This is a genomic window from Flavobacterium shii (assembly GCF_025847235.1).
GTDB classification, from domain to species: Bacteria; Bacteroidota; Bacteroidia; order Flavobacteriales; family Flavobacteriaceae; genus Flavobacterium; species Flavobacterium shii.
Map to the genome: position 1 here is coordinate 230,686 of NZ_JAOZEW010000001.1, position 57,671 is coordinate 288,356.

Sequence of the window (57,671 nt, forward strand, 5' to 3'; positions counted from 1 at the left end):
GCAATCCTAAAACAGCTTTCTTTGATTGCACTATCCGGTAAACCTACTAAATGATATCCGATTCCATTATCCATATTCACCTCAACAGTAATCGTTGTGGCTTCTACACCAAAAACCGCACTTCCGTATACTTTAACTAACATATCCCTTTTATTTATGAAAGTAAAAGTATTTAAATATAAATTGAAAAAGCACTTGTTTGTAATATTTAAATTACAAATAAGTGCTTTTATAAAATTCGGTACTTTCGACAAACCATGAAAGTAATTCACAAATCCTGCTTGATAATTATATTTCCTTACGCATCTGTATATAATGACTTGTAAAACCTAGTTTTTGATATGCCTTAATTGCCGATTCATTTGCCTGATATACATCCAAGCGAAGTTCGGTAATTTCTCTGGAAGTAGTCCATACAATAAGTCTTTCAATTATTTTATGAATCACACCCAAGCCACGGTATTTAGGATCAACATACATAAATCCTAAATAACCATATTGTACATGTTTAACAAAAGGTTTTGAATTCTCTATCCTTGCATAACCCAAACCAATAATCTCACCATCTAATTCTGCTACGAGCAGCTCAATATCTGGTGAAGCTATCATTTTATCAATATCATAATATTTAACATCAGACTCGTTTAATGTTGGATCAAATGGTCTTTCGGCATTAATTAATTCTTGTTCAAAAAAAAGAAGCTTTCCCATATCATCAGGGCTAGCACTGCGTATAATTATATTGTTCATTATTATAAATTCTTAACTATTTGTGGAAACTATTAAGCAATGTATCAAAATCTTTTGACAAATAAAACATCAAAGTAAGTACAACGAAGCAGATTTATCCATGAATAAGCAAATAATTATTTCTTACAATTTACTTCTACATCACCTATCAATTTCTTTAAACCATCAATTGAATTTAATTCATAATTTTCAAAAACAATACTTGGACAGTCAACATATTCTGTAAAGTTCTTTTTTAATTTATCGGCTTTTTTATAATCCGTTACATAAAGACCTTTCTCTTGATTAGGAAACTTAATAACATATTTATTTTCCGTTTTTGGATCTTTTAATATTAGGTATCCATCCTTTTCATACAAAACTTTATAAAACATAGAATAATCTAATATCGAAGTAGTCTCTCCTTTTGCATATAATCCTAAATAAGACTCTTCGACCCCAGTTTTATTAACTGCAAAACGAATATTGTTTTTTGAAAAATATTTTTTCCACTCCAGTTTTTTATTTTCATCAAAATATTTCACGCTAACTTCTTTTCCGTAAGCATAATTCGAATTATCATTATTAACCAATGGATTTTTAATTTCTTCAAATGATGAACTAATCTGACCGCTTACATGTTTTCCGTCAGCATCAATAACATATCCATTTACATCTGTTAAATTAATTGAGTTTTTTAAAGCCTCTTTGTATTTCTCTCTAATAACTTCCTTATTAGCTTCATTTACCGCATTAACCTGATGCCCTAATTCATATCCATTAGATAATAAGTTAATAACTATTTTCATAGCATTAGGGTCTTTATCAATCGCAATATTTGAGGCTATTTTTTCTATATCAACTTTTACTATTTTTTTATCAAAAGTTGATAATTCTTTTACACCACCGAAGCCCATTATTACTGTTTCTATTTTTCCAACTGTCTTTTTATCTAAATCAAAAACTTCATACTGATAGTTTAAAAAATCTCCTTGTGACGTATAAATTTTCCTTGCGATGTTCCCTATTAATTCAGAATCACCACCTTTAGTAATTTCTCCTGCATTATTTATTTTTATGTTTAAAGTTGTAGCAATTTTATTTCCAGCTTCAGCTTGTAAACAACCATATTTTTCTAATAAATTTGAAGGCACTCCAAAAAACTCTTCCAATTTATTGATATCAATACCTTGATCTGTAATAATTTTTTTAGACATTAAAGATTGCACAATACTTCTATCTACATTAAAAGGAGAGAATTTTTCGAAATCTAAATAATTGGTGTTTTTATCATTTAAAACTTCAATGAAAGCAAATCCATTCTCTGTACATTTTTTTAATTTTGCACTAATTGAAGTTGTCCCATCCAAGTTTGTAATTTTATAATTCCCTAATTTACCCTCCATTTTAGCTATTACTTTTGCATCAAGAAGAATCTCACCTTTTTTTACTTTTATTTCCTGAGAAAAGACCAAATGAACAGATAATAAGAGTACTAAGAGTAATTTTTGTTTCATAATTTTTGTTTGTATTTATTTTTTTTAGACGCTAATAATAATCAGGATAAAAAGATCGAAAATCGAGTAGTATAACCTTACACAACCACATTTAAACCTACATTATTGGCTAAAATATTATTATTATTTTAATTATCCCTTGTAACTTATCAGCAAAAAAAATATAATATCGATCTTTCAATAATAATTCTGTTCTGATATTCTAAAAATCAAACATATACACATGAAATTAAAAACCGAAATTATATTGTAACATTAATTACTTTAGTGTGTCTACTATAAAAACACAAAAGATGAATTGGTTAAATAAAACACTTCTACTATTATTACTTTTTTCGATTACTATATGTTCTGCACAATCAATTAAAAATTCTGCAAACGATACTCCAAAAGTCATTGAGTTTGCACTTTTAAAACAAGACTTTATAATTTTTAGAAACCAATTACAAAAACCATATCCTTCCTTATATCGCTTTAACAGCAAAAAAAATGTCGATAAGTTATTCGATAATTATTTTTCTTCGATAGATAAGAATACAACACAAATAGAATTTTTGGCCGAAATAAAACTCCTATTAAGTTACTTACAAGATGGTCATTTTTATGGTGGTGCAGAAGAGGATCTAAAACAATATTTTGATGAAAAAGCAAAAGTTTTTCCGCTAAAAATCAGGTTCATAAAAGATAATGCTTACGTAGTTTGTAGTAAAAAAGAAAGTCTGTTACCCGAAACTCAAATTTTAAGCATCAACAATGTACCAATAAAGGAAATCAAGGAAAAAATATTTCAATATATCGTATCTGATGGTAAAATCGAAACCAAAAAATATTGGATACTAAACAATAACTTTTGGTTCTACTATAGATTAGTTTATGGTGAGCAGCCAACTTTTAAGATTGAATATAAATCTGAAAACAAAAAAATCAAAACGATTAATCTCGATGCCGAACTTCATAAAAATACTGAATGCGAAACTCCTAAATCAGATCCTGAAAAATATTTACAATTAGATTATAAAAAAGAAGGTATTGCTTTACTAACCATCAAAACTTTTAATGGAGAAATATTCGACCAAACAAAAGAAAATTACATTCAGTTCTTAGAACAATCTTTTAAAGAAATTAAAAATAAAAAAATAGATAAACTAATAATCGATGTAAGAGGAAACGGCGGCGGAAGAGACACCTATGGTTCGTTATTGTATTCGTATCTTACAAATGCTCCATTCGAATATTATACTTCTCTGGAAAGCGCTTCGCAAAAGTTAACTAAAGACAACCTGAATAGTTATATACCACCTGAGAATTCATCAGAAGATAATTTTAGAGGTAGAAATAATCTGATCACTCAAAAACCAAGTGAAAACAATTACGCAGGTAAAGTTTATATTTTAATTGATGGAATGAGTTTTTCGACTACGGCTGAATTTTGCGCTATTGCAAAAAGCAATGATAGAGCAACATTTATCGGAGAAGAAACTGGAGGAGGATATTTTGGGAATACCTCTGGGAATGCAGTAGAATTAGTTTTACCAAACACCAAAATTTATATTTCGATACCTACAACTCAATATGTATTGGCAGTTAAAAAAGATAGATATAGCAACCGAGGTATTTTCCCTGATTATGAAGCAACCCCAACAATTAATGACTATATCCAAAAGAAAGATGTACCGCTGGATTTAGCAATAAAATTAGCTGACGAAAGCAACAAGAAATAATTTAATATAATTTCAAAACCAGAAAGATGCCAAACAAAATCCTTACCCTTTTACTACTTTCTGTACTTTCTGTAAGTACAACTTTTGCACAGAAAACCAAAAAACAGAAAAAAAACACTTCTAATTCAAAAAACGAATTGTATTATGAGATAAAAAAAGCCGATAGCACTTTATTTGCTGCCTTTAATAGATGTGATACTGTAGCCTACAAAAAGTTCTTTGTAGATGATTTAGAATTTTATCATGATCTAGGAGGTTTAACAACTTCTTTTAAAAGCGAATTGGCTTCATTTAAGGAAATGTGCGCCAGAGGAAGTAATATAAGGAGAGAACTTGTAGAGAATAGTCTGGAAGTTTATCCAATTAAAAATTATGGCGCGGTCGAAATAGCAGTTCATAACTTTTATCATACCAATAAAGGAGAAAAAGAAAAACCAAGCGGAACGTATAAGTTTATTCATGTTTGGCAACATAAAGATGGAGAATGGAGAATCTCAAGAATAATTAGCTACGGACATGATAGTATGAAAAATGATTAAATTTAATACATTAATCTGATTCATAAAGTATTATCTAAAACATAGAATTCATATAAAAAAGAAAGCAAAAAAAGAAATACATTTCTTTCACATAGCTATCTATGTGCTTTTTAAACCTTTTTGCAGCGCACAAAATCTATGTTTCTATGTGTTAGAATTAAATAATCAACACTCTCCTATCTCTGATTTTAATAACTTTGTTATCATTACACAACTTAAAAAAATACCAAGATGCAAACTGATAGTTTATTAAAACAAGTAAATTTCATTAAAGAGATTGATAAGGTAAAATACATTCAGCGCAAAACTAAATTATTCAATAGCGACAGAAACGAAAATGACGCTGAACACAGCTGGCATTTGGCAATGATGACAATTGTATTAGCCGAACATTCGAATGTGCCTATTGATGTTCTTAAAGTTCTTAAAATGGTTTTGATACACGACATCGTTGAGATTGATGCTGGTGATACTTTTATCTATGATACTGTAAAAAATCACGATAATACCGATGAAGAACGTATTGCTGCTGAACGAATTTTTGGGCTTTTGCCAAAAGAACAAGCTCAGGAATTTATTGCAATTTGGGAAGAATTTGAAGCTGGATTAACTAATGAAGCCAAATTTGCAAAATCAATGGACAGATTCGAGCCATTATTACAAAACACATCCAATAATGGAGGAACCTGGAAAGAATTTAATGTAGATTATGAAAAAGTTTACGACAAGAAAAAAGTCATTAAAGAAGGTTCTACTTCAATTTGGAATTACGCCGAGAATTTAATTAACGAAAGTGTAGAAAAAGGGATTCTCACGAAAAATAAAAATTAAGTTTTGTTTTGGTCATACATTAAAAGATTTTTTTACCATTAAGAGATTAAGAAAAATTAAGCTTAGCTTTAATAAAGTTTAATCTCTATTTTTTTGTCATATCGGCATAAAAGGATTCTAAACTTTGCGGTCTATGCGTATCCCTTAGCGAACTTTACGGTTAATCCCTTTTTCTCCCTCATAAAATCAATAAAATTGACCCGCTCCCTATTTGCCCAAAATAAAATAAGCGGGTTCTTTTAGCCAATTTCCGGTTATTTATCCTTAATTTGCGAAAATATCCATCATTTTTTAGTCAAAAATCTCATTTACTCATTTATCAAATGTGATTTTACCTTTTGGGAATCAGACTAAAAACATACCAATTTGCAATTCATATTGCATCTTTTGCCTTTCGAAAAAATTTCATAATCGGGCACAAATAATCTAAAAAGAATAACAAAATGGAATTCAAAATAATTACTCCTGAACAAGGAGAGGATAAAACATTTACTAATGAATTAATCGCTAAATTTCTGTATACGCATCTGGAACAATATGGCGATACAATCGAAGATATACTTAAAGCTATTGCATATACAATGAATCCTGCAAAAGGCGGAAAAATTGTCCTTGCTTTAGAAGAAGAAAAGATTGTAGGAGCTTGTGTTTTAAACAATACAGGAATGAAAGATTATATTCCCGAAAACATATTGGTATATATTGCAGTCGACAAAAGCCAAAGAGGAAAAGGTTACGGAAAGAAACTCATGCAAAAAGTAATAGATGTTGCCGAAGGGAATATTGCATTACATGTTGAGCCAGACAATCCAGCCAAAATTCTATACGAGAAACTAGGTTTTACGAATAAATACCTGGAAATGCGTTTGATTAAATAAACCTCTACTAGAATTTAAAATAAAAAAGAAAAGAACGCAATGGCATTCATCAAATTATACCGCAAAAAACTAGAGGAGAATTATACTTTTCTAAACAACATTTTCATTTCCAAAAATATTAAATGGGGTGTTGTATCAAAGCTTTTATGCGGTAACAAAATATATCTTAAAGAGATAATTGCTTTGGGCGTTACCGAAATTCATGATTCACGAGTTAGTAACTTAAGAAAAATTAAAGCATTAGACCCAAACATTCAAACCGTATATATTAAACCGCCCGCAAAACGAAGCATCGAAAGTATTGTAAAATATGCCGATGTTAGTTTTAACACCGAGATTTATACCATACAAATGCTTTCGGCCGAAGCGCAGAAACAAAATAAAATCCATAAAATCATTGTGATGATTGAAATGGGTGATTTACGCGAAGGCGTTATGGGAGAAGATTTAATCGAATTTTATGGACAAGTTTTAAATTTACCAAACATAGAAATTCTTGGTATTGGCACCAACCTCAATTGCTTGAGCGGTGTAATGCCTACTCAGGATAAACTGATACAATTAAGTTTATACAAACAACTTATCGAAGCCAAATTTAATATTAGTATTCCGTGGGTTTCTGGAGGAACTTCGGTTGCGCTACCTTTAATTATAAAGAATGCAAGACCAATGGAAGTAAATCATTTTAGGATTGGTGAAGCATTATTCTTTGGGAAAGATTTGTTTACTGGAGAAACTATCGAAGGAATGCACAACGATGTTTTCAAACTTTATACAGAGATTATCGAAATAACCGAAAAACCAGATATCCCAACAGGAGAATTAGGCGAAAATGTAGCAGGAAATACTTTTTCTATGAATGATACCGAAGATTTTGGCGGTACTTCCTTACGCGCAATTCTAGATATTGGTTTACTGGATATGCAACCGCAATACTTAGAATCTGATGATGCCGAAATAACCATTGTCGATGCTAGCTCGGATATGTTAGTTATCGATATTTCTAATTCCAAAAAGAAATACAAAATTGGAGATCTAGTGTCATTTAACATTAAATATATGGGTGCCTTATATCTTTTAAATTCCGATTATATCGAAAAAACAATAGAGTAGATTATAAAAAAGTTAACCATATAAGAAATGTAAGTTCATTTAAGTTTCACACTAATTAGCATACTTATGTTTGCTTACATTTCTTATATGGTTAAAATAATCTCACAGAATTAAATAATTCTTTTGTGTCTATTTTTTTATTTTGCAGCCCAGATTTCGATTTCTAATTTAATCTCTGGTAATCCCAATGCCGAAATATACCCAACGGTCATTGACGGATATACTTCTCCAAAAAATGCATTCCACACCCCATAAAAAGCATCCCAATCTATTTCTTGTGTTGCCCAGATATTTACTTTAATAACGTCATCGGCTACAAGTTCCTGACTATCTAAAACTGCTTTTATATTCTGAAAAGTATTAGCTACTTGTTCGTTAAAATTATCTGGCAAATCTCCTTCTTTACTTGTTCCTATTTGACCAGAAAAAGTATAAATATCTGCATTGCCGGATATCTTCGTAACATGAGAATAATTGCCAACTGGTGCTGATAATGTACTTGGATTTGATCTTGTTACTGCTTTTATCTTATTGTTTTCGTTCATTTTTATTTCTAATAATTATTAAATCTTGACAATTTTATTTCTAAAATAATTTCGAGCTTAACAAATTTAAAAGATGTAATTATAAATCTATCCAACGTTTTGAAACATTTAACTTGTTGTATTATCAATGAAATCAACATAACTATATTAAACTCATTGCAATTGTATTACATCGAAAAAAATTAATATTTGCAAAATCGACACCATAATATATTCCTTTTTTAATTCTTATATTCGTTAAGCAAAAAACATCACAATTACCTATAAATCAATTACAATCAAAACAAAACCCAAAAAAATTATTAATTAATCACCCCCTGAGTAATTATGAATAAACCACTTAAATCTTCAAAAAACAAGTTTATTTTTTTTCTAATCCTAACCTTTACTTTCGTAGTAAATACAAACGGTCAACAAAAAACAATAAATGAAAAATTTAAAAAAGAAACTGTTTTAAAAATAGATTCTTTACTACAAGAAAATTACATATTTCCTGATAAAGCCAAATTAATTGGGAACCATTTAAAAAACGCCTACAAAGAAGGTAAATTCAAGAAATATGATTTATTAGATTCTTTTGCTGTAGCATTAACAAAAGAGGTTAGATTTATTAATAATGACAAGCATCTTGGAGTCTGGCCTAAATTTATCCCTCCTGTTGATGAGAAAAAAGAGGTAGATAAAGATTCTTATGAAATTTATCTGCATAATTATACCGAAAATCGCAAACGCGCAAATGGTTTTAGAGAAGTCAAACTAATTGATAGCAATGTCGGATATATTAAATACAATAATTTCATACACGAGACCGACCAAACAATTGATTCCTACATGTACTTGCTAGAAAATGCCGATGCTATTATTATTGATTTAAGAGCCAATGGCGGTGGTAGCCCAAAAACTGTTCAATATTTTTGCAGTTATTTTTTTAAAGACCCAATACTCTTAAACACTTTATATTTTAGGAAAGATAACTATACCGAGGAATTTTGGGTAAAAGAGGTAAAAGGCAAGAAGATGATTGATGTTCCTTTGTTTATTATTACTGGCCCAAAAACATTTTCGGGAGCTGAAGAGTTTAGCTACAATATGCAAACCCAGAAAAGAGCAACAATAATTGGTGAAACAACTGGTGGCGGAGCTAATCCTGGAGAGGTTTTCGATATTAACAATCGGTTAGAAATCTTTGTTCCTAACGGAACAGGAATAAACCCAATAACAAAGACAAACTGGGAAGGTGTTGGTGTAATTCCAGAATATAAAACAACTCCCGATATGGCTTATGATAAAGCGGTGGAATTGGCACAAAAAACAGCATTTGATTATAGAAATAAAAAAGCTGCTGAATCTAAGAATCTTTATCTAGAATTACAGACAACAATTAATCAACAAACAAAACCTGTTAACGAAACTGATTTGGCCAAAATGGATCAGCAAATTTTTAATGCTGTGAAAAATTTAGCAGCCTCTAATTTATACAAAGAGGATAATATCGATGCATTAGCTTCTCAATACACAAAAACGAAACCTTTTATTGCTGAATCTATCTTAAAGAGCAATTCTGAATTGTATCCCAACTCTCCCATTGCCTTTTTAAAATATGGTGATATTCTTGAACAAAACGGAAAAAAGACTGATGCTATAGCAGTTTTAAAAAAATCTGTAGAAATTGCTACAGAAATCAAAGCCCCCTATTTGGAAGGATTAAAAAAACGTTATGAAAGTATTTTAAAAGGAAAATAATTTTCACCATATAATTTAAATCATACAAACAGGGAATTATAGAATAATGCAAATTATTTTATAATTCCCTGTTTTAATTTCGTCGGTAAAATCATCAATTATTCCTTTTCTTCTGCTCGCTTCAATAAATAAAATTAATTTCAATCATAAAACTTGCTTAAATATTAATATTTGTTATTTTTATGAAAAATTAGCCTATTTATCTATGAAAAAAGCCCTACTATTACTTTTTTTAAGCACTTTTTTAACAAAAACGTATGCTCAAGAATATTTCCCAAACAATGAAAGCATTCACAGTAAAAACAATAATTACACCGTTTTTACTAATACAACTATTTATATAACTCCAACACAAAAAATCGAGAAAGGTACTTTACTCATTCAGGATGGGAAAGTAGTTGGAGCAGGGAATAATATCGCTATTCCTAAAAATAGCATTACGATTAATTTGGAAGGAAAAACAATTTATCCTTCTTTTATAGATATCTATACCACTTTTGGGGAAGAAAAACCAAAAGCATACTCTGGCGGACGCAACCCTTTGTACGATACTAAAAGAGCGGGATATTATTGGAATGAAAGTATTCGCTCGGAAATAAACGCCTACGAAAGTTTTAAATACGACCAACCCAAAGCCGAAGAATTATTAAAAGCCGGATTTGGAGTAGTTGGAACCCATATTCCTGATGGAATTGCTCGTGGAACCGGCGTTTTAATTGCATTGAATAATAACAACAATAGCACCCGAATACTGTCCAGTAAAGCAACGAATCATTTTGCATTTACTCGAAGTATTACAACCAATCAAGCGTATCCAAGCTCTTTAATGGGAATGATGGCATTACTACGCCAGATGTATTTGGATCTGGATTGGTATAAAAAAGGTAACTCGACTACCAAAGACTTATCACTGGAAGCCTTGGCTAGTAACGAAAAATTGACACAAATATTTACTACAGAAGATAAACTAAATAGTCTGAGAGCTGCCAAAATAGCCAAAGAATTTGGACTAAATTATGTATTAAAAGGATCAGGAAATGAGTTCGAAAGAATTGAAGAAATCAAAAAGACAAATGCTCCATTTATTATCCCAATAAATTTTCCTGAAGCTTATGATGTTTCAAATCCATACCTATCAAATCAATTAGAATTATCCGATTTACGTTTTTGGAATCAAGCGCCAACTAACCTAAAAGTTCTTTCGGATAACGGAATTATTTTTGCTCTGACAACTGATAAATTAAAGAAAACCGAAGATTTTAGAACTAATTTAATAAAAGCAATTAAATATGGTTTTGATAAAACAAAAGCCTTAGAAGCATTAACAACTATTCCTGCTGCTATATTAGGAAAAAGCAATGAAATAGGAAGTTTAAAAAATGGTAGTTATGCCAATTTTGTAATTACTTCGGGCGAAATCTTTGATGAGAAGACAGTTTTATATGAAAACTGGGTTCAAGGAAGTAAATACGTTGTAAACGATATTAATGCTAAAGATATTCGTGGTAATTACGATTTAACTGTCGATGCAACTACATATAAATGGAAAATTGATGGTACAAGTACTGCCCAGAAATCGGAGATAACAACTGCTGACGCTAAAAAAATAACAAGTACATTTTCGGTTACGAACAATTGGGTTTCATTACTAATTAGATCTAAAGATTCAACCAAAGCTGACTATACACGTTTAACAGGGCTTATAGAAAATACTCAAAAACTTTCGGGTAAAGCAATTTTACCTAATGGAAATGAAGTACAATGGACTGCGACAAAAACAGCTCCTTTTGTAACTGTAAAAGATTCTGCAAAAACAGAAAAACTAAACCCAATAATGCCGGTTACTTTCCCGAACAGAGCTTTTGGTAACTCAAAAAAATTAATGGCACAAACAATATTATTTAAAAATGCTACTGTTTGGACTAATGAAAAAGAAGGAATTCTTGAAGAAACCGATGTCTTAATCAAAAACGGAAAAATAGCAGCTATAGGAAAAAATTTATCCGATGCATCGGCAACTATTATTGATGCTAAAGGAAAACATCTTACCAGTGGTATTATCGACGAACACTCCCATATTGCAATTTCGAATGGTGTCAACGAAAGTGGTCATAACTCAAGTGCCGAAGTAACTATTGAAGACGTTGTGAACCCTGAGGATATAAATATTTACAGAGATTTGGCAGGTGGAGTTACAATATCTCAATTACTGCATGGATCTGCAAACCCTATTGGCGGACGTTCGGCAATTGTAAAATGGAAATGGGGACAACCCGCAGAAGAAATGTTATACAAGAATCAACCAAAGTTTATCAAATTTGCTTTGGGTGAAAACGTAAAACAATCCAATTGGGGAATAACAAATCCTACTCGTTACCCTCAAACAAGAATGGGTGTCGAACAAGTTTTTACCGATTATTTCCAACGTGCAAAAGAATATGATGCAACTTGGAAAAAATACAACTCCGGCTCTAAAAAAGAAAAAGCCCCGAGAGTAGATTTAGAATTGCAAACAATTGCCGAAATCATAAACAAAGAGCGTTTTATTACTTGTCACTCCTATATAGAATCGGAGATTTTAATGTTGATGAATGTTGCCGATAAATTCAATTTTAGAGTAAACACTTTCACACATATTCTTGAAGGTTATAAAGTAGCCGATAAAATGAAAGAACATGGTGTGGGAGCTTCTACATTTTCTGATTGGTGGGCATATAAATTTGAAGTAAATGACGCAATCCCGTTTAACGGACCAATTATGCATAATGAAGGAATCGTAGTTGCCTATAATTCTGATGATGCCGAAATGTCCAGAAGATTAAATCAAGAAGCTGCCAAAGCAGTAAAATATGGTAATATATCCGAAGAAGATGCATGGAAATTTGTTACGCTCAATCCTGCAAAATTATTACACATTGATGATAAAGTAGGTAGTTTAAAAATAGGAAAAGATGCCGATGTTGTATTATGGAGTACTAATCCATTATCTATTTATGCTAAAGCCGAAAAAACAATTATTGAAGGTGTAGTATATTATGACATCTCAAAAGAGACCGAACAAGAATTGGCTATAGCCAAAGAAAGAAGTGAACTAATAGGACAATTGCTACAAGAAAAAAATAAAGGTGCAAGTACGCAAGAACCTAAAAAGAAAGAAAAAAAAGAATATCACTGTGACACTTTAGAACAATAAAACGAAAGATTCACAAATAGAAAAAATAGAAAACTATGATAAGTAAAAAGATATATATTTTACTATTGGCATTTTGCATCCCAATATATATAAAAGCACAACAAACACCTGCTCCAAAACAAACAAAATCGGTTTTAATACTAAATGCTACGGCACATTTAGGTAATGGAACTGTGATAGAAAATAGTGCCATCGGGTTTAAAGATGGTAAAATAACGTTGGTAGCCGATTCTAAAACAATCAGACTAGCCGCTAATGCTTATGACACTACAATTGATGCAACTGGAAAGCATGTATATCCGGGATTTATTGCTCCAAACTCGACATTGGGACTTGTAGAAATTGATGCGGTACAATCATCTGATGATCAAGAAGAAATTGGAAATTTCAATCCTAATGTAAGAAGTATTATTGCCTATAATGCCGACTCTAAAGTTATTGAAACTGTTCGCCCAAACGGAATTTTGATTGCACAAGTGACTCCACGCGGCGGTAGAATTTCGGGAACCTCATCTATAGTACAATTAGATGCCTGGAGCTGGCAAGATGCTTTGATAAAAGAAAATGATGGAATTCATCTTAATTTCCCTTCCAATTTTAAAAGAACCGGTTCCTGGTTTGAGCCAGGACCTATTGAAGCCAACAAAGATTACGCAAAACAAATTGAAGAGATCAATGCTTTTTTAATAAATTCCAAGGCCTATTTAGGAGCGCCTCCGAAAGAAAGAAATTTAATTTTCGAATCGACAAAAGGACTTTTTGATGGAACTCAAACTTTATTTATTCATGCTAATGAAGAAAAACAAATCATTGATGCCATACAAATAGCTCGTGATAACGAAATAAAAAAGGTAGTTATTGTAGGTGGTTATGAAGCTTATAAAACTGCCGATTTATTACAAAAAAACAATATCGGAGTATTATTAAAACGAGTACATGATATGCCACAAAGCGATGACCAAGATGTTAATTTGCCTTATAAAATGGCAAAAATATTAACCGATAAAGGTATTGTTGTAGGTCTTGAAAACAGTGGAGAAATGGAACGTATGAGCACAAGAAACTTACCATTCTTAGCTGGAACCTGTGCTGCTTTTGGACTGGATAAAGAACAAGCATTGCAGTTAATAACATCCAATACTGCCAAATTATTAAGCATAGATGAGCTTTGTGGAACATTAGAAACAGGAAAAGATGCTACTTTATTTATTTCCGAAGGTGATGCATTGGACATGAGAACCAATAAACTAACCAATGCTTTTGTACAAGGAAGAATGATTAATCTGGAAACACATCAAACGAAACTAAATAAAAAATATAAAGAGAAATACAATCAGAAATAACCTCTTTATAAAATTTTCATAAATTACTTTTATAGTAATTTAAAACAATAATATCAAACTAAAAGGATCTAAATGAACAATTCATTTAGATCCTTTTTTTTAACAAAATACTTCCTTATAGAATACTTGAAACCTAGATTGGATATTTTTTTTATCATGTCATAAAACAAAACTGACAATTTTAATTTAAACTAAAACATCAAACTTAATCTTAAACAAAGCTCAGATCAAAAAAAATCGATTTTAAAACTTATTTTAATAACTACCATCAAAATAATAGGGGTCAAAATGAAAATTTAACAAAAATCAAACACTAAGTGTCATTTTTTATAGGGGTATTAAATGTTTTTATACTTTTATCGAAATTTAAAACTAAATAACTATGCGAAAAATTATTTTAAGTGTGATTCTTATCACAATTTTGGTATTAACCTTTCTCTCTAATTTTATCTTAACCGACAATCCAATTCCAGCAGAAGCTGTAAAGTTTGATACTGGAGATACTGCCTGGATGATTGTTGCAACTGCATTTGTATTACTAATGACTCCGGGATTAGGTTTTTTCTACGGAGGAATGGTTGGTAAGAAAAATGTAATTAGTACAATGCTTCAAAGTTTCATGGCAATGGTAATTGTAACTATTTTATGGGTAGTTATAGCCTTTGGGTTGGCCTTTGGTCCTACAATAGGAGGAATTATAGGAAATCCAACTTCTAATTTATTTTTTCAAGGCGTAGGTACAAATACTGCATGGAGTCTCGCCCCTACTATTCCGTTTATGCTATTTGCATTATTTCAGGCAAAATTTGCAATTATAACTCCTGCATTAATAACAGGTGCTTTTGCAGAACGTGTTCGTTTTTGGGCTTATTTATTGTTTATGGTTTTATTTATATTAGTTATATATGCACCATTGGCACACATGACATGGCATCCAGAAGGTATTTTCTTTAAAATGGGAGTACTTGATTTTGCCGGAGGAACAGTTGTTCACATGAGCGCAGGCTGGGCAGCATTGGCAGGAGCAATCTTTTTAGGAAAAAGAAAAGTTCAAAAAGTAAATCCTGCTCGTATTACTTATGTACTATTAGGAACTGCTTTATTATGGTTCGGATGGTTTGGATTTAATGCAGGATCTGCATTAGGAGCCAATGGTTTAGCTGTTCAGGCTTTAGGAACAACTACAGTTGCTGCTGCTGCTGCTGCAATGGCATGGGTATTCCTTGATAAAATTTTAGGCCATAAATTATCGGCGCTTGGAGCTTGTATTGGAGCAGTTGTAGGACTTGTTGCCATTACTCCTGCTGCTGGTTTCGTAAGCATCCCTCATGCAATCTTTATTGGAGCTTTTGCTGCTATTGTAAGTAATCTTGTAGTAAGCAAGTTCCCTAAAGGAAAAATCGATGATGCTCTTGATGTTTTCGCCTGTCACGGTGTTGGTGGTATGGTAGGAATGTTACTAACTGGCGTTTTTGCTTCAAAAGCTATCAATCCAGGTGTGGGAGATAATCAAGGACTTATCTTTGGAACCTCAACATTATTTACAAACCAATTAATTGCAATGATTGTAGTATCAATCTTTGCCTTCGTAGGATCATACATTCTTTTCTTTATTGTTAACAAAATAACTCCACTAAGGGTTACTGAAGAAAAAGAAGAATTAGGATTAGATATTTCTCAACACGGAGAATTTTTATAAAAACGAAACATCAAGTTCATAAAAAAAGCACCTTAAAACATAATTTTAAGGTGCTTTTTTTTATAACAATTCGCGTAAAATAACTATTTTCAAAACCTTTATAAAAGAAAACAAATAAACCAGACTACCAACTATCAGAAAAAAAATAATGATGAAAGCTTTAATTTTTCTACTCCAAAGCGGCATTCCTTTTGTTCCCCATTTTTCTTTTAGTGTCTTTATATTATCCTTATGTGCCCGATAATATAAAAAAGCAGCCAATGCAAATGCTCCACTAATTATTAAATTAAAAAAATCAAGAAACTTCATTTAATTATTTAAACTTTGAGATTCCTTCTTTTAACCAATGTAAGTATTCATCTGTGCCAACATAGCTAATTGTAGGTTTAGAAACATTTAAATTCTTACCTTCTAAGTCTGTTAAAACATACAACGGTTGTGTATTGGTTTTATATTTAGAAATCATAAAATCGGTCCATTTATCACCAACTGTAATAATTTTATCTCCAGCAGCTGTTACATATTGCTTATCGGCAGGTAATTCACGCTTATCATCAACATATAAAGAAATCAGTACAATATCATTTTTTAAGATTGGCAATATTTTCTCATCCGACCAAACATTGTTTTCCATCTTTCTACAATTCACACAAGCATAACCCGTGAAATCTAACATAATCGGTTTATTGATTGATTTAGCAAAAGCCAATCCATCTTCATAATCGTGAAAAACCATAATTCCGTGAGGCCCTAATTCAGCCCCATCAGGTAATCCTTTTTCTAAACCAGCACTTGAATTACTTGACCCTCCTACTCCAAATGGACTTTCGCTATATTGTGGTGGTGGTGGGAAAGCACTAATTAATTTTAATGGCGCTCCCCAAAGTCCAGGAATCAAATACACAGTAAAAACTAAAGTAAGCAATCCTAAATACAATCGACCTACCGAAATATGCTGCAAAGGACTATCGTGAGGCAATGAAATTTTGCCGAATAAATATAATGTCAAAGCTCCAAAAATCGCAATCCAGATCGCTATGAAAACTTCTCTTTCCAGTAAGTGCAATTGTAGAACCAAATCTGCATTTGATAAAAATTTGAATGCCAAAGCCAATTCCAGGAATCCTAAAACAACTTTTACGGTATTTAACCATCCACCCGATTTTGGCAATGAATTTAACCATCCCGGGAACATTGCAAATAGCATAAACGGTAAGGCTAGAGCCAATGAAAAACCCAGCATTCCAATAACAGGAGCAATTCCTCCATTTGAAGCCGCTTCTACTAATAAGGTTCCTACGATTGGACCAGTACATGAAAATGATACAATTGCCAAAGCCAAAGCCATGAATAATATTCCAATTATCCCACCTCTATCTGCTTGTTGATCTGCTTTATTTGCCCACGAATTTGGTAACATAATCTCAAATGCTCCTAAAAATGAAGTCGCAAAAATGATTAATATAACAAAGAAGATTAAATTAAACCAAACATCTGTGGATAGAGCATTCAAGGCATCTGCACCAAATATTTTGGTCACTATAAGACCTAATATCACATAAATTGCAATAATCGAAAACCCATATATAATAGCATTTCTAATTCCTTTTGCTCTGCTCTTACTTTGTTTCGTAAAGAAACTAACCGTCATAGGAATCATTGGGAATACACATGGCGTAAGCAATGCTGCAAAACCAGATAAAAATGCAATAAAAAATATAGACCACAAGCTTCTTTGCGGAGTTGAATCTGGCATATCGGAAGTAGGTGAAACTACGTCTGCAGGATTTTTTGCAACTTCCATATCCTTCGTTCCTACCATACTTTTTGTAGTATCAACAGCCAAAGCATCTACAGGATCAGTTACAACCTCATCTGCCTTAACAATAGCAGCGGCTGCAGCATCTGCATCCATTTTAAAATTAGCAGGAAGCGCAATAGAAAACTTCTTATTTAAGTTAATACAAACCTCTTTACAAACCTGAAAATCAAATTCAACTTCAATTGTTTTTACAGCAGGATTTGTAATTGTAATCTCTTGCTCGATATGTGCTTTACCTTCAAAAAAAGTTTCATTAACTCCAAAAACATCATTAAAAGCTGTTCTGGTTTTTCCTTCTTTGGCTTTACCTACCAAGTTATAATTTCCTTTTTGATTTTTAAAAGCAATTTCTAATGCAAGCGGACCTCCTTCTGGAGTAAACTGCGAATATAAATGCCAGTCTTTCTCAATTGTTCCATCAAAAATCAATACAAAATTGTTTCCAGATTTCTTTTCTATTTTAGAAGTCCATTTTACTGGTTCTAGTATTTGTGCATTCCCTTTCGCGAAAGCAAATAAGAAAAATAATAAAAATAAAATCGTATTATTCCAGATTTTTTTTGATCGTAAGGCGTGTAACTGATTAGTTGATTTCATTATTGTAATTCTATTTTAAGTATATTTTCTGTAGTATTTTCTATTTTAAAACGCTCATCTTGTCTGATTCCTACAACCCAAACAATTTGATTATCCGAACACAAAATCCATGTGTTTTCTTTATCTATCAATGATAATTTTTCATCTTTAAAAAGTTTACTTACTTTTTTAGACTTCCCATTCATACCAAATGGAAGAAAAACATCACCCTCATTCCACTTTCGCAAAAGCAAAGGAAATTTTATTTTATCGGCGTCGACAAATATAGCTTTATTTGAAGGTATGGAAATGTCCGTTACTTTACAAATAGCCATTTTTAAGGGAAAATTAACTTCTTGATCGTTAATTTCTATATAAAATTCTTCTTGCTGAACTTCAGGAATTGGGCTTAAAATTAATGTTATTCTATCTTTTATCAATCGGTATTCTGATGAAAAAATTTGTTTGCCCGATTGGCTTTCAACCAATTCGTAAATATCATCCCAAGCCGAAAATTCATATTCTTTAAGCCATTGATATAAATACGACTTATAATTTGTTAATCGTTTTAACTGATTTAAATCAAAATGAATTTCATCCCCAATCTCCTTCGCAACTTGCTGATACACCATAATCGAAGCATCTTCGACCATAATTTGCGCTTCTTGCAAAAACTCTTGTGTCTTCTGGAAAGCAGCAAGAAAATTAGGGTTTATTTCTTTTAAAACCGGAACTAAATCATGGCGAATTTTATTCCGCAAATATTTATTAGATGCATTACTGCTGTCCTCCCGCCATTCGATAGCATTATCTTGGGCATATTGTTTTATTTCTTCTCTTGAAAATGGTAAAAGCGGACGAATAAGCATATCATTTTGCTCTGGAATTCCAATTAACCCTTCTAATCCTGTACCTCGACTTAAATTAATTATAAACGTTTCCAGATTATCATCGGCATGATGTGCCGTTAAAATATAGTCATAGCCTTTTGTCTCCAAAAGCTCATAAAACCAATTATATCGCAATTCTCGTGCTGCAACCTGAGTCGAAAGTTTATAATCTTTGGCGAAAGCTTCGGTATCAAACTGCGTAATAAAAAAGGGACGTTTTAAACTATCTGCAGCAGCACTAACAAAGTCCTGATCTCCAAAACTCTCCAATCCACGTAATTGAAAATTACAATGTACTATAGCAAAATCATAATCCAGCTGCCCAAACAAATGAACCATAACCATACTGTCCAAACCTCCGCTTGTTGCCAGTAACAGTTTCTTTTTTTCTAAAAAAGGAAAAGTTCGAATAATATGATTTTTAAACTTCTGAAGCATGTTTTAATTTACGTCTTTTATGATGGTTTGGTTTTATAAAGTAACGGGATAAAAATACAAAAATAGATCCGTTAATTACTGCAGTACTTCCTGCATTGCTTTTGCTTTGAGCAAACACTCTTCGTATTCCTTTTCGGGAACAGATTGTGTTGTAATAGCACTACCTACTGAAAACGAAATATATTCTTTTTCCTGATTGTATAAAATACTTCGGATAACAACATTAAAGTCAAAATCTCCATCGGGTGTAAAATAACCTACCGCACCACTATACAAGCCGCGTTTGGTTTCTTCCAGTTGATCAATGATTTTCATTACCGAAATCTTTGGCGCACCCGTCATGCTTCCCATAGGAAATGTTGTTTTTAAAACATCGATTGGCGAATATTGAGAATCTAGTCTTGAAGTAATCGTTGAAATCATTTGATGCACTTGCAAAAAAGAATAAATTTTGCACAATTCTACCACCTCTACCGAACCTTTTTGCGCTGTATGTGATAAATCATTTCGAACCAAATCGGTAATCATGATATTTTCGGCACGTTCTTTTGGGTCTGCTTCCAACTGATTTTTGGAGTTCTCATCTTCAATCTTATCTACAAACCGTTTCGAAGTTCCTTTAATTGGCTGCGAAATGATCTGATCTCCTACTTTACGAATATATCTTTCTGGCGAAGCCGATAGTAAAAATTGTTTGTGATTTTTAAAAAAAACTGTCAATGGAGCTTGAGAAATTTCATTAAGTTTCTCAAATTTTCCCAGAGGGTTTATAGTTGCGTCTTCTGCATAAAATTCCATGCAAAAATTGGCTTCATAAATATCTCCACGATGAATATGTTCCAAAACAGTATTAATTTTCGAAATATAATCTTGTTTTGAGATTCGTTGCTTAATGAGAAGATTCGATTGACTTTCGTCTTTTGATTTTTTACTTTCTACAATTTCTTCATAATCTCCTTCGACCTCATCATCACACATCAATAAATATTGAATTTCGAGCTGATTTCCCTTTAGTAAAAATATTTTTTTTGGCTGGAAGAAAAATAAATCTGGAAATTCTAATCCATCAAAATTAGTAGATTGTAATTCTTCGATACCATTTTTTAAATCATAGGTAAGATAACCAAAAAGCCAATCTTTGGTCGTTTGTTGGTATTGTTTTAAATCCTCGAATGCATTATAAAAATCGGTTTTTATCGATGTAAAAGCGTCCACTGCAAGCATACAGTCGAAACTTGAATATTCTTGCGGATACAAATTACTATCCATAAAAGTGACTTCCCGAAATTGTTGTGCCCAAACTAAAAGTTGTTGTTTAAAGGCTGCAGGATTTGAAATATACTTGTGAATTGAAACTCTCAAAAAATTATTTTTTTTATCCGTCAAAATTACGACAAAAAAATTCCTTCGATAAAGTAATCTCAAAAAATATTGGCACGCTTTTTATTACACCACTTTATAACCATTTTATAAAATTGATACGATTATTGAGACAAAACTACTTTTACCCTTTAAAAAAAAATCCCCTATTAAGTAATCCATTTATTAATCTATAATTACATCAATTTCCTATGAAAACAATTGCAAAACTTGGCATGACTACAGTAGTAATCATCGCATTATTATTTTCCTGCAAAAAAGCAGATGCATCCAGAGAAGACTCCTTCTCTGATTCATCCAAAAACACAACCGATATTATTTCATCATCGGCAGCTGTCGAAAAGAAAGATACTAACCATAAATTTATTCGAACCGCCGATATTAAATTTAAGGTTAAAAATGTGGCAAAATCAACTTATGCAATTGAAAACGCAACAGTAAAATTTGGAGGTTTTGTTACTTACACCAATTTACAAAGTACAATTCATAATGAAATACAAACCAAAATAAGTCAGGATAGTACTTTGCAAACTACTAAATACTCTGTAATAAATAACATTATAATTCGTGTTCCCAATACGCAACTTGATACAGTTATAAAAACAATCGCTAAACAAATTGATTTCCTGGATTACCGCGTTATCAAAGCCGACGATGTTTCGTTAAAACTCCTGTCCAACCAACTTGCACAGAATAGAAGCGTAGAAAATCATAAACGAATTGAAAATGCTATTGATACTAAAGGCAAGAAAATAAATGATGTAATGAATGCCGAGAATACTCTTGCAGCACAAAAAGAACAAAATGATTCCAACAAAATCGAGAATATAGCATTAAAAGATCAAATTAATTTCAGCACTATTACATTAGAATTATATCAAAACCAATCTTTAAAACAAGAAGTAGTTGCGAGCAACAAAGACAATAACACCTACAAACCCAATATTGGCATCGAGATTATAGACGCTTTAAAAAGCGGTTGGTACATCCTACAAGGAATAATTGTCTTTTTCTTAAATCTTTGGCCATTTATTTTGATCGGTACCGGAGGATTTTTCCTTTATAGAAAATATGTTAAAAATCAGTCCAAATTATAAGAAACGATGTATTTATTTATAGCGTAAAAATCATTATATTTGATATAGCACTAAACAAATCCCAGAACACCCAAGAATAGTTTATATAATTCATAATAAATTAATAATTAATCTCGTTTTTTAATTATTCCAAAGAAGATTATTTTATATCAGAAATTGTAAATTTTTAACCTATAAAAATCATCTATATCATGAAAATCGCCACTATTATTATCCGAACATTAATTGGTCTTCTACTGCTTTTTGCTTCTATCAGCTTTTTTTTCCATCTAATGCCGGCAGAACCTGCGGCCAACGATAATTTTAAAGCCTTTAATTCGGGACTTGTAGCTTCAACTTATATAATGCCATTGGCAAAATCAATAGAATTGATTTGTGGAATTGCCTTTGTAACCGGTCGCTTTGTATCATTGGCTAATATTTTAATTCTTCCGATTACTATAAACATATTGTTCATTAATTATTTTATGTCTCCGGAGCACTTACCTATTGCAGCCTTATTGTTTTTAGGAAATCTATTTTTAATCTACAGATATTGGGATAATTACAAAACAGTTTTTACAGCGTAATACATACATTACTTTAGATGCACTGCGGTGCGTCTCTACAGAAAAACAAATAACCCGACAATTAATTATTAATTGTCGGGTTATTATTTTAATATACGTTGCTATATGCACTGCAGTGCATATACATACCTACAACGTTTTTATACGTGTAATGCTCTGTTATCTGTTGCAGCCAAAGCAGCTTCTTTTATTGCTTCTGCAAATGTTGGATGTGCATGACTCATTCTAGAAATATCTTCGGCAGATGCTTTAAATTCCATTGCTGTTACAGCTTCTGCGATTAAATCGGCAGTACGCGCTCCAATCATGTGTACACCAAGAACCTCATCAGTTTTAGCGTCAGCAAGAATTTTTACGAATCCGTCTAAATCTCCACTTGCTCTTGCACGTCCTAATGCTTTAAAAGGAAAACTTCCTACTTTGTACTCTACTCCCGAAGCTTTTAATTGCTCTTCTGTTTGTCCTACAGCAGCAACTTCTGGCCAAGTATAAACTACACCCGGAATTAAGTTATAATCGATATGTGGTTTTTGTCCAGCCAAGATTTCAGCAACCATTGTTCCTTCTTCTTCTGCTTTGTGAGCTAACATTGCTCCACGAACTACATCTCCAATTGCATAGATATTAGGAACATTTGTTTGTAAATGGTCATTTACTTCAACTTGTCCTCTGTCTGAGATTTTTACTCCAGCTTTATCAGCATTTAATCCGTCTGTGTATGGACGACGCCCTACAGAAACTAATGAATAATCTCCTTCTAAAGTGATTGTTTCTCCTTTTGCATTTTCAGCTTGAACTACAACAGCATCGCCGTTTCTTTCTACTGATTTTACTTTATGAGAAACGTAGAATTTCATTCCTTGTTTTTTCAATACTTTAGTTAATTCTTTAGATAAAGAACTATCCATTCCAGGAATAATTCTGTCCATGAATTCTACTACAGAAACTTGTGCTCCTAAACGTAAATATACCTGTCCTAATTCGATACCAATAACTCCACCTCCAATAATAACAAGGTGTTTTGGAACTTCTTTCAATGCTAATGCTTCTGTAGAAGTAATGATTCTTTCTTTATCAATTTTGATAAAAGGCAAAGACGAAGGTTTAGAACCTGTTGCAATAACTGTGTATTTAGCTTCGATAGTTTCAGATGTTCCATCTTCTTTTGCAATTGCTATATGTGTAGCATCTACAAATGAACCTAATCCATTAAAAACAGTGATTTTATTTTTATCCATTAAATAATTAATCCCACCAACAGTCTGGTCTACAACCGCTTGTTTGCGAGCAATCATTTTCTCTAAATTGATTTTTACATCTCCTGAAACTTCAATTCCGTGATCTGCAAAATGTTTGATTTCTGCATAATGGTGTGAAGATGACAATAATGCTTTTGAAGGAATACATCCTACATTTAAGCATGTTCCTCCAAGTGAATTGTACTTTTCGATTATAGCTGTTTTGAAACCTAATTGTGCGCAACGAATTGCCGAAACATATCCGCCGGGACCTGAACCTATAATGACTACGTCAAATGAACTCATAGTATTTTGATTTTTTATTTTTTAGCGATACAAAATTAAGGAATTAAGTTTTGTTTGAAGTTTAAAGTTTGAGTTTTTTCTCAGGATTTCTGGAAGTATGGAAAACTTATTGTAATGAATACATAAAAATGTTAAATTTTCTATCAGTTTTAGCAGAAAACGCAGATTGTTGATTTAAGATTGTTGATTTGAAAAATCTCTCGTAAAGACGCGAAGACGCAAAGTGTAGAGTAAATACTTCTTAATCTTCTTTTTTTTTAATTTTGTTACCCTGAGACGGAGTCGAAGGATTACACATTATTAAACCTATTACTTGTAGAGACGACGCATGTTTTACACACAACCCGAAGTCTTTGAACTTTTGCTCCTAAGAAAAAGCTATTTCGCAAAGTTTCACAAAAAAAGCCACAAAGAATCACAACGTTTTTATCTCACGCAGATTCGAAAGATTTTAGCTGATTTTATCACACGAACGTTGTCCTCCTGAGCAGAGTCGAAGGGCGGAGCGGGGTTTCGACTAAATTTATCATGAGCAAAGTCGAAAAACTGTACGGGACTTCGACTCCGCTCAGCCTGACAAGATTGTGGTGTTTCTCGCTAAGACGCAGAGTAAAGCCTTTCAACCTTTGTCGCTCTGAACCTTTGAACCTTTAAGAAAACCTTTTGTAACTAAAAAAAAAAACATAAACCTCATAATATCAGAACCTTAGCCCCTTCAAAAGAAACCGTTGAACCTTTGTCACTCTGAAGCTTTGTACCTTCAAGAAAACCTCAAAAAGAAATCACCGTTGTATTCTTCACCTCACTAATCATAAAAGTACTTTGCGTACTACCTATATGTTGTAGTGTTGTGAGTTTGGTAACAAGAAATTCTCTGTACGCTTCCATGTCTCTTACCAGAACTTTCAGGATATAATCATAATCTCCACTTACATGATGACACTCTAAGACTTCTTTTAAGAGAATTACTTCGCTTTCGAATTTGGTTAAAAATTCTTTGGTATGTTGAATGAGTTTGAGATGGCAAAAAACTACAAACGCCTTTTCTATTTTGGCTTTATCGATTAAGGCTACATATTTATGAATAATCCCTTCTCGTTCGAGTTTTTTAATTCGCTCATAAACTGCCGTTACCGAAAGGTTTAATTTTAGAGATAGTTCTTTGGTTGTTTTTTTACTATCTGTTTGTAGTAACAATAATAATTTTTTATCGGTAGAATCTAATATCATAGTAGGTAGGTTTAGATTGGGTGAAAAATAATCTGTTAAAATCTTATTTAAAAATAAAATTAGACAATAAATCTATACAAACCAACTATAATAGTTTAATAAACTGAATATATTACTTCTAATTGATTCTTATTCTTATTTGTTATTATTTTGGATATGATTTATGGTGTACTCGGGTTTCATAGCCTCGATAGTAGCGGCATCCTTTTTCTTGATATCCTGACGGAGGAAGGGTTTCAAGAAAAAGATATAGCGGATAGCGGGAATAGCTTCTTAAATACAGATAAAAACTAAAGCTATTTTTTTTTTAATTTACTGATTATTAATTAATTACATTGTTTTAACTAGATTAAATGTATCTTTATATATGTTTAAACCTACACAAAACATACTAGTTATAAATTACAAAGAAAAACTGCTCACAAGTTTTTATTATTTCAATTCCCTAAATCTATTATTTAAAACTTAAAACAAAAACCTATGGAAAATTTCAGCCCAGCAAACTGTATTCAGGATTTACAATACTTCGGAGAATTTGGAGGTGTAAATCCATCGATTTCTGATTCTTCGACGTATACTTTTCTTTCGGCAAAAACAATGTTTGACACTTTTGAAGGAAATATGGAAGGCTGTTATTTGTATTCCCGCCATTCGTCGCCTAGTAATTTATACTTAGACCAAGCTCTTGCAGCTATGGAGGGTACGGAAACGGCAAATGTTTCGGCTTCGGGAATGGGGGCGATTACGCCTACGCTAATGCAATTATGCAGTGCTGGTGACCATATTGTTTCGAGTCGTACTATATATGGCGGAACATATGCTTTCTTAAAGAATTTCATTCCTAGATTGGGGGTTAAAACAACTTTTGTAAATATTACAAAACTTGATGTGGTGGAAGCTGCAATTACTCCGGAAACTAAGGTTATATACTGCGAAACGGTAAGTAATCCTTTACTCGAGGTTGCGGATATTAGAGGTTTAGCGCTCCTTGCAAAAAAATACAACCTAAAATTGGTTGTTGATAATACGTTCTCACCTTTATCGGTTTCGCCTGCAAAATTGGGTGCTGATATCGTGATTCATAGTTTGACAAAATACATTAACGGAAGTAGTGATACAATTGGTGGTGTAACTTGTGCCTCTAAAGAATTCATAAACAGCTTAAAAAATGTAAATAGTGGTGCAAGTATGCTTTTGGGCCCTACGATGGATAGTTTGCGCTCGGCTAGTGTGATGAAAAACCTGAGAACCTTACACATTCGTATTAAACAACACAGTCATAATGCGCATGTTCTAGCAGATAAATTTGAAGCAGCTGGTCTTAAAACCGTTTACCCTGGTTTAAAAAGTCATCCTAGCCATGAGTTATACAAAACGATGATTAATCCTGAATATGGTTTTGGTGGAATGCTTACAATAGACGTTGGTTCCCTGGCTAAAGCCAATGAATTAATGGAGTTGATGCAAGCGAGAAACTTGGGATATTTGGCGGTAAGTTTAGGTTTTTACAAAACCTTATTTAGCGCTCCGGGAACCTCAACTTCTAGTGAAATTCCGCTAGAGGAACAAGCCGAAATGGGTTTAACCGATGGTTTAATCCGATTCTCAATAGGATTGGACAATGACATCGAGAGAACTTATCAGATGATGAAAGCCTGCATGGTCGAGCTTGGGGTTTTATAAAAACGAAACAATTCTTTATAAATAAATTTGCTTAATTTTTAATTTTTGTTTGAATCCGCTGGAGAAATTCTCTAAGCGGATTTTTTTTGCTTTACAATTAGACTTCTTAGATTGTTAGACTGTCTTAGATTTTTAGACTGACTTAGAATACTAGACTTCTTATATTTTGAAATCTTGCTACTTTTTACTGAAACTGGAAACTGAAACTGGAACTAAAAATAAAAATCCGTTCTGAATAAGTTTCAGAACGGATTTTTATTTTAGATTTTGAAATCTAGTTAGCCACGATTTGCTCAAACAGAAAACTGAGACTGTAACTAAATACAGAGACTATAAATTCGCTATATTAAGCTTACTATTTTTTCGGCTAAAGCCAAAGTAAATACAAAGACCTATAAGTAACCAAATTGTAAAGTAAATCCAGTTCCAAACGCTTAATTCTGCCATCATATACAAGCAACAAATTAAACCTAATAATGGAATCAGAGATAAATTTTGTCTGAAAGCCCAAACGGTTAATCCAACCAATACGATTAAGAAAATCCACATTGGGATTTTATGCTTGAATAAGCTTAAACCACTTTCGTATTTAATAGAATCTGCAACAGGCAAACCTGCAATTACGCTTGCATATTTGGCTTCATCTTTTTGGTATTGTTTTAATATTTCTTCTAAATCCGGTTTTTCGGTTGTAGCATTTTTAGGATCAATGCTTACTAAATAATCGTATACTTTTTTAGTATGATTTTTATCTAAAGATGTAATAATATCTGCCGATTGATTAATTTGAGTCTCATTGTTAATAAAACTCATTGTTGCTTTCTTGTTGTATCCAAAAGAAAATACCAACCCGATGATTAATAAAACAGGCATTATGAATTTTGAATTTATATACGGCGTTTTAAATTTCCCTCTTGGAATATTTGGTTTATTTTGTAAAACTAAAACTCCTGCACAAACCAATACAAATGCAAACAGAGTTCCGATACTACATAAATCGGTAACCATTGTAAGATTCAAAAACAAAGCAGGAACTGCCACCACAAAACCAGTTACAATAGTAGCATAAGATGGTGTTTTATATTTAGGATGTACCTTAGAGAAACGCTTTGGTAATAATCCATCGCGACTCATACTCATCCAGATACGTGGTTGCCCCATCTGGAAAACCAATAAAACACTTGCCATAGCCACTACAGCACTTACTGCTATAATTCCCGACATCCATTTTAAATCTAATTTATTGAATACAAAAGCAAGAGGATCTCCAACATTAAGTTGATTATAACTCACCATTCCGGTAAGTACCAATGCAATTGCAATGTATAAAACGGTACAAATAATAATTGCCCACATCATCCCTCGCGGTAAATCACGTTGTGGGTCTTTACATTCTTCGGCAGTTGTAGATATTGCATCAAAACCTATATAGGCAAAGAATACTGCCGACACTCCTTTAAGAACTCCCGTAACACCATTTGGTGCAAAAGGATCCCAATTGGCAGTATCTACGTAAAAAACACCAACAGCAATTACCAATAGTACGACACATAATTTTACAACAACCATGATATTACTCGCATTACGAGATTCTTTCATTCCGCGATAAATCAATGCGGTAATTAAGATAATAATCAATAAAGCAGGAAGATCGGCAACAAAATGGAATGAACCAATTAAAGGTGATGTTGTCCATGCTGTATATGCCGATTGTAAGGCTGGTTCTAGATTTTCGAATGATTTTCCGCCATGCATTAATGCTGTAGCGTCTTTAAATCCGTTCGAAGCCGTTAGATAATCCATTTGTACCCATTCCGGCAAATGAATTCCTCCGCTGGCAAGCAGTCCCGTAAAATAATCACTCCACGATATGGCGACAGTTATATTCCCGACCGAGTATTCCATTATTAATGCCCAACCAATGACCCAGGCTATTATTTCGCCAAAAGCAACATAAGAATAGGTATAAGCACTTCCCGAAACTGGAACCATCGAAGCAAATTCGGCATAAGCAAAAGCAGCAAAACTACACGCTATGGCTGTAAAAAGGAATAAGAAAATAACTGCTGGTCCACCATCGGCACTAGCTTTACCGATAGTACTAAAAATACCGGCACCTACTATCGCAGCAATTCCAAAAGCGGTTAAATCACGTGCTGTTAAATGTTTTCCTAAGGCATCATGACCATCAGCATTATTTTTTTCGACTTGACTTAAAATATCCTGAACAGTTTTTTTTCGAAATAGACTTGAAAATGACATATATGTATTTGCTATTAATAATTAATTTCTTTCGAACTTTTTGCTTTTATTTTACAAATAATGCAAAAATTATCGTGATTTCAAATATATAAAACGAATTTGTTTTGTAACGCATTTGATTGACTTTTTATTAATACCCTATATAATAAAAAAAACAACCTCTTAAAATTTAGTATTTGATCTTTATTGCTTGTGACAAATCATTTTTTTCTATTCTTGAATGAAAGTCATTTTTTTCTGTACCTTTTTTTGCCATCCATAAGGCAAGATAGAATGTTGATTTTCGACCATTGAATTCATTTGGTCTATAATTTTATCTTGTATTTTCTTTGGAACAGTGTAAAAATCAGCATCTACACTAAAATTCCTTTCATTGTCCAAAATACCATTTTGAATCCGGATTCCAATCTTTTTACCTTTATAATACAATAGAATTTTTATCCTCCCATCGTCATACCCATTATATCCACTTGTACCATAAATCACTATCGGTTCTATAATCCCGTCATTATCGAAATCTTCAAGATAAATATATCTCGTCCAAAACCAAATACTATCTTCTCGGCTTTCTTTACTATCATTGATCTCGAAAGTTTTTATCCAACTATTATTTTCAACCCTAAAATTGAATGCCTTGATAGAGTTATTAAAAATATTTCCATCTGCCGGTTCTTTATATTTATTTTCTGTCAAGACTAAATAATACTCCCCTGTTTTATCTTTATAACTATAAACTTTCCAAATATCAAAATTTATCCCTAATTCCTTTTTTTTCTCTTTTGTGAAAATTTGCTCCGTTTTTTCTTTTGAAATTATTCTGTATTTACTGTTGTTTTCATTCGCCTGAGATTCTGACATTTCGCTAATACGTTGCGTTAGAATTGCAATATTCTTCATTTCGATATCCGAATAAACAATACTACTATTGTCATTCACTGGTTTATACCAACTGTATTTCTTGAAAAAGTCGGCATATTCTGCATTTGAAAAGATATATCCTTTTCTCGCGTAAATTTCGTTCTTCAGTAATTTTAAAGAATTAACATCTTCATTCTCCAATTTACTTTCATCAATAAGCACCGATGAACATTTGGAACAATTTATTTTATCTTGTGCATTTACCGAAACGGTAATAAGTAAAATTATATAGAGGTAAAACTTCATTTATCTATTGTTTGGTTAATTAAGAGTTTCTTTTTTTTAATCATTTTAATCCATAGCAAAAGAATTAACCGCAAAGTGCACAATCCCGCCAGAATCTTCAAAATAAAAACTATTTAATTCATCCTCACTCATTTTAAATTAATAATTCGAGGAAATTAGTGAGATTCGTGGCTACCTTCTTTTAAAATCATTTTAATCCTTTAATCTGTTGCTATTTTTTTTACACACACATTTACAATCTACATTCTAAAATTTTATTTCAGACAACTTTTTAATATAGTTACCGGATGTTGTGCTTCCCTGTTTGTACCATCAAAAATCTGGTGGCGACAACTTGTTCCAGCAGCCGAAATAGCTACCGATGCTGCTGTCCCTCTTACTTTTGGGAACAACGTATCCTCCCCCATTTGCATGCTTACCTGATAATGCTCTTTTTCATAACCAAAAGATCCTGCCATTCCGCAACATCCCGAATTATATATTGTTACCAAATTATTTTCAGGCAAATTAAGCATTGCAAAAGTAGCTTCGACGGTACTCAAAGATTTCTGATGGCAATGTCCGTGGATTTTGATTTCTTTTTTTAAATCAGAAAAAGAATCTGAAGTTATATTTTGAGAAACTATTTCTCTTTTAAAAAACTCTTCGATAGTAAAAACATTCTTAGCTAGTTTTTCGGCTTCGGGTTTATCATCTGCCAATCGAATATATTCATCACGGAAAGTTAATATTGCCGATGGTTCGATACCAATTAGCGGAGTCTCTTCGGTAATTAAATCTTTAAAAACAGTAACATTTGTGTTGGCTATTTTTTTGGCTTCTTCCAGAAATCCTTTGGATAAATACGCTCTTCCGCTTTCTTCATGATTTACCAAAACAACTTCGTAATCCAATTTTGTCAATAATTCGAAAGCATCAATTCCTACCGAAACATCATAGTAATTCGTGAATTCATCACAAAATAAATATACTTTTCCGTTACTATAATTGTCTTTTTTTAATTTTAAATGATTCGAATTATACCAGCTCCGAAATGTTTTCTTTGCCAACAAAGGAACTTTTCTTTCGGCTGCAATTCCCATACTTTTTTTAACCAAGGGCTGGTTAACCATAAAATTGGTCATCGCAGGAAAAATACTTCCTAGCTTATTTAGTCTGGCATTATTAGCAAAAATCTTATTTCTGGTCGAAAATCCGTTTGCCTTTTGGTATTGGTATAGAAATTCTGCTTTTAAAGTCGCAACATCTACATTACTGGGGCATTCGCTGGCACAGGCTTTGCAACTCACACACAACTCAAAAACCTCGTATAATTCCTTTTGGTCAAATTTATTTTCTTTCTCCGAATAAGTCAGATATTCTCTCAAGGCATTTGCTCTGGCGCGAGTGGTTTCTTTTTCATTTTTTGTGGCGCGATAACTCGGACACATCGACCCTCCTGCCGATGGTAATTTGCGGCAATCACCGGAACCATTGCATTTTTCGGCAGCACGCAAAATCCCTAAACTATCCGAGAAATCCTGAAACGTTTTAATATCCGGCTCTACTCTACCCGAAATCACGCGATGGTTTTCGTCCATCTTCAAAGCATTTACTATCTTACCGATATTCAAAACCGAATTGGGATCGAATGCCAATTTGATTCTTTTTAACAGTTCGTAATTGGTTTCGCCAATCATAAACGGAATAAACTCACCGCGAACAATTCCGTCGCCATGTTCCCCGCTTAACGAACCTCTATATTTTTTTACCAAAATAGCCACATCGGTAGCTATGGTTCTAAAAAGTACTAAGTCTTCTTTTTTCTTCAAATTCAATACCGGACGTAAATGCAGTTCTCCCGCACCTGCATGAGCATAATAAATCGCTTCTTGTCCGTGCCTTTTCATCATAGCCGAAAATTCAGCTATATAATTAGGTAAGTCGCTTAATTCAACTGCTGTATCTTCAATAGAATCGGCCGCTTTATCATCACCTACAATACTTCCTAAAAGTCCCAATCCTGCTTTTCTCAGTTCGTTTACTTTATCAATATCCGCTCCGTAAATTTTCACTAAAGCATAACCAAAATTATTTTTTTCTAAATCGGCGACTAAAGCATTCGCTTGATTTTCGGCATCTTCCAAATCATCCGAAGCCACTTCAAACATCATAATCGCTTTGGGTTCACCTACCAAAAAGAATCTGTTTTTTTTGTGTTCCCGGCTGGTTTTAGTACAATCCAAAATCGTGTCATCGATCATCTCACAAGTGTACAAATGATGCTTCATTGCCACCACAACCGATTCCAGCGATTCCTGAATGCTATGATAATGCGCCACAACCATAATATTATGTACAGGTGGCAAATCATCAACTTTTAAGGTAATTTCGGTCGTAAAAGCCAGAGTTCCTTCGCTTCCACAAAGCAGTTTTCCGAGATTAATTGTTGGTTCAGTTCCTCCAAACAAATCGGATTTTAAAAGAATATCAACAGCATATCCTGTATTCCGACGGTGAATTTCGGGTTTAGGAAATTCTTTTATAATCTCTCTCTGAGTCGCTTCATCCGAAAGCTCTTTATATATCGCTTTATATATTTTATTTTCTAATGCGTCTCCTTTGGTTTTCTCGATAAATCCGGCAGACGTGATTTCGTTAAAAACAACATCCGAACCATTGCTCAAAAGTCCTTTAACCTCAACAATTTTATCACGCGTTACACCATAACGTATCGAGGTCGTTCCTGAGGAATTATTACCGACCATTCCGCCAATCATGCAACGATTTGAAGTTGATGTATTTGGTCCAAAAAATACGCCGTATGGTTTCAGAAATAAATTCAGTTCATCGCGAATCACTCCGGGCTGTACCGTAACCGTTTTTTTTATTGGGTCAAAAGATAGGATTTTGGTAAAATTCTTCGAAACATCGACTACAATTCCATCGCCAACCGTTTGTCCGGCTAAGGAAGTTCCTGCCGTTCTTGGCGTAATCGAAATATGATGTTGTGCCGCAAACCGAATTAGTTTACTAATATCCTCTTTGGTTTTAGGCACAGCAACCGCTTTTGGTCGTATCCTGTACACCGAAGCATCGGTCGAATAAAGCGTTTTATGAAGATCATCATATAAAAGCGTTCCTTCTAATGATTCTGATAATTGTTGTAACTCCTTAATTATTGACATTATAGTTTAATTTATTGCCCAAAACAGGTTTTATTCTGAGTTACAAAAATACTTATTTTTTGGGCTCAGAGGTGTTTTTATAGGTTCAGAGTTACAAAGTGGCAAAGGTAGGTTCAGAGGCTTTCCTCATTATTGCCATCGAAAGAAGTGTTTTTGATTTTTTGTTACTCTGAGGCGGAGTCAAAGAATTAGAAGCTATTTCCTGCTATCCTTCCAATCTTTTCCTTGCTAAAGGAGCAAGAAAAAGGATTTCCCCTCCCATCAGGGCTAGGGATTTTGATTTTCATGATGAGATTTATTTTTAGAACAATTTAGATAGAAAGACTGCTCCTGCAGCACTCTATATGATTTAAAAACACATCCAAAAGGTGTTCCTTCTATGCCCTCTACAATATACCAACCCAATATTCCTTTCTCTATAAGTTTATATAATTCGTATTCAATATAATCAGCACTATAATTTAATTTCTGATAATCAGGATGAGTCCTTATAAATTCAGAAAATTTCCATTGAGAAAACTTAATTTCATTTACCCAAATGTCATATTCATAAATAATCCCATCTTTTTCAGCCGTACATCCAGCCCCATGAAACCAATATTCAATTCCATTAATAGTTCCTTTTCTCTCAAAACCTAATCCTGAAAAAGAACATGGATTTACATCCATTTTATATTTGTCTATTAATAAAGTTTCAAATTCCCTTATAAAATTGACATAGTCAGCTAAAACCTCTTGAATCATAGTTTATAAAAATATCGCTTTATTTACTCTTTTTAAAATTTCATATAAAAAAACTATTATTCCAAATCTTGCAATAATATACACTCGTCGCTTATACATTTTATTTACAGAATCCAATTCTGAATTTTCTTCTTCTAATTTTTTTATTTCTTTAATTTCACAATATCTTGTCCAAACAATTAATCCTCCTAAAATTAGTATTCCACCAATTAAAGTAATGGTACTTTCGCCTTGTATGTATTTCATTAATCCGCAAATCTATAATAAATTGTAAAAAATACAAGAAACTAAATTATGCACTTATTCAATACTTTCTGTTGGCATAAAATCTGATATTTCGTCATATTTTGGCTCAACAATCACATTACCTTTTAAATCAAGAAGACCTAGTTTTATATTAAGGGATTCTTCATAATTGCGACTCAAATAATTAAAACGAATCAGATCAAATTGGTACGATACAAACTTTCTGTTTTTATTTTTGCTCAAATCAATTGCTATTTTTTTGTCAGAACCAACAAAAGCTATGGGTTCGTCATTTATATTTGTTATGATAAATAATCCATCACCCAAGGCAACAATTCTCTTATCCTCAAAAGGCATGATCTTTTTTCCTTGCCCATTAATCATTATTGTTTCGTGCTTATTTTTAATACTTGCCAAAAGATGATTATTGTCCAAAAGCGTTAATTGTCTCCAATTAAAACCAAGAATAAATTCTCCTTTGGTATTAATTAAAGCATGATCAAGATCTCCATCGTCTTTATCATCAGATCTTGCTATTACAGCCTTACTATAGCTAAAAGGCTCTGCCTTGGCATAAATAGTTTTTACAACCTCATTACCCTTGGTATCGATATAACCAAAATTTGGATTATACTCATTGTAACGTTTGTCGCGTTTATAAACCATAACTCTTGCTAAGCCATCGCTAAAGTCCAAAATTTCTCTATAAATTGGCTGTGCCACAATTTGCCCCTTCCTATTTACAAGTCCAAAAACAAAACTATCTTCAGATTTTTCATCGGCTAAGGAAAAGGTTGCCAAGCCATTCGAAAAAACAAGATCAAGATCGTATTTGGCATCAGTAACTGTTTCTCCTTTTAGATTAATGAGTCTACCAATATTTTTTTTGTTATTATTTTTGGAAGCATATTTTTCAAACACTAATGCATACCCATTTGCAAAAGCATTAGCACCGGCATATTGAAGCTTAATCACTTCTTGACCTTTTAAATCAATATAGCCATATAATCCGTTTTTAGCTACTTTGGCAAGCCCTTGCGAAAAATATCCAATCGTATCATATATTGGCTGAACAACTATTTTTCCTTGAGTATTTATAAAACCCCATTTGTTGTTTATTTCTACCCCCGCCATTCCTTCATTAAAGAAAGTTGTGTTTGTAAACTGAACAGGAATCACCAATACTCCTGTAATATCGCAATAGCCCCACTTGCCTATTTTGTCTTTTATTTCTATAGAAACAGTCTTGTCTTTATTGGGTTCTACAGAATTATTACCTTCTATTTCTTGAGGCCCAACAGACTCCATAACCGGCAATCCAACTTTGGGGGTATATTTTCCAATATTCACAGCTACAAAGTTGTTGCCCCATGAACCAACATCATCATAGAGAAGAGGAATCACCTCATGACCTGAGGCATTAATAAACCCATGTTTGCCATCCAGACGAACTTGAGCTAAATAATTTTTCTCTTTTTGCGCAAATGCGATAGAATAAAATGTAATTACCAAAAATAGTATGGGATATTTCATATCGAGAAGTATTTCTAAAAAATTATCATCATCAGAAAGGGTATTTTTTTTTAATTTCCACATAAATGTAGATAAAGTTTTTTTAATGATACAATAATTCAATTCAAAATTAGATAGTTACTTTAAATTATCGGTACTTCATAAACTGTACAAAATCTGTACTTTCATGTTTCAATGTGGATCGCAATGTTTGTATTATTTTTAATATCTAGTTTATTCGTTTATGGGGGATTAGTTAAAAATCAAATACCAATATCTCATGTTTACAACTAAAACTCATTAAAAATAGGCGATAAAATATTAGTCTTATTTAGAAGCTTCTACTCTTTTTTCGTTAAGTACCACATACCATTGGATTTCCTACCTTAGTGAAACTAAATACAATCCATCCATTTCTCATTGAACATTATCAATTTATTATAAAAGAAATTAACCCCTCAAAACATGAAAAATTTGTAATTGGAGCGATCGGTTATATGCAAAACGTATAATCAAACTATAAAAACATATTTTCCTCGGTACTACAAAAAAACATTTTCATGTTTTTTACTGAAATTAATTACAAAAAAAACTAAATTTACCCATAGATACTGACAACCAATCAAATACGCACACAAAACACAATGTTAATTTGATTTTTTTCCCCTGATAAATAACCATTTTTAATTATTTATAAATGCTCCCCCCACTTCTAAAAACAATAACTCAACAGAACTTAATTACTATGAAAAAAATTACTCTAATTCTCGTTCTTGCAATTTGTTTTACTCCAACCTACTCACAATCCAATCCTTCTATTGACCTCTTATTTCGAAATAGCTACAAAGTTTTTGAACTTCAGAGGCTTCCAAACGGAATGTATCGGGATTCGAAACTATTAAGCGGAAATGATTATCATCCAATATCAGCAGCTAATACAGGCATGGGATTGGTCGCTATATGCATTGCCGATGCAATGGGATGGATTACTAACGGACAAGATTTGGCTTTGGCTACACTTAAAACTGCAACGGGACACACACAAGGTTTTACACCCGATAGAACATCTAATGGCTATTACAGACATTTTATGGATATTGATACGGGGCAACAAGCTTGGGGCTCTGAATACAGTACTATTGATACCGATATTTTAATGTCAGGAGCATTATTTGCGATGAAGTATTTTAAGAATGATGAAATCACAAAGTATGCTTTAGAAATGTGGAATTCAATCAACTTTGAATCCGCGATTTCAGATGCTTCTGGAGGTGCTATTTATCTATCGATGAATGCAAACGGAACTGGTATCTCGGGTTCTGCTTGGCCTTATAATGAATACATGATTGCTGCATGGTTGGCCAAAAATGCTTCTCAAACACCTACTGGACCAGGAAATGTACTATGGAATAATAATTATAGTTCCTCAACGCAATTACCAAAAGTAAATTATAATTCTATTCCAGTATTATCGGATAATGCCACACGCTTTATGCCTTCATTTACACATCAGTTCAATTACTACCTATGTAATTACTTTACGACTTCTAATGAATATATGGTGTTTTTTAAAAATGCACAGCAAGCAGATCTCGAATGGTGGAATAACATGGGAGGAAATACCTATCAATGGGGATGCGGTGCAGGCTCTGCAATCTCCTCTTCTTATCACGCAGATGCTATAAATGATAATCCTGATGAAATCGTATCTCCTCATATAATTGCTGGATTTATTCCTGTAAACCCTAATAGTAAAAATGATTTAATTGCATTATGGAATAACAATAAAGGCAAATATCTTTTACCAAATTCAACTGACCCAATTTTATGGAGACATAGTGTAAGTAATCCAACTTGGGTTCCTAATGAAATCATAGGTGTCGATTTTTCTACCATGCTCTTCGGGATTGCTACTTTACCAGAATATTTGGGAGCTAGTTTTTTTTCTACCAATAATGCTTTTTTCCCTTTACCAACACCAACTCTAAGCGTGTCTAGCTTTAATTCTAATACCATAAAGGTTTACCCCAATCCATTTGTAAATACCTTTAAATTAGAATTAGAGGAAACACATAAGAATGTTTCTGTAAACATTAATGATTTGACTGGAAAATCGGTTTACAACAAAACTTTTTCAGAATTAAAAGATCTTGACATTCAATTAAAAAACATGAGTAGTGGTTTATACATTATTGATGTACGCCAAAATGGAGAATCAAGAAAGTTTAAAGTATTAAAAAAATAATATTGTACCTACCCAACCGCTCAAATATACACAACGATAGCATGGATATTTATAGTAAAACTAAATATAATCTCATCTAATCTCTTCATTGGACATTGTAAAGCTATCATAAAAGGAATTAACACCTCAAGGTATGAAAACATTAGTAGTTGGAGCGAGTGGTTCAACAGGAAAGTTATTGGTAATGCAATTGCTAGCTGCAGGTCAGGAAGTAAAAATCATTGTTCGACCTACAAGCAATATTCCTGATACATGGAATAACAATGACAACATAACAATTATCAGGATAAATGATATTTCGAATATTCCTGTGAACGAGATGTCTGGCTATTTAAAAGACTGCCAGTCTGTAGCCTCTTGTTTGGGGCATAATCTCAGCTTTAAGGGTATGTATGGTAAACCAAAACTATTGATTACAGATACGGTTCAAATAATTTGTGAGACCATCATTAAAAATGCTCCAGAAAAACCATTACGATTTGTGTTAATGAATACAGCAGGAAATAACAACAAGAACTTAAACGAACCCGTTTCTTTTGGACAGAAAATTGTGATTGGTTTGTTTCGGTTACTTTTGCCGCCACATTCCGACAACGAAAATGCAGCAGATTATTTAAGAGTGAAAATAGGGCAAAAAAATCGTTTTATAGAATGGGTTACAGTACGTCCTGATAACTTAATCAATGCCCAAATAGTAACTGAGTATTCACTACATGCATCGCCAACTAGGAGCGCCCTGTTTAATCCAGGACAAACCAGTCGTATTAATGTAGCACACTTTATGTCTCAATTGATAATAAATGACACCATCTATAATAAATGGAGCGGACAAATGCCTGTAATTTACAACAATATAACTGAGATAAAATAAAAAAGGGCAGCATCATAAACCTCAACCATTCGGATATATAACTATAGCTTAGATTTTTTTCTCATACGTTAAGAAAAAAATTAAAGATCGAGTAACATTAACTTATTTGGAGACACCCCATACTTCTTTTTAAATGCAAATGAAAAATGAGAGAGATCTTCAAAACCCACTTCCAGATAAACTTCTGTTGGTTTTTTCTTTTTCTCAGACAACTGATAATAGGCTAATTGCAACCTCTTTTCGGTTAGCCATTTTTGAGGTGTAATATTGAAATACTTTTTAAAGTCTCTATTAAACGTTGACAAACTTCGACCTGTCAAATAACCTAATTTTTCCATTGGCATATTGAACATAAAATTTCGTTCCATGAAACTAATTAAATCAACCTTGCCAGGTTCATCGAAATTTGCCAAAATAGCATCTACACTTTTATCAATCTCTCTCAAAATACTTATTGCTTCGGTAATTTTTAACGATGCAATATTCTCAGGAAACTCCCCTTTCAATTCAAAATACGGACTCACCGAAGCCAAGCAACTCTCCAACAATGGATGATTGCTAAAACTGTATATTTTCTGTTCAATAGTATGTTTTTTACTAATATCAATTTTTTCATAGAATTTTTTTAGCCGTTCAATTGATAAATGCATTACCACTGTTTTATGTGGTTGTCCATTTTTAGGATAATTTATTATTGTAGCCAGAAGATTTCTCGGGATTAAAAATATATCCCCTGTCTTAAAATAAAAAGTAGTATCGGCCTGTATTATTTTTGTTTCCCCTGAGATAAACCAAATCAACATATGATCATCAAACATCAAGTCTGATTTAAACAGTTTATCATCATAGCTAGAAAGCTTAATTTCGGGGGTTAAGTATTTTGAAATATGTTCCATCTTTAATGCTATATGCTAAAAATTAATCAAGTTTATATATTTCCATTTTAAAGCTCTCATTTTTTTGCTAGCTCAAATATAGTTATCTCCAGTGGCATACCAATTCAAGCTGGATAACCAAATCTATAGTTTATATATTACCGTTCTTTATTTGGTATAATCCTGCCCAATATTTATATACCAATTGAGCAGGAAAATATGTTTTACCTGTAATCCTTACCAAAAACTTCGCAGAGACCTCATTTACATTACTATTAAAATTTCCATTTTTTTAAAATCTCAATAAAGTACAGATTTAGGAAACCTGAAAGGACATACCAGTCATTTGCTCACTTAAATCCCATAATCTTTTGGCATTCGTTTCGTCCAGAGAATAAAGTTCTACACCATATGATCCAACACTGTCTTCCCCATTAGCTAACGGGGCAATATCGCCATCTTCACAATAAACGCCTCCAATATGATCAAGCAAAGAACTTGTAGCGCACCATACGGTCGTAGCTGCACCTTGTGGAATCGATTTTAATCTTGCAGCCACTTCAGGAATCATATTACCATCTACATCTAGGAAACCCATTTTTTGGAATAATTCTAATGAGGCCTCTCTGCCTAACTCAGTTCCTGCAATTGAACCTGGATGTAATGAATATACTCTTATATTATATGCTTTAGCACGATTGTCTAGTTCAACAGAAAATAAATTACTAGCTGTTTTTGACTGTCCGTAAGCTTGTAGGGTTTCGTATTCTCTGTAAAGAAAATTAGGATCTTCAAAATTGAAAGGAGCCATTTGGTGGCCAAGAGAAGACACATTAATAACTCTCGCACCGTTGGCTTTTTTAAGTGCTGGGAATAATTTTGCAGTTAAATGGAATTGCCCTAAATAATTGGTAGCCAATTGTGATTCGATTCCTCGAATATCTCTACGCAAAGGCACCCACATAATACCTGCATTGTTTATAAGCGTATGCAAAGGCCTATTTGACGCAAGGAATTTTTCGGCAAATGCATTAATAGAAGTTGGATTCATAATATCCATCATTTCTAATTCTACATTTTTAATTCCGTCAAGATTCTTCCTAGCTTTCTCAACATCTCTTGCAGGTACAATTACAGTTGCACCCGCTTTTGCAAGTACTTTAGTCGTTTCAAGACCAATTCCTGCATTTCCACCTGTTACAATTACTATTTTCCCTTTAAGATCAATCTCTTTGATTACATCATTTGTTGTTGATGTTGCATTAAATCCTGAACCAATTGGTTGTTGCAATGCTCCTTGATAATTATTCAATCTCATTTTTTTATTATTAAAAAGTTATAGGGCAAAATTAGGAGCATTACATGTGCTTGACTTTGTTCAAAAAGTCAATTTACTTTGTTAAGAATGTCTACTTATAACATAATACTAATTGTAACCTCTTTTTATGGTCAATCATTTTTCTTAATTTACAGTTATTCTATAACTGATTAGCTCGAAAATACGCAAAAAAAAACAATCATAACAAACTATACCATAGAACATTAATGCATTTTACGGTATTTTTTTTATCTTAGCTAAGCAAATGAAAATCCAAAAATAGCAACAGCATTTAGTAACAAAACATTTACATAATCAAAAAACCACATTATGAAAATAAAAAACTATTACTTTATCCTTTTTCTCCTATTCCATTTTTCTTCAGTTTGTTTTGGACAAGATATCGTTAGACTTGACAAGAAAAAAATCTCGGCAGCCAGTTTAGACGCCAAAATCAAGTCATTAATGAAATCTGCAAATGTAGAAGGGATAGCTATAGCCGTTTTTAATAACAATAAACCTGTTTACAAAAAGACTTTTGGCTATAAAAATGCGTTCACTAAAGACCCCATAAAAAATGAAACCAACTTTTACGGAGCTTCATTAAGCAAAGCTGTGTTTGCTGTTATGGTAATGACACTTGTTCAAAAAGGTATTCTCGATTTAGACAAACCATTACAGGATTATTTACCTAAGCCTATTTATGAATATAAGCCAACTAAAAAATGGCATGACAACTACGAAGATCTAAGAAAAGACACAGCCTATAAAAAAATAACAGCTAGGATGTGTCTGGATCACACCTCGGGTTTTCCAAACTGGAGATGGAATGAACCAGATGAAAAATTAAGAGTTAAGACTACTCCAGGTTCCCGATATAGTTATTCTGGTGAAGGATTAGTTTATCTACAAGTTGTACTGGAATATTATCTGGACAAGCCATTAGAAGAAATGATGCAAGAAAGCGTCTTTATACCTTTAAAAATGAACAATTCATCTTATAAATGGCTGCCAAAATTTGAAAAAGATTATTGTGTAGGTCATAATTCAAAGGGAGAGCCGTATGAAAAAGATAAAGATAACGATGTTAGATCCGCAAGTACCTTAGAAACGACTCTGGATGATTATACGCTTTTTACCAAAGGTGTACTCAATAACCAAATACTTACTGCAAGTACTACAAAAGAAATGTTTACCCAGCAAATTAAAATCAAATCCATTAAACAGTTTGGTCCAATGAGTCTACGTGACTCAACAGCCAATGACAAAATTAATCTGGGTTACGGACTTGGCTGGGGACTACTGCAATCGCCTCATGGAACTGGCGCCTTCAAGGAAGGACATGGAGATGGTTTCCAGCATTATTCCATTATTTTCCCACAAACAGGAATAGGTATTGTAATCCTAAGCAATAGCGACAACACAGAAAGCATTTATACAGAATTATTAGAAACTGCAATTGGGGATATTTATACACCTTGGAGATGGCAGGATCATATCCCATATAATCTAAAAAAATAAAACAGAAAAGATATAAAAACAAAAAGAAGCCGTCTCAAAATTTTGCATTGAGACAGCTCCTTTCTTATCCTTTTTTGTAATAGAATACAATAATTTTGTATAGGAGATTGCAAATACTATTGCAACGTATTTTTCTTTGGTGGAAAAAAGAAATGCAAAGGCTTATTTAAAAAATACCTGAAGATAGCTCTTGCCACTTGCCTTAATTCTGAGAGCGGAATGTTTCGGGAACGAAATGCAAGCCCAAGTGACAAGCTGAAACTAACAATAAAATTGACTAAACCAATAAGTCCAATACCTAATATTGACCATAAAAACATCCATTTGGTAACATAAAAATCTGCCCCATATAAAGCCATTGCAAAGTTCCCACTTGCAAAAGTAATGTGTCTTATATCAATATTTAATCCAAAGAATATTCCAATAAAAACTGTACTTCCCATAAAAACACCAAACCAGAAATTGGAAATTATTCCTGCCCATTTTTTTTCATATAATGATGCTAATTTCTTAGTCCACTTTTTGCCTAAACTCAGTTTAAGCAATGGATGCTCCTGAATACGATAGTAAATATGATTGTGTTTATCGCGATTGGCAATACTACCGGCAATAATTCCAGATAAAAACAGAAAAACCCCAGCTATAGCTGCATGAAAAATTGCCGGAGAAAAAATCGGATTCAAATCATTGATCAAAGTAGGCCATTTTTCCTGTGCAATATTATAATGAAATATTATATCAATAAGCCAGATTCCGAGTAATGAAACTGGAAAAGCAAAAATTACGTTCCCCACGAAAGCAATAAACTGCGAGCGGAATACTCTGGCAAAAAATATAGCAAACTCTTTATACTTGTACTCTTTTTTGTCCTGTATTTTTTGTTTGAAATCTTCTTGCAAAGCCCTTACCAGTGCAGAAGCCGTCATTGCAGGCTGCTTCGTTGCCAGCGTAAACCCAAGAATGTAAATTATGATGAATCCAATGGAATAATTCATACTATATAAAAAAACATGCCCAAAGCCGCTAGTTTCTACTTTCCCCAATATGAGTTTGATAATACACAATATTCCGACTATAAAACCGCCACCAGCTGCAGAGTAGAACATTTTATAATACTCCTTACGGCTGTTTGTAATATAATGTTCCCCAGTATTGGCCGTATGTTGAGTTATTTCGTAAGATAAAAGCTGGGTACTCTCATTGATTAGTTTTTGAATATTGTTTTTATCACAATTGTATTTAATCAGTTTATAAGCGAGGTAAATCGTATTCCTATTGGCATCTTTCTCTTCTCCTTGTATCAAAAGTGGTAATAGAGAATTTAGGCGGCTGAGTTGCTGACGGATTCGTAGCAGGCTTTGGTTCACTCGTAATGAAATACCAAATTTATTACTGTTTTTAAAAGCAGTTTCTATATAGTCTACACATTGTTTGTGCAGTATAATTAATTGTTTGTAACCTAAATCATCTTCATCAATATAATTCTCAGGAGATTCGATCAGTTTCTCATTCATGAGCAATAATTCTCGTTGAAAGGCAATAAATGGACTCTCCAGATTTTCATATTCTGGTACCATCTGGATTACATCTGTTTCCATCGCAGACCCACAAATGCGATAAGTAATAACTTCCATCGCAAAAACCAATTCATTAAATGATGAATTCTCATCGCTAACCCCATAAATAGAACGAAATTTTAACAAATAAAACAAATCCCGGATTTGCTCCTGAGGTATTTTATTAATCCATATCGGGTCGGTATTCACAAAAAACACCTGATTTAAAATAAATTGCAATGTATCCTTTTCTGGCTGCTCGGGAATTAATTTAGCAAAAATCCTCTTGCGTACTTCAAAAAAGAAATTGGCATCCTGAAGAATTCCTGCATCTGAAAGGATTTTATTAAACTTTTTCTTTTCTAAATGGGCACTAATACAGTCCATCAGTCCATTACGATAATTTGGGTTTTGATGCAGCAATCGTATTAGTTCTGACAGATCTACAACAGTTATTTTTTTTGGCTTTTTTGGGCGAACTAAATTCACTAATTCTACCAGTAACTCAACATTTTCTCTGTTAGCTTCCCATAACTGTTCATTATTAAAGTTTTTTTCAAAATAGTATTCTAATGTCATTTTTGGTTTTCTCCTCAATTTCATTCTAATCAAATTTAATTATTGCTAATCCTTTGTTATCTGGTACAAAAAAGGTCGCTCGTTCTTGCGATGCAATATACTGTATAAGAATTAAAGTCATTTTAATTTTCTCATAAAGAATTTTCGGATCTAAAAGAGTAAAACAGGTAATTCTACGTAAAAAACTATAATTGTATTTTTATAATTTTAGACATCGTGAATTGTAAATATTAATAGAGCTATAGAAATCAGTAACAGCTATTTTTCGGAGGCAAAAAAGCAAAATTAAATAACAATGGAAAATACAAATTTAGAAAATATTTTAAAAAGGATATTTAGTGGCATACATAAGGAAGAAACTTCTATTGAAAAAGTCATAAAGAAGTTTAAGAATAAGGCTAAGAAAATAATCTATAGTTTTATTAGTGATACTAAACAAGTTCAGGTTGGCCCTGTTATTAGCGCAATTCCGGCTCAAGGAATAAAAATAGAACAGCCAGGTACATACTATCTCACTAATGATATTATCTGGCTTCCGGGATCAGAAGATCAATACATCGCTATAAATATCACATGTAGTGATGTAATTCTTGATTTAAACGGGCATAAGATTACTGCAGTTTGCTTAGATCACACTGCCGAAATTATTGGTATTAATGTTGGTTCTCTCGAAGGATGCCAAAATATTACGATTCAGAATGGTGAATTAATCAACATGTCTCTGCATGGCATAAGTGCTGGATTAATTAGTAATTTAAATATCATGAACATTACGATAAAAGGTTCTGAATACACCTATTTTGGTGGTGATGCATTTATAACGGCTTCAGGTATTTATATTGAATTTTCCAATTATGTAAATATAACACGCTGTACCATAACAGGAGTAAAAGTTACAGCACCTGCGTATGCAGGTATCCAGTTGTTTGCATCCGCAAATGCTACAGTATCTAATTGTTATGCCAGCAATTTGATTAACCTGGATGGGACAGTAACCGGGTTCAGTTATGTTGAAGGTTGCAAACATGTACTTACTCTTAATTGTCACTCGTCAGAATCCCGTTCTCATTATCAAGCAAATCCCTTAGGAACAACTACAACTTTTGGTCATACGGTTTTAGGTTTTCTACCTACTGCGTGTTCTAACCTTCACTACGAAAATTGTACTGCTACCAACCTGAGAGGTTGTTGTGATGATTGCCATGGCATGTCTATTTTTGACTCTAACGATGTTACAGTAGTTGGTTTTAGGGCGACTGGGATTGTTGATGGAGATGCCCCGGTAAATACTGGGGCAAAAGCTACAGGACTGGAAGTTTATGGCAACAATATTCTTGTAAAGTTCTGCGTGGTCGAAAACATATTTGCAATTGTTCCTCAAGACAAACAAAGTTGTGGCTTTAGTGCGGCAGGCAATAACATTACATTCGAGTCATGTGTTGCAAACAATGTTTTAGTATTTGATGAGAACAGAAATCCTACCAATGATTACGATAAATATGGTTATGGAATGGGGTTTGGTTGGGCTCCGGACCCCCGTAAACCATTTATAGATATGTATGCAAAAGACACTATATATCTAAATTGTAGTTCTATAAATTGCCAGGTTGGGTTTGATACATGGAACCATATTAATGGAATATGGGAAAATTGGGTAGTTGAAAATTGTAATATAGATGTGCTTCAGCAACCCAATACTATTAGAATATTTAGCATGAACAATTGCTCAGAGCTACCTCCTGGAATGATCAGTCCCATAACTATTCGTAATCAATCCTCAAATAATAGTTTTATACCGGTAGTAAATTGATAATGTAAACATATTTTATTCATACCGGGAAGATTAGACAGAAATTAGGAGGTGAAGCAATAATTGAAGAAATCCACTGAGGATTCCAGCATTGGAAGCGATTGCACTTTCCGGAAAGCAAATAATTTCTTTGCTGATTAAATTGTCATTCATCCCAAATATTACAGCAAACAATCCAAAATGTAAATGGACCAATTCAGAAGGCATCAACTTAACAGCCGTTAGATTTTTAGATCTGAAAAGTCCAGATGGCAATATTTGGAGTATAATCAATTAACAATTCAGGAAGTTTAATTACAACAGCTATTTTAAAATAACCACAATATGATTTTAAAATATATACCTGACAGAAGTCTAATAATAGGATTGCTTGCTATGTATTCTTTCGATTTTGTTTTTGGAATTACAAAAAGGTTCTGTCGCATCTGTTTCATTAAAACATAATTAAAGTGGTAACATTAAAAAGTTATGCTACTAAAGAACAGAATGATTTAAACATAGTGATCCCTGGATTACTCATTTGTTTTTTTTCTCAGCATGTGACAACTTCAATTCCACTAAGAGTTCTCTTTGCAGATTCAAAGCTTTTAAAGCCTAAGCCATTTTGTATCCTCCATTTTATAAATCGATGATCTTGTTCAACAATATTGTTGAGATATTTACATTGTCGAATTGCTATTTTGGAAAACGAACGTTTGTTATAAACTTTGATAGCTCTTATGTTTGAGCCGCTTTTATCAATATTCATAATATCTGGTTTACAATTATTCGCAATTGTCTTTATTAAAAATGACTGAGCACTCATCCTCTGTCTTCCTCTAGTCAACAGGAAATCAACTGTATCTCCAGACTTATCAACGGCTCTATAGAGATAACACCACTCTCCTTTAACTTTTATATAAGTCTCATCCATGCTCCAGCTAGTACCAACTTCTTTCTTTCGTTTGTTCATTTGTGCTTCAATAAATGGGATAAATTTATATACCCAACGTTGGATTGTAGCATGGTCAACTTGAACTCCTCTCATTTTCATTATCTCTTCAACATCTCGGTAACTTAACGAAAACCTAAGTTTAAAATATACGGACTGAAGAATAATAAATTTGGGATAACAATGACCTTTTGTATTCATTAATTTGAGAATTTAAAAAAAGACAAAGGTAAAACTTAACTTTAGATGTGACAGAACCAAAGATTACCATTGCCATCTTCCGATATATTATTTAATGAAAGATTAGCAGCGTCTACGGGAGCATACCCAGTATAACAGCTAAATAAAAAAACATCCTTAACGCGGTCGAGACGTTTAATTGAGAAATTTTTATTTTCAATTCGATCTAGTTCTTCCTGACTAAGAAATATAGCGTCAGTAATATATAGTTTACCATCATAAACACTAAATGGATCTTTATCTATTAAACCCATTCTAACACTATATTTACAAGCTGTCTTATACATCCGCATATAATTTTGACTACAGAATTGTTTTGGACACCAATTTTGCCTTTAAAATGGCTATCGTACTTAAGTAACGCTTCCAGATTGTAAACGTAGGAACTGGTCACTTCATCTAAAGACATGTCCGAAATACCATACTGTTTTTTCATAAAGGTTACCAGTAAATCTTTTGCGCGCTCATACTTCTGATGTGATGCGGTGGATCGTTCTCCTGCATTGACCTTTCTTTGGAAGAATTCATTATGCCTATTCATAATTTCAATTATTCTGACACCATCTTCCTTTATAACTGATTCCCCCTTTAAATTCATCTTTGAGTAATTGCAAAGAAAAATCCTGATCAATTTTAAGTAGTTCATTGAACTTCTTTTCCATACCTAGAAGAAAAAGATCCTAGGCATTTTGATTACCTTTTCTTTTTCAAGTTTCAGGACATTTCTAAGATTGCCAGTGAATATCCATCTTTCTTTCGAGATAAATTTTCTAGTGCTCATTGAAATTGTTTTGTTCTTATAGGAAATACGGGCGAATATTGGTGATTCGCCATTTTTGCCAACTTTGGTATACTTTAGATAAAAAATTACTTTTAACATGCTATCTAGTTTTTAAATTAATACTCAAATTGATTTAAAAATTTTGCGAGAGCCTAGAGTTGACAGGGAATTCCCGGGGAATTCACAACTTTTAGTGTACCTAAAATCAAAAAAAAGTCTGATTTTTTTTAGGTACACCAATAAGTACACTGTTCTTTGATAAAGTATGTGCTTTTTGACAAAGTACAAAAAACAAAAAAGCCTTTAAATACTAGTATTTAAAGGCTTTTGATTTTTAAAGTTTCCTTTGAAACTTCATCTGGCGGAGAAAGAGGCTCCGAAACCTTTATATAAATCCCAGTAAATACAGGGGTTACGATACAATAACAAACTGAGGGTCACCTATAGGATCACTTAACTTTCGTATAATCAAATCATTACAATGTAAAGATAGAAAATAAACAATTACATGACTAATTTCCACTACTAATTTTGCTTGAGTTTATAGATTTTACCAGATATTAAAAGTTCAAAAAAATTAGCTTTATTAGATCATTCTGGAGTCGATGGGGCTACAATCGAACACCTAATTCCTATATTAATGTTTATAGACAAGCTTAGTAAAAAGCCTTTAAACACAAATGTTTAAAGGCTTTTTTATGACTTTTTAAATTTAATAAAAATCATTAATCGTTAAGTTTTTTTTCCTAAAAATGATGCTTTTTTTTAACTGAAAATAATCCTAAAAAATGATTCAAGGTGTTCGACAGTTGAACACTTTATAAATACATACTTCAGGGGTAAGTTATTGCTTGGAATTAATTTAGGAGTTCACTTCCTTTTTTTATATTTCCTTGTACTTAAATAACCATAGTTTTCTATCATTTTCTAATTTAATATCAAGTTCGATTACTGCTGTCTGCAGTATTTTTTGAACCGGGTTTTGGTCAGAATTCTTTATAGATTCTATTTTTCCTACAGCAGATTCAAACTCATCTTTACTTCCTACAAATGATCCAGTTAAAGCTTCCTTAGCTATAAGTTGAACAAATGGCGCTACAACAGATCTAATGAGACTGCTCGCATTTTTGTAGGTTTTGGTTAAGTATGGTATTACGTTGATAAGCTGGGTTATCGCAGAATCGTGCTTTTTGGAGTAAAATACAAATCCTAAAATGCAAATTATCTGAAAATTTCGATTTTCGCTATCGCCATATCGGTTACTTCTTTGAATTAACTCAGCTGCTGATATTTTGCCTTCAAAGATGGATGTGATTAAATCCAGGAGTTCTTCCCATGTCTGTTTATCTGATGCATTTTTCAGATAATTGGAAAGTAGATCCCTGAAGCTGTAAAAAGTATGCTCTTTATCCGCCTGATCTTTTAGATAATTTGTAAGTACCATTATCATAAGAGGAATTATGGTCACTGTAGTGGTCGTTTCTTCTGCAATATTCCATTTTTCGCTTGGTTTCTCCGCTAAGAGATGCTGAAGGTTTATTTTTTGCAGCTGATTCTGCCTATCCAGAGGAGTGCCGTTTAAATGAGCAGTTACAGCGGAAAATAAAAGCGAGGTTTCAAGTGCTTCGTCAAGTTTAAAATTAATGGTGGAATAGTGCCCGCAAACAGCTGAAATCATTAAGAAAGTTTCTTCGTCACCGGAGTTTCTTGCGATATCAAATGCCTTTAATGACCATGTGTAGGCTTTGTATATCTCATTGATACCTTCAGCAAAAACTGCCATGTGCGCGGTAACAATGGCATCCTTGGTTGAAGCATACAAATCTGAAACGTCCTGTGTGCTAAAAGCATATATGCCCTGAAAGGGTTTCATATATTCACTTCCATCACTTAAATGCGTTGGTACTCTATCCTTTGAAACATACGCCGAAATATATCCAAGAACATGACCTGACCAAGAAAAAATCTGGATCCATTCCTTATTAAATGTTTCTTCTTTGCAGCTCAGTAATCTAGTGACTACCTGTTCAAATATTATGTAACTATTTTCAAATTCATTATTTAACCAATAGGCAATTCCAAGCTCTCCTAATATTTGAATATAAATTAATTCATTATTCTCATATGTTGGAGTTTCTTTATATAGATCGGCAGCTTTCTTTAAAAAATCAATTGATTTTTCAGGATTTGTTGCTGAGTATGAACAGGCGGCATAAATCAGCGAATCAATAAAATCCACCTGCTCCGTACAATTAATTTGTACAGCTTTTGTCAGCCATTCGCTGCTTTTTGCAATCTGCTTACTGTTATAAAATAATCGTCCTATTTTGTCATATATCAAATATTTGGCAATATTCGAATCAAATGTATCAGTAAGCTCAATGGATAATTTTTCCATTTCAGCTACTTTTCCCAGTGCCTGAAACTCAATTACAATTTTCTCCCTAATTACAATGGACTGCAGTATTTCGTTTTTGCGGTTTGTAAAATAACCGCTCAAATAATCCAGATAGGATATGTTCAGATCATTATCCTTTGTGAAGGAAATTATTCTGCCAGATAAAACAGCTATTGCATACTGAGCAATTTCATTTGCAAAGAAATCGATTTGAAAGGTATTTTCTAACTTTTCAACAAGTTCCAGCCAATGCTTAACCTGGTCAAAATTGGACAGATTAGGTACCGGAACCCAAAATAGTCCTGATATTAATTCAGGAGTTGCAATTTCCCGAAAAGGTTCTTCAAGAGATGAGAAATTATTTAACATTATTTCTAAATAATACCAGTAGCCAGCAGTATCAGCACTATCAATATGAGAAACGGTTAAAAGAGACAATAAAACTTTTTCTGAAATCTTCGCGTTATCTTCGTCTCTGTATCCTTTTAGTTTCTCAAGAAGAAATGAAGGATCTTTTCCTAATAGTTTATATAATCGAATTTGTTCGTTTCTAATTTGTGCCCTGAGTATCACACTCATTTCTTTTGGAATGTCAATCTTGGTCCAATAGCTTAAGTATCCCCAATCGATAAGCTGTTTAATGCTTTCAGATGTAACAGCAGATTGATAGACCATAAAGAGAATAATTCCCGCATTATTGAAATCTTTGGCATTTAGAAAGGAGCTGATAATTCGCGATGCACTTATTTGATTGATTTTTTTATCCTCCAAAATAGATTTAGCAATTGCGACATGAGTATTTTTTATAGTATCGGGGGATAAATTTTTCTCACCAATTTTATATATTAAAGGTGAAACCTGATATGATTTATCCTGCTGTTCGACCCATACGTTTACTAAATCCTGAAGTTTTTCATTTGGATGCTGTATTCTTTCCTCAACGTTACTGATTGCAGTAATTTCTTTGAGTCCCAGATCCCAGTTTATCAGACTAAGCCTGTATAGTAACTCCCTTGATTTTTCATCAGTGATATATTTCTTAATTGCGAATTGAGCGTCCTGAAGTACATCGCTTGAAAACTCATTTTTTAAGATGACATCGAGCAACAGCTCTGAATCTTTGCCCCAATTTATTGCTTTCAGGTGATAAATGATCGAACTTAAAAGTTGTGGATTGCGATGCGATACGACGGTTATTAAACCAATATATTGTGCAATAGTCTCATCGCCGCCTGAGTTGAGGATGTACTCTATTATTTCCTCATCGCTGAATTCGAAATCATCATAATGAAGAAAGATATTTTCATCAAATGACTGTAATAAAGCGCGGGGGAATTTAAAATTTGATGTAGTTAATATCCTTACATTGCTTTTTGAAATATTTTCAGATAGTAATTGGAATAAACTATATAAAGGACTATCCATATGAATTTGAGGAATGTCATTTAGAACAATTATCGTGTTGCTGTTGAAAGATTCCAGTACTTTTTTGATCCAGTTTTCCCTGTCATTTTCGATCTGTAGATTAGAAATGGTATAGAAAAGGGTCTCAATGAGCAGTGTTGTTTTTTCAATACTTTCATGATAGGGACGCAGGTCCAGCCAAATAATATTTTGAAATTTCCGAGCAATAAGTGAAGCCAGCTGTGATTTTCCAGTACCATTTATCCCTTGAAAACCAATCCATTTATATTGTGCAAAATTAGCTTTAACATCACTAACTTTTTTATTCCTCTGACTGCCGTTTTTAACCAGTGTCGGGCGGGAGGTAGAAATATTCTTAAGTCTGTAATCAAATACGGTATCGGAATTTTGGATCAAATTAAGATTATCTACCAGTTTTGATATATGTACCGCATTGATATTTGCCTGACTTTCTACAGCATTTACCCTCTCTTCAAATTTGTTAAGCGTATCGTTTAAATATTTCAGCAATTCGATGTCTGCCCTATTTAATTCAGTGTTCGACAGCTGCGTTTTTAGCTCCTGGAAATCTAATTTTTTTAATCCGCGATTGGTCAGCAGCTTAAAAACAAATAAAAATAACTTTTGATAAAGAATTTCGGCGGCATCTGTATCTATGTTTTCAACGATTCTGGCAATTTGATCCTTTATGCTATTGCTTATGTTTATTGCGTCATCATTACTGACAGACCATTCAAAATCTTTAATAAACTGTAAGAGATTATTAGAGTCGGCTATGAAATCATGAAAAGCATTCCAGTTCTTCTGTGCTTCTTTCTGGTCTTCTCTTATTTTTGCCGGATCGCTGATTATTTTTACTGCAACTTTTGTCTTTAAATGATTCTGTATAGTTTTAATTCTATCATCATCCAGGTTAATACTTTCAGCGTTAAAAATTTCCATCCAGGCTTCAATCCCCGATTTGCCTCCGATGAAAAGGGCAGGTCTTTCAATGGTATATTTTGTATTTGTTATAAATTTAAAAAATACCCTATGTCCCTTATTATTCTGTTTGTTTATAAAAAAATTAAGCAGAACCTCTAATGCTAATTCCTGATTAAGGGAGATTTTCGATTCACGGTATTTAATCTGTCCAAGTTCTCTGGATATTTCTTTGTTTTGAATATCTCTATTAATTAAATCAATATCTTCCCCTTTTTCAAGTTCTAATATTTCATTATCTTTCAATGATAACCATCTTTGAATTGTTAAATCAACCTGATACACGAATCCTCTTATAGTACTCCATGCATCCCTATTTGTTATTTCCTTAAACACTAAATTCGTTATTTTAAAATGTTGCTAAATTTTTAATTACTATCCCAAAACCTCTACCATACTCTTGCCACTCTGTTGCTTACTTACCTTAATCTGTACAGGAATCCTTTCTGTCATTTCCTGAACGTGGGAAATCACTCCAACTTTACGTCCCTGATTATGTAGTCTTTCCAAAGCATCCATTGCAATATTCAGCGTGGTAGGATCTAACGAACCAAAACCTTCATCAATAAACAAAGACTCTACTTTCATACGGCTGGATGATAAAGAAGCTAAACCTAAGGCTAGAGCAAGTGACACCAAGAAAGATTCTCCTCCTGAAAGCGAATAAACTGTACGTACCTCATCTCCCATATCATGATCAACTACTTGCAAGCCAAGCGTAGTTGGAATACGTTCAATTTTGTACCTGCTCGTTAGTACCTGAAGATGAATATTGGCATAACCAAGGAGAACATCGAGCGTATATTCCTGTGCAATCTGGCGGAATTTTTTACCATCGGCAGAGCCGATAATTTCGTTTAGTTTGCTCCAATTTTCTGTAATTTTCGCTTGTGCTAAAATGCTTATTAGTAAATCTCCTATTTTATTTTTATTGGTTTCGTCTTGTTGTACTTGAAAACCAATCTCCCCTTTTTTATGTTTCTGTAGTTCAATGTTTGATTTTGCAGCAGTAATTAATACGTTGAGATCATCAAGTGGACGTTCGGATAAGGACATTTGTTGATGAACATCCAACAATTGTTTTCTTTCAACTAGTACGGAGGTAGCTTTGGTTACTTCATCATCAATAATTTTCAATGCAGTACGCTCGTTTTCAATCCAATAATTATCTAATATTAGAAGCTCATGCAATTCTGCTAAGTCTAAGGATTGGTCGTTTTTTCCGTTGTAATCGCTAAGCCATATTTCAATTTTTCGCGAAGTTTTTTGGACTTCCTTTTCTAATGAGCCTAATGTTGCAATTAATTCCTCTTTTTGGGTGTTGGCTTTTGTATTATTAGTACTCAATTGTTGCTGTATTTCTTTAAGCTGGTCTAGTTGTTTTTGGGCTTCGGTTACTGCTTGCTTAATCTGCCCCTCAACCTCTTCTGCCGATTTTCCTTCAAAAATGTTTTCTCGCTGTTGCTTGATATCAAGATAATTTTGATGCAGAGTTGTATGCGCTGCTGTCTTCTTTGCAAACTCTGCTAAAAGGCTTTTGGTTTGGTTTTCAAGTTCTTTTAATGTTGCTTCAAATGCTCCTTTTTGAAGTGTGTATTGCATAAACTTTTCAGTATTTTCTTTCCATATTTCAGTAAAGCTGTTAATGCTATCTAAAAATACAGATGGCGCCGACTTCCAATTCTCCATCCAGTCTGAATTCGTGAAATAATGTGAAAGTACTTTTTCTATTTCACTAAGATCCAATGTAGTTTTGTTCTTTTCCTTAATTTTTCCACTTTGCTGTTCATTATATAAGGCAATGGAAGTTTTTAAGTCCTTTACTTGGCTAGTAAGGTTATCAACTGTTTCTTTATGTTGTTCAATTTTGATTTTACTTGCTTCAAGTTGTTGTTTTTGAGAATCATGATCTTGTATCTTTACAAACAATTCTGCTTGTTTGGTCTTGAGGTTCTTCAACCTTTCCTCAATAAACTCAGCCATTTTAGCTTCTGAAATAGAAGGATTTTCTTTTGAAATATTAAATTTATCCCATGCTTGCTTTTTATTTTCAAGAGCAGCTTCATTTACTTTAATAACCTCGCTCTGACTTTGAATGGTCTCCTCCAGCGTTTTAAAAACTTGTTCAAAAGCAATATATTCACGATAATTGACAAGGTAAAGTTGGTCTTTCTGATTATAAACTTCTTCCAGCTTAGATAGTACGTTCTCTAATTGCGGATTATGTACTGCATAGGGATGGCTTGTACTACCACATACTGGACATGGCTCATCATCGATTAAAGTTTCTCTAAGCGTTTCTACATTTTCGGCAGATGCCAGTTGTGCATGTTTTAGAAGTTGTGAGGCTGTATCTTTTTCCGCAAGTTCTACAACTAATTTCTGGGCAAGTTCTCCTAAAGTTTTTTCCTTAGTTTTGTAATCCGACTGATCTTTTACTTGTTTCTTATTTAAAGTTTCAAGGTCTGTTATTGCATTATACAACAGTTGCCAATTGCCCTGAGCTTTTATTGTGTTTTCAACATTACGATCTGCTTCTACCTTATCTAGATTTAAAGTTTCTATAGGTATTAATAATAACTCTTTGGACTGTAAATCATAGGCTTTTTTTAAACTTTCCCATTCTTTCGTGTATAGGTCCAAGTTTGCTTCGGTTGTTGTTTTATCAGTTTCATTGGAATTAATTTTATGCTTCAATATATCTAACTCCTTAGTGGATGACTGTAATATCTCTAAAAGTTTTTGAGCATCCTGTAATTTGGAAAGAATAATATTTCTATTATCAGCAATGGGACTACGATCTGCATTTTCTATCTTCCAATCCGTTGTAATCTTAATTTTATCGGAAACGTTGGTCAATTCAGTTTGCTTCTCCGTCAAAACTTTTTGATGTTGGTTGACATTGGCTGAAACACTTTCTACATCTTTTTGGGCATTATCTGCTTGATCCTTTCTTTCAGCAAGTAGGGTATCCAGTTTTCTTGCCTGTTCCAGCAAAGGCAAAGTATCATTAAGAGCCTTGTTTTTTTCCTTAAGATCAGTTTCTGAAGCTAAAAGCTGTATTTCAAGTTTTTTCTTTTGCTCCTGAAAAGAAATAATTGTTACTTGTAAGGTATCAAGTATTGTTTCTTTCTCAATATGCTGTTGTTGTGCATGTTTTTGTGCATCTGCCCAACTTCTGGTTTGTTGTGCTTGTTCGGTTACCAGTAGCTTTTGCCTGCGTTGGTAAGCATTTACTTTAACCTCAACTGATGACTGTAATGCAGTATTGGCCTCAAAATAACTACCTTGCAGCTTAACTAGCTGTTCGTGCCAATTTATTTCCGTGGTTAATTTTTCTATTTCCTTTTCTAAGTCTTTAATTTGGGTTTTTAAAATGCCTTGTTCTTCGAGCAAAGTTTTTAATTCTTCTTCATTAAGTGTTGCAATTCCTTCTTTTCTGAAATTAAGGTCTCGAAGTTGCTGTTCTTCGAACTTAAATTTTTCAAAAATCTTTTTCGAAATTTCGGAGTAAACATGTGTTCCCGTTAGTTTTTCTAGCAGTGAGGATTTTTCATCTTTGTTGGCTTTCATGAAAGCGGTAAAATCGCCTTGCGCCAGTAGTACCGATCTGGTAAACTGTTCAAAATTTAAGCCGACCAATCGTTCTATTTCTTTATATGTTTCTGCTTTCTTACCTGGAATATCTATGTGGGAAGTAATGTTCTTTAAAGTAACCGAATCGGCTTGAATGCTGCCTTCGGCTTTGTTTCTAGCACGTCTTACACTCCATGTACTACGGTACAGTTGACCGTCTATGCCTACGAAATCCACCTCAGCAAAACCTTCAGCCGTCCCGTCCCGCAAGATACCTCGAACATCACCTTGGCTGAGTGTGCTTCCCTGAACATCCTGGATCTCTATTCCCATTTCTTTTGCCTGCACGTATCTGGGAGTTTTGCCATACAAAGCAAGACAAAGTGCAT

39 protein-coding genes and 1 pseudogene (2 of these 40 only partly in view) are annotated in these 57,671 nt (G+C 33.0%); 17 read left to right on the top strand and 23 right to left on the bottom strand.

Features of this window, described 5'->3' with window-relative positions; translation table 11 throughout:
• The 3 genes from OIU83_RS01000 to OIU83_RS01010 all read right to left on the bottom strand — a co-directional run.
• Positions 1-143, bottom strand: partial view of a YifB family Mg chelatase-like AAA ATPase gene (locus OIU83_RS01000; RefSeq protein WP_264204417.1) — the start only. 1,393 nt of this gene lie to the left of the window's left edge; 143 of the gene's 1,536 nt are visible here — the first part of the coding sequence; the start codon lies at positions 141-143; its stop codon lies off the left edge, out of view.
• Positions 144-288: 145 nt separating this feature from the next.
• The gene (locus OIU83_RS01005; protein WP_264204418.1) at positions 289-750 is read right to left on the bottom strand and encodes a GNAT family N-acetyltransferase; all 462 of its coding nucleotides are present in this window, start codon (positions 748-750) and stop codon (positions 289-291) included.
• A gap of 116 nt (positions 751-866) precedes the next feature.
• Positions 867-2,246: a hypothetical protein gene (locus tag OIU83_RS01010; RefSeq protein WP_264204419.1), complete on the bottom strand. Its 1,380-nt coding sequence runs from the start codon at positions 2,244-2,246 to the stop codon at positions 867-869.
• Positions 2,247-2,539: 293 nt separating this feature from the next.
• Here OIU83_RS01010 and OIU83_RS01015 point away from each other — a divergent pair, with 293 nt between their 5' ends.
• The 6 genes and pseudogenes from OIU83_RS01015 to OIU83_RS01035 all read left to right on the top strand — a co-directional run bounded on the left by OIU83_RS01015 (position 2,540) and on the right by OIU83_RS01035 (position 7,328).
• Positions 2,540-3,967: a S41 family peptidase gene (locus tag OIU83_RS01015; RefSeq protein ID WP_264204420.1), complete on the top strand. Its 1,428-nt coding sequence runs from the start codon at positions 2,540-2,542 to the stop codon at positions 3,965-3,967.
• A 61-nt stretch (positions 3,968-4,028) separates the two neighbouring features.
• Positions 4,029-4,091 (top strand): annotated as a pseudogene (locus OIU83_RS23560) (hypothetical protein); the annotation flags it as partial.
• A 13-nt stretch (positions 4,092-4,104) separates the two neighbouring features.
• On the top strand, positions 4,105-4,506 hold the full coding sequence (locus OIU83_RS01020; RefSeq protein WP_404827633.1) for a nuclear transport factor 2 family protein: 402 nt from the start codon (positions 4,105-4,107) through the stop codon (positions 4,504-4,506).
• A 231-nt stretch (positions 4,507-4,737) separates the two neighbouring features.
• Entirely contained in the window at positions 4,738-5,337 is a 600-nt protein-coding gene (locus OIU83_RS01025) for an HD domain-containing protein (protein ID WP_264204422.1), read from the top strand.
• A 443-nt stretch (positions 5,338-5,780) separates the two neighbouring features.
• Positions 5,781-6,215: a GNAT family N-acetyltransferase gene (locus OIU83_RS01030; RefSeq protein ID WP_264204423.1), complete on the top strand. Its 435-nt coding sequence runs from the start codon at positions 5,781-5,783 to the stop codon at positions 6,213-6,215.
• A 39-nt stretch (positions 6,216-6,254) separates the two neighbouring features.
• Complete coding sequence (locus OIU83_RS01035) at positions 6,255-7,328, top strand: alanine/ornithine racemase family PLP-dependent enzyme (protein ID WP_264204424.1); 1,074 nt, start codon at positions 6,255-6,257, stop codon at positions 7,326-7,328.
• 137 nt (positions 7,329-7,465) lie between these two features.
• Here OIU83_RS01035 and OIU83_RS01040 read toward each other — a convergent pair whose 3' ends face one another.
• The gene (locus tag OIU83_RS01040) at positions 7,466-7,873 is read right to left on the bottom strand and encodes a RidA family protein (RefSeq protein WP_035628551.1); all 408 of its coding nucleotides are present in this window, start codon (positions 7,871-7,873) and stop codon (positions 7,466-7,468) included.
• A gap of 327 nt (positions 7,874-8,200) precedes the next feature.
• Between OIU83_RS01040 and OIU83_RS01045 the strand changes: the two genes are divergently transcribed.
• From OIU83_RS01045 to OIU83_RS01060, 4 genes are all read left to right on the top strand, one after another.
• Positions 8,201-9,616, top strand: a complete 1,416-nt coding sequence (locus OIU83_RS01045; protein ID WP_264204425.1) for a S41 family peptidase — start codon at positions 8,201-8,203, stop codon at positions 9,614-9,616.
• Positions 9,617-9,821: 205 nt separating this feature from the next.
• Entirely contained in the window at positions 9,822-12,809 is a 2,988-nt protein-coding gene (locus tag OIU83_RS01050) for an amidohydrolase family protein (protein ID WP_264204426.1), read from the top strand.
• Between the two features lie 35 nt (positions 12,810-12,844).
• Entirely contained in the window at positions 12,845-14,152 is a 1,308-nt protein-coding gene (locus OIU83_RS01055) for an amidohydrolase family protein (protein ID WP_264204427.1), read from the top strand.
• A 382-nt stretch (positions 14,153-14,534) separates the two neighbouring features.
• Positions 14,535-15,851 carry an ammonium transporter gene (locus OIU83_RS01060; RefSeq protein ID WP_264204428.1) on the top strand — a complete coding sequence of 439 codons (1,317 nt, stop codon included), beginning with the start codon at positions 14,535-14,537 and terminating at the stop codon, positions 15,849-15,851.
• A gap of 313 nt (positions 15,852-16,164) precedes the next feature.
• Here OIU83_RS01060 and OIU83_RS01065 read toward each other — a convergent pair whose 3' ends face one another.
• The 3 genes from OIU83_RS01065 to OIU83_RS01075 all read right to left on the bottom strand — a co-directional run bounded on the left by OIU83_RS01065 (position 16,165) and on the right by OIU83_RS01075 (position 20,939).
• The gene (locus tag OIU83_RS01065; RefSeq protein ID WP_264204429.1) at positions 16,165-18,270 is read right to left on the bottom strand and encodes a protein-disulfide reductase DsbD family protein; all 2,106 of its coding nucleotides are present in this window, start codon (positions 18,268-18,270) and stop codon (positions 16,165-16,167) included.
• On the bottom strand, positions 18,270-19,577 hold the full coding sequence (tilS, locus tag OIU83_RS01070; RefSeq protein WP_264204430.1) for a tRNA lysidine(34) synthetase TilS: 1,308 nt from the start codon (positions 19,575-19,577) through the stop codon (positions 18,270-18,272). Before tilS ends, OIU83_RS01065 begins: the two co-directional genes overlap by 1 nt.
• A gap of 75 nt (positions 19,578-19,652) precedes the next feature.
• On the bottom strand, positions 19,653-20,939 hold the full coding sequence (locus tag OIU83_RS01075) for an anthranilate synthase component I family protein (protein WP_264204431.1): 1,287 nt from the start codon (positions 20,937-20,939) through the stop codon (positions 19,653-19,655).
• Between the two features lie 209 nt (positions 20,940-21,148).
• On the opposite strand from OIU83_RS01075, the gene OIU83_RS01080 reads away from it, so the two are divergent.
• Complete coding sequence (locus tag OIU83_RS01080) at positions 21,149-22,054, top strand: DUF4349 domain-containing protein (RefSeq protein ID WP_264204432.1); 906 nt, start codon at positions 21,149-21,151, stop codon at positions 22,052-22,054.
• A gap of 191 nt (positions 22,055-22,245) precedes the next feature.
• Entirely contained in the window at positions 22,246-22,623 is a 378-nt protein-coding gene (locus OIU83_RS01085; protein WP_264204433.1) for a DoxX family protein, read from the top strand.
• 140 nt (positions 22,624-22,763) lie between these two features.
• On the opposite strand, the gene lpdA is transcribed toward OIU83_RS01085, so the two are convergent.
• Together lpdA and OIU83_RS01095 are read right to left on the bottom strand one after the other, a co-directional pair.
• Positions 22,764-24,167 carry a dihydrolipoyl dehydrogenase gene (gene lpdA, locus OIU83_RS01090; RefSeq protein WP_264204434.1) on the bottom strand — a complete coding sequence of 468 codons (1,404 nt, stop codon included), beginning with the start codon at positions 24,165-24,167 and terminating at the stop codon, positions 22,764-22,766.
• A 771-nt stretch (positions 24,168-24,938) separates the two neighbouring features.
• Positions 24,939-25,397 carry an Lrp/AsnC family transcriptional regulator gene (locus OIU83_RS01095; RefSeq protein WP_264204435.1) on the bottom strand — a complete coding sequence of 153 codons (459 nt, stop codon included), beginning with the start codon at positions 25,395-25,397 and terminating at the stop codon, positions 24,939-24,941.
• A gap of 480 nt (positions 25,398-25,877) precedes the next feature.
• On the opposite strand from OIU83_RS01095, the gene OIU83_RS01100 reads away from it, so the two are divergent.
• Complete coding sequence (locus OIU83_RS01100; RefSeq protein ID WP_264204436.1) at positions 25,878-27,080, top strand: aminotransferase class I/II-fold pyridoxal phosphate-dependent enzyme; 1,203 nt, start codon at positions 25,878-25,880, stop codon at positions 27,078-27,080.
• Between the two features lie 330 nt (positions 27,081-27,410).
• On the opposite strand, the gene OIU83_RS01105 is transcribed toward OIU83_RS01100, so the two are convergent.
• From OIU83_RS01105 to OIU83_RS01130, 6 genes are all read right to left on the bottom strand, one after another.
• The gene (locus OIU83_RS01105; protein ID WP_264204437.1) at positions 27,411-29,342 is read right to left on the bottom strand and encodes an amino acid permease; all 1,932 of its coding nucleotides are present in this window, start codon (positions 29,340-29,342) and stop codon (positions 27,411-27,413) included.
• A 210-nt stretch (positions 29,343-29,552) separates the two neighbouring features.
• On the bottom strand, positions 29,553-30,506 hold the full coding sequence (locus OIU83_RS01110; protein WP_264204438.1) for a YARHG domain-containing protein: 954 nt from the start codon (positions 30,504-30,506) through the stop codon (positions 29,553-29,555).
• Between the two features lie 254 nt (positions 30,507-30,760).
• Entirely contained in the window at positions 30,761-33,673 is a 2,913-nt protein-coding gene (locus OIU83_RS01115) for an FAD-binding and (Fe-S)-binding domain-containing protein (protein ID WP_264204439.1), read from the bottom strand.
• Between the two features lie 267 nt (positions 33,674-33,940).
• Positions 33,941-34,417: a DUF6896 domain-containing protein gene (locus OIU83_RS01120; RefSeq protein WP_404827626.1), complete on the bottom strand. Its 477-nt coding sequence runs from the start codon at positions 34,415-34,417 to the stop codon at positions 33,941-33,943.
• 3 nt (positions 34,418-34,420) lie between these two features.
• The gene (locus OIU83_RS01125; protein WP_264204441.1) at positions 34,421-34,663 is read right to left on the bottom strand and encodes a hypothetical protein; all 243 of its coding nucleotides are present in this window, start codon (positions 34,661-34,663) and stop codon (positions 34,421-34,423) included.
• A 54-nt stretch (positions 34,664-34,717) separates the two neighbouring features.
• On the bottom strand, positions 34,718-36,259 hold the full coding sequence (locus OIU83_RS01130; RefSeq protein ID WP_264204442.1) for a WG repeat-containing protein: 1,542 nt from the start codon (positions 36,257-36,259) through the stop codon (positions 34,718-34,720).
• Between the two features lie 661 nt (positions 36,260-36,920).
• Between OIU83_RS01130 and OIU83_RS01135 the strand changes: the two genes are divergently transcribed.
• The gene (locus OIU83_RS01135) at positions 36,921-38,420 is read left to right on the top strand and encodes a T9SS type A sorting domain-containing protein (RefSeq protein ID WP_264204443.1); all 1,500 of its coding nucleotides are present in this window, start codon (positions 36,921-36,923) and stop codon (positions 38,418-38,420) included.
• A 133-nt stretch (positions 38,421-38,553) separates the two neighbouring features.
• Positions 38,554-39,291: an SDR family oxidoreductase gene (locus OIU83_RS01140; protein WP_264204444.1), complete on the top strand. Its 738-nt coding sequence runs from the start codon at positions 38,554-38,556 to the stop codon at positions 39,289-39,291.
• 80 nt (positions 39,292-39,371) lie between these two features.
• Here the strand turns inward: OIU83_RS01140 and OIU83_RS01145 are convergent, their stop codons facing one another.
• Both OIU83_RS01145 and OIU83_RS01150 read right to left on the bottom strand, forming a co-directional pair.
• The gene (locus OIU83_RS01145) at positions 39,372-40,187 is read right to left on the bottom strand and encodes a helix-turn-helix domain-containing protein (protein WP_264204445.1); all 816 of its coding nucleotides are present in this window, start codon (positions 40,185-40,187) and stop codon (positions 39,372-39,374) included.
• Between the two features lie 295 nt (positions 40,188-40,482).
• Positions 40,483-41,484 (bottom strand): SDR family NAD(P)-dependent oxidoreductase, encoded by a 1,002-nt coding sequence (locus OIU83_RS01150; protein WP_264204446.1) that lies wholly within the window; start codon positions 41,482-41,484, stop codon positions 40,483-40,485.
• A 330-nt stretch (positions 41,485-41,814) separates the two neighbouring features.
• Here OIU83_RS01150 and OIU83_RS01155 point away from each other — a divergent pair, with 330 nt between their 5' ends.
• Positions 41,815-43,005: a serine hydrolase domain-containing protein gene (locus OIU83_RS01155; RefSeq protein WP_264204447.1), complete on the top strand. Its 1,191-nt coding sequence runs from the start codon at positions 41,815-41,817 to the stop codon at positions 43,003-43,005.
• Between the two features lie 116 nt (positions 43,006-43,121).
• Here OIU83_RS01155 and OIU83_RS01160 read toward each other — a convergent pair whose 3' ends face one another.
• Complete coding sequence (locus tag OIU83_RS01160; RefSeq protein ID WP_264204448.1) at positions 43,122-45,140, bottom strand: site-specific recombinase; 2,019 nt, start codon at positions 45,138-45,140, stop codon at positions 43,122-43,124.
• 295 nt (positions 45,141-45,435) lie between these two features.
• Here OIU83_RS01160 and OIU83_RS01165 point away from each other — a divergent pair, with 295 nt between their 5' ends.
• Entirely contained in the window at positions 45,436-46,950 is a 1,515-nt protein-coding gene (locus OIU83_RS01165; protein ID WP_264204449.1) for a right-handed parallel beta-helix repeat-containing protein, read from the top strand.
• 532 nt (positions 46,951-47,482) lie between these two features.
• Here OIU83_RS01165 and OIU83_RS01170 read toward each other — a convergent pair.
• From OIU83_RS01170 to OIU83_RS01185, 5 genes are all read right to left on the bottom strand, one after another.
• A complete protein-coding gene (locus OIU83_RS01170) occupies positions 47,483-48,082 on the bottom strand; it encodes an IS6 family transposase (protein WP_404827627.1) in 600 nt (199 codons plus the stop codon).
• Between the two features lie 41 nt (positions 48,083-48,123).
• Positions 48,124-48,414, bottom strand: coding sequence for a site-specific integrase (locus OIU83_RS01175; protein ID WP_264204450.1), 291 nt, complete (start codon positions 48,412-48,414; stop codon positions 48,124-48,126).
• Between the two features lie 371 nt (positions 48,415-48,785).
• A complete protein-coding gene (locus OIU83_RS23565; protein WP_404827628.1) occupies positions 48,786-49,001 on the bottom strand; it encodes a hypothetical protein in 216 nt (71 codons plus the stop codon).
• A 784-nt stretch (positions 49,002-49,785) separates the two neighbouring features.
• Complete coding sequence (locus OIU83_RS01180) at positions 49,786-53,952, bottom strand: hypothetical protein (RefSeq protein ID WP_264204451.1); 4,167 nt, start codon at positions 53,950-53,952, stop codon at positions 49,786-49,788.
• Positions 53,953-54,081: 129 nt separating this feature from the next.
• Positions 54,082-57,671: the 3' portion of an AAA family ATPase gene (locus OIU83_RS01185; RefSeq protein WP_264204452.1), read on the bottom strand. Its footprint extends 142 nt past the window's final position; the window shows 3,590 of its 3,732 coding nt (coding positions 143-3,732); its start codon lies off the right edge, out of view; it ends in the stop codon at positions 54,082-54,084.

Bases quoted from the DNA above. Each gene is read 5' to 3' on its own strand.
- OIU83_RS01005 (WP_264204418.1), bottom strand. From the start codon at position 750: ATGAACAATATAATTATACGCAGTGCTAGCCCTGATGATATGGGAAAG.
- OIU83_RS01010 (WP_264204419.1), bottom strand. From the start codon at position 2,246: ATGAAACAAAAATTACTCTTAGTACTCTTATTATCTGTTCATTTGGTC.
- OIU83_RS01015 (WP_264204420.1), top strand. From the start codon at position 2,540: ATGAATTGGTTAAATAAAACACTTCTACTATTATTACTTTTTTCGATT.
- OIU83_RS01025 (WP_264204422.1), top strand. From the start codon at position 4,738: ATGCAAACTGATAGTTTATTAAAACAAGTAAATTTCATTAAAGAGATT.
- OIU83_RS01030 (WP_264204423.1), top strand. From the start codon at position 5,781: ATGGAATTCAAAATAATTACTCCTGAACAAGGAGAGGATAAAACATTT.
- OIU83_RS01035 (WP_264204424.1), top strand. From the start codon at position 6,255: ATGGCATTCATCAAATTATACCGCAAAAAACTAGAGGAGAATTATACT.
- OIU83_RS01040 (WP_035628551.1), bottom strand. From the start codon at position 7,873: ATGAACGAAAACAATAAGATAAAAGCAGTAACAAGATCAAATCCAAGT.
- OIU83_RS01045 (WP_264204425.1), top strand. From the start codon at position 8,201: ATGAATAAACCACTTAAATCTTCAAAAAACAAGTTTATTTTTTTTCTA.
- OIU83_RS01050 (WP_264204426.1), top strand. From the start codon at position 9,822: ATGAAAAAAGCCCTACTATTACTTTTTTTAAGCACTTTTTTAACAAAA.
- OIU83_RS01055 (WP_264204427.1), top strand. From the start codon at position 12,845: ATGATAAGTAAAAAGATATATATTTTACTATTGGCATTTTGCATCCCA.
- OIU83_RS01060 (WP_264204428.1), top strand. From the start codon at position 14,535: ATGCGAAAAATTATTTTAAGTGTGATTCTTATCACAATTTTGGTATTA.
- OIU83_RS01065 (WP_264204429.1), bottom strand. From the start codon at position 18,270: ATGAAATCAACTAATCAGTTACACGCCTTACGATCAAAAAAAATCTGG.
- tilS (WP_264204430.1), bottom strand. From the start codon at position 19,577: ATGCTTCAGAAGTTTAAAAATCATATTATTCGAACTTTTCCTTTTTTA.
- OIU83_RS01080 (WP_264204432.1), top strand. From the start codon at position 21,149: ATGAAAACAATTGCAAAACTTGGCATGACTACAGTAGTAATCATCGCA.
- OIU83_RS01085 (WP_264204433.1), top strand. From the start codon at position 22,246: ATGAAAATCGCCACTATTATTATCCGAACATTAATTGGTCTTCTACTG.
- lpdA (WP_264204434.1), bottom strand. From the start codon at position 24,167: ATGAGTTCATTTGACGTAGTCATTATAGGTTCAGGTCCCGGCGGATAT.
- OIU83_RS01095 (WP_264204435.1), bottom strand. From the start codon at position 25,397: ATGATATTAGATTCTACCGATAAAAAATTATTATTGTTACTACAAACA.
- OIU83_RS01100 (WP_264204436.1), top strand. From the start codon at position 25,878: ATGGAAAATTTCAGCCCAGCAAACTGTATTCAGGATTTACAATACTTC.
- OIU83_RS01105 (WP_264204437.1), bottom strand. From the start codon at position 29,342: ATGTCATTTTCAAGTCTATTTCGAAAAAAAACTGTTCAGGATATTTTA.
- OIU83_RS01110 (WP_264204438.1), bottom strand. From the start codon at position 30,506: ATGAAGTTTTACCTCTATATAATTTTACTTATTACCGTTTCGGTAAAT.
- OIU83_RS01115 (WP_264204439.1), bottom strand. From the start codon at position 33,673: ATGTCAATAATTAAGGAGTTACAACAATTATCAGAATCATTAGAAGGA.
- OIU83_RS01120 (WP_404827626.1), bottom strand. From the start codon at position 34,417: ATGATTCAAGAGGTTTTAGCTGACTATGTCAATTTTATAAGGGAATTT.
- OIU83_RS01125 (WP_264204441.1), bottom strand. From the start codon at position 34,663: ATGAAATACATACAAGGCGAAAGTACCATTACTTTAATTGGTGGAATA.
- OIU83_RS01130 (WP_264204442.1), bottom strand. From the start codon at position 36,259: ATGTGGAAATTAAAAAAAAATACCCTTTCTGATGATGATAATTTTTTA.
- OIU83_RS01135 (WP_264204443.1), top strand. From the start codon at position 36,921: ATGAAAAAAATTACTCTAATTCTCGTTCTTGCAATTTGTTTTACTCCA.
- OIU83_RS01140 (WP_264204444.1), top strand. From the start codon at position 38,554: ATGAAAACATTAGTAGTTGGAGCGAGTGGTTCAACAGGAAAGTTATTG.
- OIU83_RS01145 (WP_264204445.1), bottom strand. From the start codon at position 40,187: ATGGAACATATTTCAAAATACTTAACCCCCGAAATTAAGCTTTCTAGC.
- OIU83_RS01150 (WP_264204446.1), bottom strand. From the start codon at position 41,484: ATGAGATTGAATAATTATCAAGGAGCATTGCAACAACCAATTGGTTCA.
- OIU83_RS01155 (WP_264204447.1), top strand. From the start codon at position 41,815: ATGAAAATAAAAAACTATTACTTTATCCTTTTTCTCCTATTCCATTTT.
- OIU83_RS01160 (WP_264204448.1), bottom strand. From the start codon at position 45,140: ATGACATTAGAATACTATTTTGAAAAAAACTTTAATAATGAACAGTTA.
- OIU83_RS01165 (WP_264204449.1), top strand. From the start codon at position 45,436: ATGGAAAATACAAATTTAGAAAATATTTTAAAAAGGATATTTAGTGGC.
- OIU83_RS01170 (WP_404827627.1), bottom strand. From the start codon at position 48,082: ATGAATACAAAAGGTCATTGTTATCCCAAATTTATTATTCTTCAGTCC.
- OIU83_RS01175 (WP_264204450.1), bottom strand. From the start codon at position 48,414: ATGCGGATGTATAAGACAGCTTGTAAATATAGTGTTAGAATGGGTTTA.
- OIU83_RS23565 (WP_404827628.1), bottom strand. From the start codon at position 49,001: ATGTTAAAAGTAATTTTTTATCTAAAGTATACCAAAGTTGGCAAAAAT.